Origin of the sequence: Enterobacter sp. PP-008-ECC_S150 (assembly GCF_045257065.1) — a bacterium.
Classification (GTDB): domain Bacteria; phylum Pseudomonadota; class Gammaproteobacteria; order Enterobacterales; family Enterobacteriaceae; genus Enterobacter; species Enterobacter chengduensis.
In genome coordinates this window covers 1-54028 of sequence record NZ_JBJHHG010000028.1, presented here as the reverse complement: position 1 = coordinate 54028, position 54028 = coordinate 1, and the positions used below count along the sequence as shown (strand labels likewise).

General features: G+C 51.8%; 66 protein-coding genes, 3 tRNA genes and 3 pseudogenes. 14 read left to right on the top strand and 58 right to left on the bottom strand.

What is annotated here, in order from left to right:
- The 39 genes and pseudogenes from ACJBF3_RS23095 to ACJBF3_RS22905 all read right to left on the bottom strand — a co-directional run.
- Nucleotides 1–2725, bottom strand: a 2725-nt coding sequence (locus ACJBF3_RS23095; protein ID WP_406545283.1) for a host specificity protein J, incomplete at its 3' end; no start/stop codon positions are given.
- A gap of 53 nt (nt 2726–2778) precedes the next feature.
- A complete protein-coding gene (locus ACJBF3_RS23090) occupies nt 2779–3369 on the bottom strand; it encodes a tail assembly protein (protein ID WP_045326808.1) in 591 nt (196 codons plus the stop codon).
- A 34-nt stretch (nt 3370–3403) separates the two neighbouring features.
- A complete protein-coding gene (locus ACJBF3_RS23085; protein WP_045326810.1) occupies nt 3404–4015 on the bottom strand; it encodes a membrane lipoprotein lipid attachment site-containing protein in 612 nt (203 codons plus the stop codon).
- A gap of 30 nt (nt 4016–4045) precedes the next feature.
- Nucleotides 4046–4756: a C40 family peptidase gene (locus ACJBF3_RS23080; RefSeq protein WP_047716584.1), complete on the bottom strand. Its 711-nt coding sequence runs from the start codon at nt 4754–4756 to the stop codon at nt 4046–4048.
- A 1-nt stretch (nt 4757) separates the two neighbouring features.
- Nucleotides 4758–5513 (bottom strand): phage minor tail protein L, encoded by a 756-nt coding sequence (locus tag ACJBF3_RS23075; RefSeq protein WP_045326815.1) that lies wholly within the window; start codon nt 5511–5513, stop codon nt 4758–4760.
- Nucleotides 5510–5848 carry a phage tail protein gene (locus ACJBF3_RS23070; protein ID WP_045326816.1) on the bottom strand — a complete coding sequence of 113 codons (339 nt, stop codon included), beginning with the start codon at nt 5846–5848 and terminating at the stop codon, nt 5510–5512. Before ACJBF3_RS23070 ends, ACJBF3_RS23075 begins: the two co-directional genes overlap by 4 nt.
- Nucleotides 5849–5850: 2 nt before the next feature.
- Complete coding sequence (locus ACJBF3_RS23065) at nt 5851–9180, bottom strand: phage tail tape measure protein (protein WP_047716582.1); 3330 nt, start codon at nt 9178–9180, stop codon at nt 5851–5853.
- A 238-nt stretch (nt 9181–9418) separates the two neighbouring features.
- Nucleotides 9419–9781: a phage tail protein gene (locus ACJBF3_RS23060; protein WP_045326818.1), complete on the bottom strand. Its 363-nt coding sequence runs from the start codon at nt 9779–9781 to the stop codon at nt 9419–9421.
- Nucleotides 9782–9845: 64 nt separating this feature from the next.
- Entirely contained in the window at nt 9846–10301 is a 456-nt protein-coding gene (locus ACJBF3_RS23055; protein WP_045326819.1) for a major tail shaft subunit, read from the bottom strand.
- A 32-nt stretch (nt 10302–10333) separates the two neighbouring features.
- Nucleotides 10334–10738: an HK97-gp10 family putative phage morphogenesis protein gene (locus tag ACJBF3_RS23050; RefSeq protein ID WP_045326820.1), complete on the bottom strand. Its 405-nt coding sequence runs from the start codon at nt 10736–10738 to the stop codon at nt 10334–10336.
- Nucleotides 10735–11124 (bottom strand): hypothetical protein, encoded by a 390-nt coding sequence (locus tag ACJBF3_RS23045; RefSeq protein ID WP_045326822.1) that lies wholly within the window; start codon nt 11122–11124, stop codon nt 10735–10737. The genes ACJBF3_RS23050 and ACJBF3_RS23045 overlap by 4 nt, the downstream gene beginning before the upstream one ends.
- The gene (locus ACJBF3_RS23040; protein ID WP_045326823.1) at nt 11105–11449 is read right to left on the bottom strand and encodes a phage head closure protein; all 345 of its coding nucleotides are present in this window, start codon (nt 11447–11449) and stop codon (nt 11105–11107) included. Before ACJBF3_RS23040 ends, ACJBF3_RS23045 begins: the two co-directional genes overlap by 20 nt.
- Nucleotides 11446–11772 (bottom strand): head-tail connector protein, encoded by a 327-nt coding sequence (locus tag ACJBF3_RS23035; RefSeq protein WP_045326824.1) that lies wholly within the window; start codon nt 11770–11772, stop codon nt 11446–11448. Before ACJBF3_RS23035 ends, ACJBF3_RS23040 begins: the two co-directional genes overlap by 4 nt.
- A gap of 42 nt (nt 11773–11814) precedes the next feature.
- Complete coding sequence (locus tag ACJBF3_RS23030; protein WP_047723362.1) at nt 11815–13026, bottom strand: phage major capsid protein; 1212 nt, start codon at nt 13024–13026, stop codon at nt 11815–11817.
- Nucleotides 13027–13035: 9 nt separating this feature from the next.
- Nucleotides 13036–13884, bottom strand: coding sequence for a head maturation protease, ClpP-related (locus ACJBF3_RS23025; RefSeq protein WP_047716579.1), 849 nt, complete (start codon nt 13882–13884; stop codon nt 13036–13038).
- A gap of 12 nt (nt 13885–13896) precedes the next feature.
- Nucleotides 13897–15201 (bottom strand): phage portal protein, encoded by a 1305-nt coding sequence (locus ACJBF3_RS23020; protein WP_047716578.1) that lies wholly within the window; start codon nt 15199–15201, stop codon nt 13897–13899.
- Nucleotides 15201–16943, bottom strand: coding sequence for a terminase large subunit (locus ACJBF3_RS23015; protein ID WP_072058175.1), 1743 nt, complete (start codon nt 16941–16943; stop codon nt 15201–15203). The genes ACJBF3_RS23020 and ACJBF3_RS23015 overlap by 1 nt, the downstream gene beginning before the upstream one ends.
- Nucleotides 16897–17361 carry a phage terminase small subunit P27 family gene (locus ACJBF3_RS23010; protein ID WP_047174718.1) on the bottom strand — a complete coding sequence of 155 codons (465 nt, stop codon included), beginning with the start codon at nt 17359–17361 and terminating at the stop codon, nt 16897–16899. Before ACJBF3_RS23010 ends, ACJBF3_RS23015 begins: the two co-directional genes overlap by 47 nt.
- A 132-nt stretch (nt 17362–17493) precedes the next feature.
- Nucleotides 17494–17838 (bottom strand): HNH endonuclease signature motif containing protein, encoded by a 345-nt coding sequence (locus ACJBF3_RS23005; RefSeq protein ID WP_047716573.1) that lies wholly within the window; start codon nt 17836–17838, stop codon nt 17494–17496.
- The gene (locus tag ACJBF3_RS23000) at nt 17835–18425 is read right to left on the bottom strand and encodes a hypothetical protein (RefSeq protein ID WP_047716571.1); all 591 of its coding nucleotides are present in this window, start codon (nt 18423–18425) and stop codon (nt 17835–17837) included. Before ACJBF3_RS23000 ends, ACJBF3_RS23005 begins: the two co-directional genes overlap by 4 nt.
- Nucleotides 18407–19864 carry a glycosyltransferase family 2 protein gene (locus ACJBF3_RS22995; RefSeq protein WP_047716570.1) on the bottom strand — a complete coding sequence of 486 codons (1458 nt, stop codon included), beginning with the start codon at nt 19862–19864 and terminating at the stop codon, nt 18407–18409. The genes ACJBF3_RS23000 and ACJBF3_RS22995 overlap by 19 nt, the downstream gene beginning before the upstream one ends.
- Nucleotides 19865–19878: 14 nt before the next feature.
- Nucleotides 19879–20619 (bottom strand): hypothetical protein, encoded by a 741-nt coding sequence (locus tag ACJBF3_RS22990; protein WP_047716568.1) that lies wholly within the window; start codon nt 20617–20619, stop codon nt 19879–19881.
- A 125-nt stretch (nt 20620–20744) separates the two neighbouring features.
- Nucleotides 20745–20891 (bottom strand): hypothetical protein, encoded by a 147-nt coding sequence (locus tag ACJBF3_RS22985; protein ID WP_032675090.1) that lies wholly within the window; start codon nt 20889–20891, stop codon nt 20745–20747.
- A 4-nt stretch (nt 20892–20895) separates the two neighbouring features.
- A complete protein-coding gene (locus tag ACJBF3_RS22980) occupies nt 20896–21165 on the bottom strand; it encodes a hypothetical protein (RefSeq protein WP_047716565.1) in 270 nt (89 codons plus the stop codon).
- Between the two features lie 7 nt (nt 21166–21172).
- Nucleotides 21173–21802: a glycoside hydrolase family 19 protein gene (locus tag ACJBF3_RS22975; RefSeq protein ID WP_047716564.1), complete on the bottom strand. Its 630-nt coding sequence runs from the start codon at nt 21800–21802 to the stop codon at nt 21173–21175.
- Complete coding sequence (locus tag ACJBF3_RS22970; RefSeq protein WP_047716563.1) at nt 21799–22080, bottom strand: phage holin family protein; 282 nt, start codon at nt 22078–22080, stop codon at nt 21799–21801. The genes ACJBF3_RS22975 and ACJBF3_RS22970 overlap by 4 nt, the downstream gene beginning before the upstream one ends.
- Entirely contained in the window at nt 22077–22481 is a 405-nt protein-coding gene (locus tag ACJBF3_RS22965) for a putative holin (protein WP_033146314.1), read from the bottom strand. The genes ACJBF3_RS22970 and ACJBF3_RS22965 overlap by 4 nt, the downstream gene beginning before the upstream one ends.
- A 583-nt stretch (nt 22482–23064) precedes the next feature.
- Nucleotides 23065–23643: a DUF1133 family protein gene (locus ACJBF3_RS22960; RefSeq protein ID WP_047716561.1), complete on the bottom strand. Its 579-nt coding sequence runs from the start codon at nt 23641–23643 to the stop codon at nt 23065–23067.
- Between the two features lie 12 nt (nt 23644–23655).
- Entirely contained in the window at nt 23656–24645 is a 990-nt protein-coding gene (locus ACJBF3_RS22955; protein ID WP_047716559.1) for a DUF968 domain-containing protein, read from the bottom strand.
- Nucleotides 24646–24652: 7 nt separating this feature from the next.
- Nucleotides 24653–25447 (bottom strand): KilA-N domain-containing protein, encoded by a 795-nt coding sequence (locus ACJBF3_RS22950; protein ID WP_023330784.1) that lies wholly within the window; start codon nt 25445–25447, stop codon nt 24653–24655.
- Between the two features lie 70 nt (nt 25448–25517).
- Entirely contained in the window at nt 25518–25925 is a 408-nt protein-coding gene (locus ACJBF3_RS22945) for a RusA family crossover junction endodeoxyribonuclease (RefSeq protein ID WP_047716554.1), read from the bottom strand.
- Nucleotides 25922–26149 (bottom strand): hypothetical protein, encoded by a 228-nt coding sequence (locus tag ACJBF3_RS22940; protein WP_047716552.1) that lies wholly within the window; start codon nt 26147–26149, stop codon nt 25922–25924. Before ACJBF3_RS22940 ends, ACJBF3_RS22945 begins: the two co-directional genes overlap by 4 nt.
- Nucleotides 26146–27195 (bottom strand): DNA cytosine methyltransferase, encoded by a 1050-nt coding sequence (locus tag ACJBF3_RS22935; protein ID WP_047716550.1) that lies wholly within the window; start codon nt 27193–27195, stop codon nt 26146–26148. Before ACJBF3_RS22935 ends, ACJBF3_RS22940 begins: the two co-directional genes overlap by 4 nt.
- A complete protein-coding gene (locus ACJBF3_RS22930; RefSeq protein ID WP_047716549.1) occupies nt 27192–27851 on the bottom strand; it encodes an MT-A70 family methyltransferase in 660 nt (219 codons plus the stop codon). The genes ACJBF3_RS22935 and ACJBF3_RS22930 overlap by 4 nt, the downstream gene beginning before the upstream one ends.
- Entirely contained in the window at nt 27851–28345 is a 495-nt protein-coding gene (locus tag ACJBF3_RS22925) for a hypothetical protein (protein WP_047716548.1), read from the bottom strand. The genes ACJBF3_RS22930 and ACJBF3_RS22925 overlap by 1 nt, the downstream gene beginning before the upstream one ends.
- Nucleotides 28342–29289, bottom strand: a complete 948-nt coding sequence (locus ACJBF3_RS22920) for a conserved phage C-terminal domain-containing protein (RefSeq protein WP_047716546.1) — start codon at nt 29287–29289, stop codon at nt 28342–28344. The genes ACJBF3_RS22925 and ACJBF3_RS22920 overlap by 4 nt, the downstream gene beginning before the upstream one ends.
- Nucleotides 29273–29458, bottom strand: coding sequence for a DUF4222 domain-containing protein (locus ACJBF3_RS22915; protein WP_032673528.1), 186 nt, complete (start codon nt 29456–29458; stop codon nt 29273–29275). Before ACJBF3_RS22915 ends, ACJBF3_RS22920 begins: the two co-directional genes overlap by 17 nt.
- A 307-nt stretch (nt 29459–29765) precedes the next feature.
- Nucleotides 29766–30083: pseudogene (locus tag ACJBF3_RS22910) on the bottom strand (YmfL family putative regulatory protein); the annotation flags it as partial.
- A 115-nt stretch (nt 30084–30198) separates the two neighbouring features.
- A complete protein-coding gene (locus ACJBF3_RS22905; protein WP_047716596.1) occupies nt 30199–30399 on the bottom strand; it encodes a Cro/CI family transcriptional regulator in 201 nt (66 codons plus the stop codon).
- A 100-nt stretch (nt 30400–30499) separates the two neighbouring features.
- Here ACJBF3_RS22905 and ACJBF3_RS22900 point away from each other — a divergent pair, with 100 nt between their 5' ends.
- The 11 genes and pseudogenes from ACJBF3_RS22900 to ACJBF3_RS22850 all read left to right on the top strand — a co-directional run bounded on the left by ACJBF3_RS22900 (nt 30500) and on the right by ACJBF3_RS22850 (nt 35805).
- Nucleotides 30500–31132: a LexA family transcriptional regulator gene (locus ACJBF3_RS22900; protein ID WP_047716542.1), complete on the top strand. Its 633-nt coding sequence runs from the start codon at nt 30500–30502 to the stop codon at nt 31130–31132.
- Nucleotides 31133–31281: 149 nt separating this feature from the next.
- Nucleotides 31282–31662 carry a hypothetical protein gene (locus ACJBF3_RS22895; protein ID WP_159427287.1) on the top strand — a complete coding sequence of 127 codons (381 nt, stop codon included), beginning with the start codon at nt 31282–31284 and terminating at the stop codon, nt 31660–31662.
- 379 nt (nt 31663–32041) lie between these two features.
- Entirely contained in the window at nt 32042–32401 is a 360-nt protein-coding gene (locus ACJBF3_RS22890) for a hypothetical protein (RefSeq protein WP_235836681.1), read from the top strand.
- Nucleotides 32401–33423 (top strand): chromosome partitioning protein ParB, encoded by a 1023-nt coding sequence (locus ACJBF3_RS22885; RefSeq protein WP_047716539.1) that lies wholly within the window; start codon nt 32401–32403, stop codon nt 33421–33423. Before ACJBF3_RS22890 ends, ACJBF3_RS22885 begins: the two co-directional genes overlap by 1 nt.
- Nucleotides 33410–33853 (top strand): hypothetical protein, encoded by a 444-nt coding sequence (locus tag ACJBF3_RS22880; protein ID WP_047716537.1) that lies wholly within the window; start codon nt 33410–33412, stop codon nt 33851–33853. The genes ACJBF3_RS22885 and ACJBF3_RS22880 overlap by 14 nt, the downstream gene beginning before the upstream one ends.
- Entirely contained in the window at nt 33850–34080 is a 231-nt protein-coding gene (locus ACJBF3_RS22875) for a hypothetical protein (protein WP_047716535.1), read from the top strand. The genes ACJBF3_RS22880 and ACJBF3_RS22875 overlap by 4 nt, the downstream gene beginning before the upstream one ends.
- A complete protein-coding gene (locus tag ACJBF3_RS22870) occupies nt 34077–34280 on the top strand; it encodes a Lar family restriction alleviation protein (RefSeq protein WP_047716533.1) in 204 nt (67 codons plus the stop codon). Before ACJBF3_RS22875 ends, ACJBF3_RS22870 begins: the two co-directional genes overlap by 4 nt.
- Nucleotides 34277–34723, top strand: coding sequence for an ead/Ea22-like family protein (locus ACJBF3_RS22865; protein WP_047723363.1), 447 nt, complete (start codon nt 34277–34279; stop codon nt 34721–34723). Before ACJBF3_RS22870 ends, ACJBF3_RS22865 begins: the two co-directional genes overlap by 4 nt.
- Nucleotides 34723–35376, top strand: coding sequence for a hypothetical protein (locus ACJBF3_RS22860; RefSeq protein WP_047723364.1), 654 nt, complete (start codon nt 34723–34725; stop codon nt 35374–35376). The genes ACJBF3_RS22865 and ACJBF3_RS22860 overlap by 1 nt, the downstream gene beginning before the upstream one ends.
- On the top strand, nt 35373–35510 hold the full coding sequence (locus tag ACJBF3_RS22855) for a hypothetical protein (protein ID WP_047716529.1): 138 nt from the start codon (nt 35373–35375) through the stop codon (nt 35508–35510). The genes ACJBF3_RS22860 and ACJBF3_RS22855 overlap by 4 nt, the downstream gene beginning before the upstream one ends.
- Nucleotides 35503–35805, top strand: a pseudogene (locus tag ACJBF3_RS22850) (ASCH domain-containing protein). Before ACJBF3_RS22855 ends, ACJBF3_RS22850 begins: the two are co-directional and overlap by 8 nt.
- A gap of 45 nt (nt 35806–35850) precedes the next feature.
- On the opposite strand, the gene ACJBF3_RS22845 reads toward ACJBF3_RS22850, so the two are convergent.
- On the bottom strand, nt 35851–36051 hold the full coding sequence (locus tag ACJBF3_RS22845; RefSeq protein WP_159427288.1) for a hypothetical protein: 201 nt from the start codon (nt 36049–36051) through the stop codon (nt 35851–35853).
- 123 nt (nt 36052–36174) lie between these two features.
- Between ACJBF3_RS22845 and ACJBF3_RS22840 the strand changes: the two genes are divergently transcribed.
- Both ACJBF3_RS22840 and ACJBF3_RS22835 read left to right on the top strand, forming a co-directional pair.
- Nucleotides 36175–36402, top strand: a complete 228-nt coding sequence (locus tag ACJBF3_RS22840; RefSeq protein ID WP_016063584.1) for a DUF4224 domain-containing protein — start codon at nt 36175–36177, stop codon at nt 36400–36402.
- Entirely contained in the window at nt 36402–37412 is a 1011-nt protein-coding gene (locus ACJBF3_RS22835; RefSeq protein ID WP_047716522.1) for a tyrosine-type recombinase/integrase, read from the top strand. Before ACJBF3_RS22840 ends, ACJBF3_RS22835 begins: the two co-directional genes overlap by 1 nt.
- 126 nt (nt 37413–37538) lie before the next feature.
- On the opposite strand, the gene ACJBF3_RS22830 is transcribed toward ACJBF3_RS22835, so the two are convergent.
- From ACJBF3_RS22830 to uvrY, 6 genes are all read right to left on the bottom strand, one after another.
- Nucleotides 37539–37625, bottom strand: a tRNA-Leu gene (locus ACJBF3_RS22830).
- An 11-nt stretch (nt 37626–37636) separates the two neighbouring features.
- Nucleotides 37637–37710: transfer RNA gene (locus ACJBF3_RS22825), tRNA-Cys, on the bottom strand.
- Nucleotides 37711–37756: 46 nt separating this feature from the next.
- Nucleotides 37757–37832 (bottom strand) — tRNA-Gly (locus tag ACJBF3_RS22820).
- Nucleotides 37833–37984: 152 nt separating this feature from the next.
- On the bottom strand, nt 37985–38533 hold the full coding sequence (pgsA, locus tag ACJBF3_RS22815) for a CDP-diacylglycerol--glycerol-3-phosphate 3-phosphatidyltransferase (protein WP_008500348.1): 549 nt from the start codon (nt 38531–38533) through the stop codon (nt 37985–37987).
- Nucleotides 38534–38589: 56 nt separating this feature from the next.
- Complete coding sequence (gene uvrC, locus ACJBF3_RS22810) at nt 38590–40422, bottom strand: excinuclease ABC subunit UvrC (RefSeq protein ID WP_045326852.1); 1833 nt, start codon at nt 40420–40422, stop codon at nt 38590–38592.
- Nucleotides 40419–41075 (bottom strand): UvrY/SirA/GacA family response regulator transcription factor, encoded by a 657-nt coding sequence (gene uvrY, locus ACJBF3_RS22805; RefSeq protein WP_013096026.1) that lies wholly within the window; start codon nt 41073–41075, stop codon nt 40419–40421. The genes uvrC and uvrY overlap by 4 nt, the downstream gene beginning before the upstream one ends.
- 465 nt (nt 41076–41540) lie before the next feature.
- Here uvrY and ACJBF3_RS22800 point away from each other — a divergent pair, with 465 nt between their 5' ends.
- Complete coding sequence (locus ACJBF3_RS22800; RefSeq protein ID WP_008500345.1) at nt 41541–41765, top strand: DUF2594 family protein; 225 nt, start codon at nt 41541–41543, stop codon at nt 41763–41765.
- Between the two features lie 66 nt (nt 41766–41831).
- Here the strand turns inward: ACJBF3_RS22800 and sdiA are convergent, their stop codons facing one another.
- The 12 genes and pseudogenes from sdiA to ACJBF3_RS22740 form a co-directional block, all read right to left on the bottom strand.
- Nucleotides 41832–42554, bottom strand: a complete 723-nt coding sequence (gene sdiA / locus ACJBF3_RS22795) for a transcriptional regulator SdiA (RefSeq protein WP_045326853.1) — start codon at nt 42552–42554, stop codon at nt 41832–41834.
- A gap of 221 nt (nt 42555–42775) precedes the next feature.
- A complete protein-coding gene (gene tcyN / locus ACJBF3_RS22790) occupies nt 42776–43528 on the bottom strand; it encodes an L-cystine ABC transporter ATP-binding protein TcyN (protein WP_045326854.1) in 753 nt (250 codons plus the stop codon).
- Nucleotides 43525–44193 carry a cystine ABC transporter permease gene (gene tcyL, locus ACJBF3_RS22785; protein WP_045326855.1) on the bottom strand — a complete coding sequence of 223 codons (669 nt, stop codon included), beginning with the start codon at nt 44191–44193 and terminating at the stop codon, nt 43525–43527. Before tcyL ends, tcyN begins: the two co-directional genes overlap by 4 nt.
- A 21-nt stretch (nt 44194–44214) precedes the next feature.
- Nucleotides 44215–45201 carry a D-cysteine desulfhydrase gene (gene dcyD, locus ACJBF3_RS22780; protein WP_045326856.1) on the bottom strand — a complete coding sequence of 329 codons (987 nt, stop codon included), beginning with the start codon at nt 45199–45201 and terminating at the stop codon, nt 44215–44217.
- Between the two features lie 107 nt (nt 45202–45308).
- Nucleotides 45309–46109, bottom strand: a complete 801-nt coding sequence (gene tcyJ / locus ACJBF3_RS22775; protein WP_045326857.1) for a cystine ABC transporter substrate-binding protein — start codon at nt 46107–46109, stop codon at nt 45309–45311.
- An 86-nt stretch (nt 46110–46195) separates the two neighbouring features.
- Complete coding sequence (fliZ, locus tag ACJBF3_RS22770; RefSeq protein ID WP_008500339.1) at nt 46196–46747, bottom strand: flagella biosynthesis regulatory protein FliZ; 552 nt, start codon at nt 46745–46747, stop codon at nt 46196–46198.
- A gap of 54 nt (nt 46748–46801) precedes the next feature.
- On the bottom strand, nt 46802–47521 hold the full coding sequence (locus tag ACJBF3_RS22765) for an RNA polymerase sigma factor FliA (RefSeq protein ID WP_014170714.1): 720 nt from the start codon (nt 47519–47521) through the stop codon (nt 46802–46804).
- A 122-nt stretch (nt 47522–47643) separates the two neighbouring features.
- Nucleotides 47644–48102, bottom strand: coding sequence for an N-acetyltransferase (locus ACJBF3_RS22760; protein WP_045326858.1), 459 nt, complete (start codon nt 48100–48102; stop codon nt 47644–47646).
- 11 nt (nt 48103–48113) lie between these two features.
- Nucleotides 48114–48815: a WbqC family protein gene (locus ACJBF3_RS22755; RefSeq protein ID WP_045326859.1), complete on the bottom strand. Its 702-nt coding sequence runs from the start codon at nt 48813–48815 to the stop codon at nt 48114–48116.
- 22 nt (nt 48816–48837) lie between these two features.
- Nucleotides 48838–49986 carry a DegT/DnrJ/EryC1/StrS aminotransferase family protein gene (locus ACJBF3_RS22750; RefSeq protein ID WP_045326860.1) on the bottom strand — a complete coding sequence of 383 codons (1149 nt, stop codon included), beginning with the start codon at nt 49984–49986 and terminating at the stop codon, nt 48838–48840.
- Between the two features lie 144 nt (nt 49987–50130).
- The gene (locus ACJBF3_RS22745) at nt 50131–53529 is read right to left on the bottom strand and encodes a glycosyltransferase (protein ID WP_052672173.1); all 3399 of its coding nucleotides are present in this window, start codon (nt 53527–53529) and stop codon (nt 50131–50133) included.
- Nucleotides 53526–54028, bottom strand: a pseudogene (locus ACJBF3_RS22740) (hypothetical protein); the annotation flags it as partial. The pseudogene ACJBF3_RS22740 and the gene ACJBF3_RS22745, both read right to left, overlap by 4 nt.

Below are 54028 nucleotides of genomic sequence, written 5' to 3'. Positions count from 1 at the left end.
GCGCGGTATCAGCCGTCGCAACGGTCTGCTCAAGCTGTGAGAGGGAAGACGACACGTCACCAACCGTGCTAGAAAGTTCATTAACGCTGGTCTGAACCTGCCCGATGTCCTGCGCATTTTTTGCGATTTCCTGTGCCTGAAGCTCAAGGTTGTCGGCGTTCTGCTTGATGTCGTCAGCCATGCCAGCAATTTTTTCATTACTGTCCACCGCGTTCTCGATCAGGTCTTTGAACGTATCGGAGTCTTTAATTTCCTCCAGGATCACGTCTGTGATGTCGGAAACATCCATGCTGGCCTGTCCCCGCACCCATTCGGTGTAACCTGATTCGTTGCCGCTGCGGTCCACCAGCTGCGCGCGGTACCAGAAAATCTGCCCAGCCTTAAGGCCCATCTGCTGATATTTGCGCTGCGGGTAAGGCACATCGGCCAGCAGCATTGCATCGTCCTCGGTACCGGTCAGGCTATACTGAATTTCCGTCTTCAGCGTGTCGTCGGTATTCGCCGGGAATCCCCAGTTCAGCTCGATGCCGAAAACCACATTTTCAGAAGCGATGAAGCCAACCGGCTTCGGTGGATTGCCCACTTTACCCGTCAGCGTTTTCTCTTCTGAATAGCCCCATCCAGATGAAATTTCTGCGGCATTGATTGCGCGCACGCGCACCAGGTAACGCCCGGCATAAATTCCGGCGACGTCGAATGACGTTGTGGAGCTGCGCGGCACGTTAACCCAGTTCCCGTCGTTGCGGCGCCACTGCACTTCATAGGCGATAGCGTTCTGCGCCTGGTCCCAGCTCACGCGCATGGTCTCAACACTGATATTTTGCTGAACCACAGAAAACGAACTGATCACGATATTAGCTGGCGGGGACTGATTACCAGGCGGTATTACACTTATTGGCCGCTGGTCGATAATTGCTCCAGTATCGATACGGGCATATTTATCTGGATCGTGCCATGCTGCGGTGATTGAGAATGTGCCATCATCGTTATCGTTTACGCTGACAACGCGGTATTGCTGCGCGTAGAGTTCGTCAGATTCCACCACCCAAACAGCTTCGGCCTGTGGCGTCTCACTGTATGCCGTGGTGACTGTGACTGATTCACCGTTCACGGCCTGAATGGTCCTGCTCTGCGACGCTCCGGAAGGTAGGTTGAGAATAAGGCGATCACCTGCTGCTGCATCTGCCACGCGGTCAAGTTTGATAACGCGACCGTTAACGGCGCTGATGCGGCCACCCATAACCTTTCCGGAAAGCAGCTCGTCTGCCACGGCGATGATGTAGCCCGGCTGCGGTATGTTGCCGTCCAGCCCGACATCAAATGAAACAACGCGATCCTTGTTGTTGGTGAGAATACCCCAGCGCCCCTTTCGGTTCGCTTCTGACTGCCTGGTGCAGCCGATAGCTGTCATTTCCAGCTGATTGAAGCCGTATCGCGCCACCAGCGCCTGCTCAAATACCGGCTCCATCGCGTCGGCATAAGCGTTCCCCGGGTCTGACCATGAAACCAGCGCTGTGGTGTAGCGGCTTTTCGTGGTGCTGCTCGAATAGGTGAAGCGACCGCCAACAACGTTAGCGCGCGTGTAGCTGTAATCAACATCGCGCGGCATGTCAGCCAGGGCCACTATCTGATCCCCGCCCCAGTAGGTCATGCCACGGAAGATAGCGGCAAAATCACGCAGGACTGTGTAGGCGTCGTTCCGGTCCTGAATGTACACGTTGCAGGTATAACGTGGTTCTGTACCGTTGCCCCCTTTGCCGTCTGGTACCATCTGATCACAATACTGAGCAACCTGATAAAGCGTCCATTTATCAATATTCGCAGCGGTCAAACGGTGCCCAAGGCCGAACCGGTCAGAAACAACCAGGTCGTAAAAAATCCACGCAGGGTTATCCGTCCATGCCCACTTAAACGCACCGGTCCATGTACCGCTATAAGTGCGGGTTTCAGGGTCGTAGGTATCTGGAACGCGGATAACGCGGCCGCGCGGTTCGCATGAAATTTGAGGAATTGAGCCGTTGAACTGGCTTGAGTCGAATTCGATGTAGAGCAGCGCGGTGTTCGGGTAGCGCAGTTTGGCGTCAATCACCTCGGTGAAGCTCTGCAGCGTCATCGTGTCGCCGATCTTCGCGCTGTTGGCGTCAGAGGTAATCTTACGCAGACGTATTGTCCAGGTGCTGCCAGCCTGCGGTAAATCGATACGGTGGCTGCGCTCATAACCTGAGGTCGTTTTCCCGGTCACACTGGTATTGAGGACTGTCTGCCATGTCCCGCCGTCCGTCTGCAGGTCAATCGCATAATTAACCGAGTAACCAACCAGATCGCCATCGTCCTCCTGCTTGAAAAGCGAAGGCCATTTCAGGCGTAAACGAACCGCCGAAAGCTGTGTATTGGTGAAGGTTCGTGTCCACGCTGTAGCGCTCGTTACCTCGGTTCCCACGCTGATTTCGTTTTCGGTACCGGGAATGCCCTGAATGTACTTCTGGGCCTGTGTACCCGCGCGAAATTCCCACGTAACGCCGCTGAAGTTTTGGGAGCCGTCGGCGTTCTCCAGCGCCGTTCCGTCCAGGTAGATATCCTTCCCGGTGAGCTGTCCAGCAAACTCCCCTTCCCCAAGCGCAACGAGGATCTTTGCCTTCGCTACAGATTGCAGATCATCAGGCTGTTCGGTAGGAGTTCGGGAACTGGAGCTCCCCCCTTTTCGTCCGGTAATTTTATTCGCCATATCGCGCCCATAAAAAAAGCCACCCGCAGGTGGCTTGTAAAAAGGTATGTTATCTACTGCTGATCTTCGACATAAATTCCGGCAGAAATAATCGCTCCACCTATCCGCCGGCGACCATAAAGGAGCGGTACCGGATAGCCCTGAGCAGCGGTGTTTGTCACTCCACCGAACGCGTATGATGCGCGGTTATCTGCACTTTGCTTGCTGGCAAGTCCGGTTGGCTGAGGAGAAAGCATCTGTACAACTCCGCCTAGCATCATTGCAGCACCAAATTTATATAAAAATGGTGAGGCTGCAGCCCATGGAGTGAAGCTAAGCACAGCACCAGCGGCCACCAACACAGCACCTAAAACTGTTTGCAGCACACCAGCTTTTTTCCCCCCAATGATTACAGGTACAATTCTGATCACTTCACCTGTAACGGGGAAGCCAAGGTCATCTACTCCTATGTTTTTCTTCCCTTTGAAAACGGCAAAGGTTAGACCACGACTTTTACTACTAATCATATAACTTTCAAAGCCCGGAATAGTTTTAGCGAGGGCCGTTCCAGCTTCAGATACTTTATTGATAAGGCGGTGGTGTATCTTTCCAAAAATTTTACCTGGTTCGCCACTTAACTCAATTCGCGTCATTACCTCTTGCATGCCATCTCCTAAAATCATTTCAGGCTGTTAAGGTTTAAAAACCATTAGAGTAATTATCTGAGCCAAATTTTTTAGCATCCTCTCTTTTCATAGCGTCAGTATAATATTCATATTTGACGCTTATAACACCGTTTGGGTCACCAGCATCTGCGTTGTATGGCACAGGGCGAGCAGAAAGCGTTACTTTCATACCATTAAAATCATAATCACGATACCACTCTCCGCAACCACTACTTTTCAAACAGTTATAAAAGCCGTGTTTTTCATCCCTAATACTTTCTTTTACAAGAACTGGATCGCCATACTTTTCATCTAGAATATTACTAATATCTTTATATACCTTAGCACCCTCAATGAATGACTTTGAATTTTTATCAACGTTAACTGTAAAGGTTATGTGAGTCAGACCTCTGCCAGCGACAAACATTAAATTATAACGACCTGCATAGGTTGACGGATTAGGCGCAGTATCGGAAGCTGCAAATGCAACTTTCTTTTCGTCACCATCTACCTTAAGACCTTCAATATTTTGTGCCAATGTATCTTTAACTGATTGTCCCCATTTGAAACCAAATGGGGCATCAGGTAAATCATCACAAGCAGATAATAAAAACACAGTAAAAAATAGACATAATAATTTTTTCATAACCCCTCCATTCAAAAATTAAATGGAAGGTTAGCACAGGTCCTTATATCGTAGAACCTTCATCGTTCTCTCTTGCCAGTAGCCTCCATACGGCACGCGCTGACTCAAGTGTCCATAAAGGTGGTGAAGCAGCGTATTACCCTCCAGCAGTATACCCGCGTGGTTCCACTTATCAGCCTGCACCTGCATGATCACCATATCGCCGGGTTTCGGTGGCCCGTCGAATTCACGGAATCCGCACTCATACCAGCAATCCTGATAGAAGTTGTCCGGATATTCGTTTTCCCACCAGGGATAATCCACCCGGTAATCGTGGAGCTCGATACCATGCGTTTGCCGGAAATAGCTCATGACGAGCCCCCAGCAATCGAAGTGTCCAAGCACAAACGGACGTTCCAGCAGCGGCAATTCTCCGCGCGGCTGAATGGTGCGTAAATCTCCCTCCGGCCAGCTTACGATGTGCCAGGGTAAAAGCGTTGCATCGCATTGCGCTTTATCCAGTTCGCTCGGTTGCGTTGTGGCATCAGGGTGACTGTGAACGATGGCGATCACCGTTCCCCAGTCCTCAGCAGCTGCGTAATCCTCTGGCGAGAGGTGGAAATGTTCCGTCGGCTCTGCAGCGAGGTTACGGCAAGGGAAATATCGTTCAACACGGCTTTTCTGCACCACCACGCCACAGCACTCGCGAGGATATTCAGCTGCAGCATGCGCCATAATGGCATCAATGGTTTTCTGCCGCATATCAGCTCCTGATCAAAGACGTGCCAGGGAACCCACCAAACGAGAGCTCGTTATTTTCACCGAACCGAAGTTTGCAGGCCGTCAGCGTGCCGTTGCATTCATCAAGCGACGGATCGCTGACCGGGTTGTTGTTTTTGTCGAAATAGTTAGTTCCCGCATAATCGCAGCCGTCGCCCGTGCGATATTTATTCCGGATGCACCAGGTACACAGGGAATGAAGCTGCCGCGTCGGGATCATTTGCCCCTGCAGGTCCATCGGGCTGGATAGCGTGAACTCAACCACTTCGTTTGTTTCACTGCTCTTTGCATCGATGTAGAAAACCTTCAACTTTTCCTGGGTCGGATCAGCTGTTGGATTGCCGTCGGCAAAGTTAATCGCGTCAAGATATTTTCCCAGCGTGTCATGGATTGTCACTTTCGCCTGCAGCATATCGTCATAAGCCAGACAGAGTGCCGTTATGGAGCTATCAAGGTTAGCCACCGATAATTTTGGCTGCGCGCTACTTCCACTGGTAGATGCCTCGATCCCCTCAATTTGACAGGGCCAGGCTTTATACTCCTCACCCTGCCACCAGATTGATTTAGCCGGGAGATTATTTTCGTCTCCCCCTGCTGCGACAATTTCCGCCTCAGTATGGGCCAGGTTGTAGCTGTGAAATCTCAGCACCTCGCCTGTACCAAAGGCCGTTCCGTCGACCTCATAAAGCCTGACTGCATCGCCGGGCTCAAGCTTCTGATAATCTGCATTGAGACTCATGGTTTGAATGCCTGTTGGAAAGTTGCCGAAAGGGAGTAGTTCTCGCCGCCCATCGGTGTGGGCTTATACTCAGCACAACGATATAAGCCGAGCTGCTCAAGCGGTGGTTTCCACTGAAACGCTTTTGTACCTCCATGCCTGTCAAGAAAGGTTTTTATCGACTGAATGTATTCCTCAGTTCCAACAAAATTCATTTCCCATTGTTGGCTGCGAGGATTGATACCGTCGCCAGAAATCTGCTCGTAGCCGTCCCCAAACTTAGCGCTTCTTGTCCTGAACGAAACGGTTTGCGTCGGGCTAACTCTGGGGCTCCAGGAGAAGGTTTCGATAGACATGTTTATCGGGTTCCTTTCATTGCATTCCAGATATCACCACCAGGGCGGATATCACGCATGACATTTTGCTTATATCGCTGATCGACAAAACGCCCTACATCAGCACCGAACTGTTCCAGCCCTGAGGGAGCCTGTGTAGATGTATTACCGTTTGAATCAATATTGATATAAACCTTCGGCGCCATGTCGCCTCCCGCCCCACCACCATTAACAGCACGCACCCCTAGTGAACCATCCGCTGCACGGGTTAGCGGCATGATCGCCTCCGGTCCAGCCTCTCCCATTACTCCGGCACCTTTTGCGAAAGCAAAAAACGTAGGGTTATCGACAATCTGACCGCTATAAGCGCTCAAATCTGAGGAGGAATAAACGCCTCCTTTAGCGTTGAACTGGAAGTTGCTTCCGTAATCGGCAATTGCTGTTCCTGAACTGGCCGCCGCACCACTACCAACAGCACCAGACACACTCGAACCTACGCTCAGGATGGAGCTCAGAATTGTATTAGTTAGCAACGCCTGTGCTGCCATATCGACGAGGTTTTGAATTATCGATTGAGTAAGCGTGGAGAACAGGTTGATCATGCCCTCTTTAAAGGTCTGCGTTTTAGTCAACAGCCCCGTCAGAACATTAGTGGTACGCTCACGGGTAGCATCCACCAAGCCGATCGCCAGATTATTGAAGTCACTCTGTGAGCGATATAATTCCAGCGCGGTCTGATACTGAGCATCAGCAGAATCTTTACTGCTCTTCTGCATCAGCATTTCGTACTGCTGCTTACTTACTGCGCCATTGCGATAATAGGTCTCGATCAGGCTTTGCTGCTGTACGAGTTGATTTCTTTGCTGGGCGAGCGGATCAACGTCCCCTGCAAGATCAAGACGTGGTGCTGAAATAGCATTAGCCTGGGCCTGTAGGATTTGTCGCGATGTCTCCTGTGAAAGGGTGACACGCGCAGCCATAAACTCCTTTTCAGTAAGTAGACGGGCATCAAGAAGCGACTTCAGCTCCTGGCTTGCCTCCTTTTCCTGATTGATTGCCGATCGCGCGGGTGAGAACTGCTCAGCAAGCTCTGCGCGTTGCTTCTGGTAATTCTCAGCATTCATCAGCAGCGTGCGCTGCAGGTCCTGCTCACTGGCTCCATTTTTACGGGCGGCTGCGATTAGCTTTTCCTGGCTGGCTTTTTCCTGAAGATCAATTTTGCCAAGGCTGGTTGCATGAGCCTCTTCAATCTCCCTGCGCAACTGAAGGTACTGATTGACCGTATCCTTCCTGGCCTTTTGAGTATCTTCACCGGTCCACGGAGTAGTGACTCCCTCACCGGCCTTAGCCGTCTCCGCAGTAATAGTTTTGATGTCACTCGCGAGCGATTTGGCTTGATCTGCAATCCCTGTCTGGACCAAAAATCGTGCCTTACTGACGTTCTCAAGATTTGACTGTGTTGTTTCTAACCCCTTATTCACAGATTCGAGATCAGCTTCAGCGCGTTTTTTGCTGTCCTCTACGCCTTTTTTCTGTCGGAATGGGTCAAAACCACCGAGGCTATCAAGCCTGCTGTCTGCGTCCTGAATCTCCTTGATCAGCTGGTTACGCTGGGTGACCTGATTTTCATACTGGTCTTGCAGATCAATCTGCTTTACCGCCAGCTGTTTATCAGACATCTGCATCAGTGCAGCAGTAGTCTCAATGACAGCATCCTTGAGGTTAATTGCTGACTGCCTGGCATCCTTCGCCTGCTGATGAAAATACAGGAGCGCCGAACCTGCCAGCATTGCAGCGCCGAACGGTCCACCAACCAGTGCTAAAGCTCCACGAGCAAGGCCTACTGCAACCGAGGCGGCCCGAGCAGATACTGAGACCTGGCGATTTGCTGCAGCCAACTGCATTTTCGCTCGGGTTGCCAGATTCGTTTGCTCAGTTTCCTCTCGAATTAACCGGTTAAACTCCCCCTGGTAATTAACGTTAAGGCCTTGTTGCCTGGCGGTCTTCTCCATCTGGCGGTAGTACCCAAACTCGGCATCATTTCGCTTAAGTGTGGCGGCAGTTGATTCAAGCGTTTTGCGTGCACCGTCAGCCTGGGCAGCAGCCGCAGCTTTTATGGCTGCCTGATTTTGTTGCCAGGCGCTTACGTTTTCACGAAGACCAGCAGTTAATTTTGTCGAGAGAACGGGGATCAATGTGTACAAAGCTACGCTTGCAACAGCATTGAAATTATCGGTGAGCAGGTTTATTCCATCGGTTACTGACTGAATGCCTGAACGCAGGGGGCCGGTACTGCTTTGACCAATCTTGATGATCATGCCTTCAAACGCACTGGTCAGCCCCATGATGTCGCCATTCAGGTTATTTACGCGAATAGCGGCCTGCTCATGCGCAGTCTGGGTGCCGGTGAGGGCCTGGGTTAATGCATCAAGTTTGCTGCGGTTGTCCACCAGCACTGAGGCCGCATTGATATTCTCAACCCCGAAAAGTTTTACAGCCTGTGCGGTAGAAAGATTTTTCTTAGACAGATTCTCCAGTGCGCCGCTAAGCCCCACAACCGAAGGTTTTAGGGTTTTGTCGGTACCTTTCTCCAGCGCTAGGATCACGTTTCTCAGCGCTGTGCCTGCTTCGCCGCCTTTGATTTCACGTTCGGCCAGAACCTGAATCGCTGCATTCAGTGTTTCAAATCCCACCCCGGCCTGCGCGGCCGCCACACCGCCATTTTTTATAGCGGCAGCGGTATCAGCAATTTCAGAAGCCCCGAATTTCGCGCCGGCAGCCAGAACGTTGATATAACGATCTGCCTCCTGAGCCCCTGCACCGAACTGGTTAAGCGAAAGGGCCAGCGTCCGGGTTGCATCCGGCAGGGTTGAGCCAGCAGCCTGAGCAAGCGTAAGCGCGCTCTTTGTTGCCTCGGTCAGCCCGTCAGCAGTCTGAAGAAGTTCTGGTTTAGCTGACGCCATCAACTTCAGGGCTTCAACTGCCTGACTTGCGCTGTATTCAGTGCTTCGACCCATTTCCTGAGCGGCTTCATCAAGCGTCTTTAACTGATCGCCGGTTGCACCCGTGATGGCCGACAGATCGGACAGTGCCTGGCCGTATTCGCGGGTGGTTGTGATGATCGCGCCGAGCGATAACCCGGCGCCGGCAAATCCCGCCAGCCGGCCAGCGACTCCGGTGATGGTTTTACCCATCCGGGAATAGGCTTCATCGGTCTTTTTTGCATCTTCCTGCGCGTTACGGTTGAAACGCCTAGAGGAGTTCTCAGCGTCGCCGTATGCGCCCATCAGCTGAGATTTAAAATTGGCTGCGTTGAGATGCAGCCCGACGGCAAGGGAGGCAACGTCAGCCATTACATTAACGCTCTCATTACGGCCGCACACTGATCGTCAACGTTACTGACTGCAGCGGGAGGCGGGGTTTCAGGAGGTGGCCCACTCTCCTCGCCAGGACGGCTGATGGCACCGGTACGCAGGAAATACGCGCGCCAGTGGTAGAGAGTTTCTACCGGGAGTGAAGCTATCTTTGACGGATCGGGCTCGCCCCAGCGGTCGGCCAGCCAGAAAATAAACTCCAGCCAGGGCGAGCTCGTTAGTTTTTTTCCGCGTCTTCAAGTTTGCCAAGGGCATGCTTTTTAACGATGGCAATAGCGTCCAACAGGGCCACGTTGTCATGCGCTTGCAGCAGCTCTGCTGCGGTTGGTTTGTCTTCAACTGCGATTAGGCTGCCGTCGGGATGAACAAGACAATCGACAATCAACTGCACACTGAGTTCGGAAGCTTTGCGCGCATCCTCGGCAATCTGGCTGTCACGCAACGCTTCTTCATGATCGATAAGTTCACCCGCCGTCATACGTCGTAGATAAACAGTGGTGCCGAAAATTTCGGCGGTAACAATGGTGTTTTTAGGCCTCAGAAGAGCTGATTTCAGTGCGGAAACATCGATGGTAGTCATACTAATTCCTGAAAGTTAAATAATAAAAAGCCGCCATGAGGCGGCCAATGAATAACGTTTATGTTCAGCTGCCAGCAGCAGTACCCCAGGTAATATTGTTCTGTTTACCCTGAACGGTAATCTGAATAACCTCGCTCGCCGGGGCAGTGATTTCATTCATCTGCCAGCCAGACAGGGCCAGGATCATATTCGCTGTTCGCCCGTTTGGCAGCTCAACGTAAAACTGAACAGTTTCACGGTTCTCTGCCGCATTGAGGAAATCGGCAAAGTCCTGGTTAGCTGGATCGTCAATGAACCCTAGTGATTTTTCCGGGCCTTCCGGCAGGTCAGAAATAAACTGTTTGCTTTTATCAATGAGCGTGGTGCAGTCTACGAAGCCGCCCGTCTGGCCTGTGGCACCCAGTGCTTTACAATTGATAAGCGGTTTCATTGTTGCTACGTCGCTGCCCGCAGCCCCCCACATAACGACAGTGCCAGCAGGCAGCATCGCGTACTCTGGCGAAGTTTTATTATCAGCCATAATTTCTCTCTCTTTGATGGTGGCAGCGAGCGCTACCGGTGGTTTTCAATACGGTCACGTATTTCTATTGCGAGGATGCGCAGAACTTTCGCTTTTTGATAATCGAGCGCCGGACGAATGAACGGACTGGCGACCTGCTTCACAGTCCCCATCTCCTGAGCCAACGCTTTGATGAAGTGTTTTTTGCTCGGGCCAACGCGAAGATAAACAACCGCATTGCCTTTAGCTTTCGAAGAAGATGAGCGGATTTTTATTGAATCACGCATATGCTCATCTTTTGCTGTTTCGTCATACCCAGCATGCGATTTCATATCTTCCAGAACAGGTTCAAGAGCTGCTTTTCCTGCCTCACGCAAAACCTGCGTACCAACCTTTTCACCAAGGGCAAGGAGCTGACGTTCGAGTTCCTGAAGCCCTTTGACCTCCATGCGGATCATGATGACTCCTCATAATAATAAAGTACGTAATCTCGGATAAGCTTGTACTGAACCTGATTACTGGTAAGGGTCGCCTTGTCCTGCAGAATATTTCCACGCTGAATATATTGAACTGGATAACCTTCAAGCTCTCCGTGGATAATACCTTTCCAGTGAGACCAGATAGCCTTATCCAGTTTGACCAGCCCGGTGTAATCACCCACTTTATACATTGAGATTTGAAAGCGCCCAGCTATCAGCCCTGTACGCACCATCCCGTTTTCTATATCCGGGTCTGATATCAGCTGAAAAGTAATTCCGTTTTGCTCACTGTCTGGCAGCAGGAGAGGATAAACAGCCATTCCGGAAAGGCGTTCAAGCGAGGTTTTAATTGCCTGTTCTATCATGTCGGATATCCCGTTCAGCCGTAATTACACATCGATCAGGATTGCTACGGTCAACAGCGCGTACGGTATAGACCTCTTCATTCCATGTTACTTTCCAGTCAGCTTGAATGTCTGGACGTAGCCGGATCGTGAATAGCCAGGTTTCAACCACCTGCTGCTGGTCGATTGTGCGGATTTTTCGATTAGATACGTTTTCCGCCTTTGCCCATACAGTAGCAACCTCCACCGCGATTGACGGAAGAGGTTCTCCAAGCGGTCCCCGCTGAGTTTCCATTTTCTCTAATCTGATGCGTTTATTGAGCTCGCCAGCACGTAAAGAATTCATAGGCCATAAATCCTGTAAGGCTGAAGTAGAGCTTCGACGGCAAAGGGAACCTGAGCCACAGTCTCACCGATAACAACAGATTCACGATTCGCGTACCAGTGACCTATCAGCAGTAGCATTGCCGCCTTAACATCATCATTCAGTAGAATCGGATCCGGGTCATCTGCGTAGCCAGGGGAGCTTTGATTTTCATAGAGCGTTCGCCTTGTCCATGTCTGGACGTAACGCGCCGCCGCACCTGTGTAAATCTCCAGCAGAGCATCATCACCCGTAAATTCGGTATCAATGCGGCAATGCTGTTTCACCACATTCTGATCAAGCATTTGTTTGCCCCAGAAAAAGCGGCCCGAAGGCCGCAATATTTATCAGCTCCCCGCGCCGGTGCTGAATGAACCGTATACGAACGCCTCAGGGCGTTTCACAGCCAGCGCCAGACGTTCTTCGCAACGGATGGTGATCATGTTTTTCTCGAAGTCGTCGGCGTTCTCCGTGGAGATCACCACGTTCGCATCTTCGCGGTCGAAGATTTGCGCGCCAGCGTTGAATGCACCGGTCAGGAATTTACCCTGGAAGGCTGCCGCTTCCGTTGCAACAACCGGCAGACCCCAAAGTGTCGGGCCAGTCAGTGCCGCCGGGTTAGCCAGGATGTAACGGCCCAGACTGTCTTTTGTCAGCTCGATCCGCGCCCAGTCAATGAAGTGAAGAACGTGACCGGATGCAGGGAAGCGCGCCAGCTGTGCCTGCAACATTGCCAGACGCAGATCATCAATCCCGCTCTGCTGTTCGACAGTGAACGCCGGATTAAAAGCCGATGCCTGAGGAACGATGCCATGCAGATGAACGCCGGTACCATCACCGAAGAGAATTTCCTGCTCTTCTGCATACTTCAGCCCGTACCGCATTTCGGCATCAACGGTGGACTGCAACTGTGCGAAGTCATCCAGGATCTGCTTTGAGGCTTTGAACAGGTGGGCGATAGTGCTGACGCCAGTGATTTTCGGCGTGAACTCAATTTCGCTGTATGGTTTCTGTGTATTTTCAGGAACCACTTTCGCGTTATTGGTAAAGCCTGTCTGCTGCACCCAGAAAATAGCTGAGGAGGATGTACGTCCTGGAGCAATCAGATCGCGAATGAACAGGCGCTGTTTCGGTGCCGTATCAATACCCGGCAGGCGCTGTGGCTCCACAACACCATCAGGCACATCCACCGAAGTCAGGGCGGCCTTAACCGGGATGCTGATGCGTTTACCGCCTTCCACGCTGGACGCAAAGGTTTTGAGGGCTTCAGCGGAAATCACCTGGTGGCCAACGGATTCGACAAACTGTTTCGCGTTTGCCAGCGGCATCTGGGCAACATGTTGCTCCAGTTCGCCCATAGCGGCCTTCAGCGTTTTTTCAGCTTCACGCAGCGCATTGAACTCAGAAGCCATTTTATCGACGGCTGCCTTTGTTTCTTCAGACAGCTTGCCGGACTTCTGCGCCTCTTTGAGCGCGTCTTCTGCTTTCGCGTTGAACTTGCCGGTTGCCTCTTCAATGCTGGCCGTGACTTTTTTCAGAATATCGTTTACTTCAGACATAAAGGGTCCTTATTTGACTAACGCCGCCAGGGCGCTTTCAAGTGAATTGATGGTTTCAGGTTTGATGTCTTCGGCAGCGCCCGGCGTACCGTCGTTGGTGGTGACAGCGCCAGGCATGCCACCGGATAAGGCTTTAATGAGTTTTCTGCGCTCAGAGCGCGGAGTGTTGGTCTTGGCCAGCAATGCATCAAGTTTGCGAAGCGCGGCTGCAGGCGATTCGTCGCCGTCGCTGACCGCATCTGCAGAAAGCAAGCTGTCTGCCAGTCCCTTCGCCACAGCATCACTGCCACCGATATAGCTTTCCGCATCCATCAACTTCTGTACGGCGGCCATATCAAGCCCGGAACGTGCAGCGTAGATGTCAGCCATAGCGTTATCGAAAGGTTCCAGTGAGTCTGCCAGTTCAGCAAAGTCATGGCGGTTGCCCATCGCATAAACCCAGCAGTTGTGGATCATGAGGAATGCACCACGACCAATCTGAATATCATCCCCGGCCATCGCAATGATCGAGGCAGCACTGGCGGCAATGCCAAGTACCTTCACCGTCACACGGCCTTCGTATTCGCGGAGAAGGTTGTAAATTGCCAGACCTTCAAACATGTCGCCGCCTGGGGAGTTGATATTCACCGTAACGTCGGCACCGTTCATTGCCCGAAGTGCACCGGCAATGCGTTTCGCCGTCACACCCTCGCCCCAGTAGTCCTGCCCGATAACATCAAAAACAGAAATGCTGTTGTCGTCGGCGGCTGCAGCTTTAATTCCACCGTCCCAGCGGTCTAGTGCAGACGGTAAAGTTTCACAAGTTACACGCGCGCAGGGACGACCCGCCGGTGCAGCCGGAAGTTGTTTTTTGCTCATCAGGAAGTGCTCCTAAGCGGCCTGTTTCAGAGGAGATTGTTCAAAGGAAATATCGGGGAATACGTGGTTATGCAGTTCTCTCAGTGCCAGCGCCTGCACAGCAGGATTGCTACTTTCGAGGTTTTTCAGTTGAGTCAGGTTGAGCTGAACGGTGTAAATATCACCCCCCTCAATCGGCGGCATGTTCTCAAGACGGCGAACGTCATTGCGTGACATCCAGCCATTCTGAAGCGCACTCGTATAGTAAGCAGCACGGCCCGCGCTGTCTGCGCGCAGCAATCCTTCAACTGAGAATTCTGCAAACACATCGTCATCGCTGTCGAGCAAGCACCGGCCAATTTCCTGCTCGATGTTCACCAGTAGCGGTCGAAGAGTATGGGTCAGAAAAAGGAGGTTCATTCCTTCCAGGCTAGATGCCCAACTACTCTGCTTGGTCGTATGCCCTACCATATAAGGCGGAACCCGGAACCAGCGGCAAATCTCTTCAATACTGAAGGATCGGCTTTCAAGAAGCTGCGCCGCCTCCGGGTTCATCGTAACATTTTGGTAAGTCAGTTTGTTTTCCAGCACCATCAGTTTTCCGGCGTTTTTAGAGCCAATAAATGACTGAAGGTTCTGGCGCAGACGCTCACGCTGTTCTTTCGTTAGCGCATTTTCCGAGGACAAAAATCCAGTGCTCTGGAGTCCATTCTCAAAGATTTTCGCTGCCGCTTCATCCACAGACATAGCCGCGCCAAATACATCAACACCTGCCATCGTCGGCATCATGCCGCAGACTCCGTCGAGACCAAATCCGCGGATGTGCATCATATTTTTGATCGGGATAATACGTTCCGTTCCGTCTTCAGTGTATTTGTATTGCAAGGTACCGCTGGAAAGTCGTATCACCACCATATTTTGTGGCAGCAAAGGCACCAGCGAAACCAGGCGATTGGCGATGAATTTCTTCTCAATGAAGGCGTTCCCGCGCAGACAAATACTGGCGACAACCATCAACATAAAACGGGATGGTGTCATTTCTGAATTAGGACGACGGCACAGCACCGAATACGCAGGATGGTCTGTAGCAGCCTTTCGCGAACCATCAGGCTGGCGCACGTATATTTTCAACGGGAGTGTCGAAATCGACTCGCTTAGCAGCCTGACGCACGCCCATACAGCAGATAGCTTTATCGCTTTATCGGCGGTGACCGTCTTGCCACTGCTGCTGGTGCCATACCATTCACGCCAGAATTCACCTGTCGTAAGACTGATTGGCACGCCCAGCCAGTTTAACAGGGCACTTTTTACGCGCCCGGGTTGCTTGTTCTTAGCCATCAGATACCCACTATGATCGGTTCGTCAAAAAAGCCCTCAATATCTTTGTCATCCTCTTCATCCCCTTCAGCTGCACCAATTGCCATAGCGCCAGAAACAACGCCATCAATACGGCCATTACTTCTGCGCTTGCTGAATACCCTGTTACCGTTTTTATCCTCTTCAATAACGGCGTTCGCCGCACACCAGCGCAGGCAGGGATTAAGAACAATGCTGATCCGCTTCTCCATAATCAGTTGCTCGAAAAGCTCAATGGAATGCGGCATCCACAAACCTGATTCAGCCGATTTACCAAACCCCTGACCGTGCGGTACGAGAGGAACAGTGACACCTTCGTCATCCAGCTCAGGAGTCAGGTAGTCAATGTGATAGCGGTCGAAAGCTACTTTTCGTATATCAAACATCGCAGCCAGTTCAGCCATACGCTTTGCGACAAAGCCGTAGTCAATGGCCGTACCGGGAGGCGCATGGATATGACCATCACGCTCCCACACATCGTAAGGAACCCGGTCAACGCGAGCGCGATCATATAAAGTATCTTTTGGGGTCCAGAACTCCGTCAGCATTACGCTGATGTCAGGAAAATAAAGAGAAAGTGATGTAAGGTCCCGCTTGCCAGATAAATCCAGCCCGCCATAGCAGGTTTTCCCCCGTAACTGCTCAATACTTATGTCCTTTTCACAGGCCATCCAGATATCGCCGCTGATCCACGGGTTCTCTGCATCCACCCACTGGCAGAAGTTCAGTCGGCGCACCAGGCTTTCTTTCGCAGGCATACCGCGGGCATCTTCTACCTGCTCGCGCAAATAGTCAGGCTGAAAGGTATGTCCCATGGAGGGATTTGCTTTACCCCAGCATGATTCATCTTTAAAGGGATCGTCGCCTTCATCCAGTGAACAGATAAAGGCAAAAAAAGCATCATTCTCGCGCTGACCTGCAGCAACCTTCTGTCCGTACTGGTGGTAGTCGTAACAGACGCTGGTTTTATCGTGCCCGCTGTTGGTAATCATAAAAATCAACGCCTGCCGCCGACCTTTAGTCCCGGCACGCATCATTTCTACCGCGCGGTTATCTTTATGCTCGTGAATCTCATCTATTAAGGCGCAGTGAGGACGAGGCCCAGACTGACCATCATCAGAGCTGATAGGCCTGAAGAAAGAACCGTTTTGAAGAAACGCCAGGTTCCACTCTTTTCCGGCCCCTCCTGACTTCTGAATTCTGGACAGAAGCGCAGGTGACTGATCAACCATGGCCACCGCATCCCGAAAGAGGATCATGGCCTGGTCTTTTTTCGTCGCAGCAGCGTATACCTCTGCACGAGGTTCTTTGTCAGCCATCATGCAATAAAGGCCAACTCCTGCCGCCAGCGGCGATTTACCAGAACCCTTCCCGGATTCGACATACACCGTACGGAAACGACGTGTACCGTTTTCACGCTTCCAGCCGAAAACAGAGCCGACAATAAAACATTGCCAGGGCAAGAGGACGAATGGCTCACCTTCATGCTCACCACCATTCAGTTTCAATACCTGAGCAAAAAAGTTGATAGCCCGTGTAACCGATTCAACATCCCAGGTCAGTCCACGGTTTTTCCCCTCTTCTAAATCACGTAAATGGCGCTGGCAGGCATTACGAATATCAGGACCGGCTATTACCTTCCCTGAAGTTACATCCATTGCATACTGTGTTGCTGGATCAACCGAAGAACTGGTTGAGCGGGTCTTCTTCTTTTTCTCCACCATCAACTTTCACCTTAGTTCTGGCGGCCGGAGTGAGACCGAATTCAACCAGGTAGCTTTTAAAACGGCGATCAGCATCTGCCAGCATGGCGACAGCCGGATTCGCTTTGATCAGAAATCCGCCTTCTGTCTGCACGGTGTACGTTCGCCCCTCATCGGCGATTGTCAGGCGCAGCTGCAGAATGTCGGCGTAAATATCACAGAGACGTTCGAGCGCCAGCGTGTCGGCAATGGTCAAAATCCCCATACCGTCAAGCAGCACGGTTAACTTTCCCCAGGCCACCTTCCCCCAGTCAGTGAGGTGCTCAGGAGGGCTTGGGATTTCTCGCGCCGGAGTAGGCTCTTTGTCGTTGAGTTTTCGTTTGCCCGGGTTGCCGGTTACCACTTTCAGGTGGGTCGGTTTCGGGCGTCGTCCTGCCATCGTAACCTCCCGGAAAAAAACTTTTCATTTCGCGGTTATGCACAAAAAGCACGAGCGGCGGTCATTTGCGGTAGGGGGGTTGAACTTTTACCCCTCCCCCTCCCCTTCGGGGAAAGGCACACATGAGAAACGTTATCGTTTGAACCAGTGCGACGTCGGGTCGAGGGGGATGCCGCTCTCGTCACAGCCAATGATGGAGCCTCTTTTCTCCATCCTCTGCTTCGTTGAGTCATGATGCTGCTTGCACAGTCCCTGCCAGTTACTGCGGCTCCAGAAGAGCTTCTGGGCTTTGCTTATGGCAGCCGCATCACCAGAACGGAGAGCCTCTTTCAGTTTGTGAGGGGTGATATGGTCAACTACCGTTGCAGCTGCCACTCTTCCCTGCTCCTGACACATCACACAGAGTGGATGTGCGCGAAGGAAGACAAGGCGCTCTCTATCCCATTTGCTGCCGTAGATACGAGGCTCTTTATTCACGCAAGCCTCCACGCTCTGCGCCGCTCTGTGCGTGGCGCCGCATCGGGGTGACGCTCAACAGATTCGCCGTCGGCATGATCCACCAGCGAGTAGCATGGATAGACCACAGCACCACCATAGGCATCACCCACGGCATAATCAGCAGGCTTGCTGCGGTCCCATTGAGACAGCACACGGCTGACGCTTTGAGGCGGTATGCTGTAGCACACGCCATGTATCAGCCGCTGAAGCGTGATGAAGTCTGCGCGAGATTTATCTGCAACAATCAGCCAGTCGGCTATCTCTTTCTGATACTGCGGTGGTCGGCCAGTACCGAGATAAAAGCTCAGCATGTCGTCAGGGAAACGAGCCAGCCAGTCAGTTACCTTTTCGGTGAATCCATGTACCGGCAGCGCGTCGTCTTCCAGCACCACTACACGGCAAGGCTGCTCGGCTGCCCACTCGATAGCGCGCCGATGATTCCAGTTAGCACCTTGATTCCCTTCATCGATAAGAAGGTGCGCGCCAAGTTCGCCAGCAAGCAATGCAGCTGAGGCATAACGGGAATGGTGACCAACCACGACATACTTCACTTGTGTTTCCACCATGCGGCCTCCTTACCGATCCCATCAGTTTTGAAAACGGTGTGCACATGAGGTCCGGTAATCACCTTTCCTGCGAATGAATGAGCGACAATACCGAACGCCAACATGTCACCCACCGCAGCGCCAGCCTGCTCTTTCTTCCAGAAGCGATAACTTTCGATCTGGTAGTAAAGACGGATGATGCCGTGAGCGAACGCCATTACATCAGCACGGCTGCCACCCAGCAGACCAGCGTTAAGCATCACATTATTGCGGTGCGCTTCAATGAACTCCTGATAGATACGCTCAGGATGATTCTGCTTTGCCCAGGTGTCGGCGTAAGTCTTCGGTTCGGAACCGACGTAAACATTCCCGGGCTGCATTTCATCCCATGGCGTGCGAAGCATTTCGACATCGGTACCATCGGTACACCAGACGAGCCGGTATTCAGGGTGATCGCGTAGATGCTGCCAGATGTGAAGCCAGCGCCGGAAGTAAACGTTCATCTTCACGTCAGGAACGCGGTACAGCTCAACGTCTGCCGGGCCTGTCTGCAGCTCATCCACCAGCGCAATACGTCCACAATTCCGAAGCGAGGACGCCCACCCGGCCAGCATGTCAGGCGAGGCCGTCATTTTCGTGCCGCGCTGAGGGTCAGCCTGGCTGGTCAGTAACGTAGTGATAACCACGTCGCGCTGCCGCCGATACTCCACGTAACCGGTAAACCCGGCATCCCGCCGTTCGTTGTGGATTTTAACGTTACGTTCCACCAGCGCCTGCCGGTCTGGTTTCGGTACCGAACGCTCTACGGCCTCATGCTCATCAAGAGAATGAATCAGCTTTTCTGAACCGACGACATCAGCGTAAGCCCACGTCGTGAGGCCAGCGTTATGAATCCGCAGAGCGAGGTCGCTGTGCTCGTACATGCCGCGCCCATAAACCGGATCGAATCCGCCCACCTTCTCGATGGCGCTGCGGTGGTAGTAAAGCATCACCCCGCGCTGACCGGTGTAAGCAACATGCTTATCATCACGGTACACTTCCGCCATGTCGTTCAGCTTATTGCGCCCGGCCAAATCCAGAAACTGGTAAGCCAGGTGCGGTTCAGGTGATTCGATGTAAGGTAGGTGCCAGTTATCAGCAATAGGCCAGGCGTCATCATCCCATAAAAAAAGATGCTCGCACCCGGCATCCATCAGCGCTGACAGGCTGGCGTTCTTCGAAGCAACAATGCCGAGTGATGTTTCATGGCGAAGCAGCTGCACGCCGTCGGGCACTACCGCTACAGGTTTTGAACCATCGTCTATAACAACCACCAGCGCGCCGGCGGGAAGATGCTTCATGTGCTGTTCGAGTGCTCGTTTTAAAACGTCTGCACGCTGATGCGTCGAAATGGCAATGCCGATCCGTGATGAAACGACACTGGCGGGAGCGTATGGGACACCATCAATAGTGACCTGCATATTTCCTCCCGCTTTTAACGCTTAGTGGCGGCGTGAATGATTCCACCAGGACGTGTGGCTTCGCGTAAAGCTTCGCTCACTCTCTCCGAAACGAAACGACTTAAGCAGCTTTCTTCGCTATTAACAGGTTGGATGACTGATTGTTTGATATGTACAACGCCGCCCACTACAAAGAATGGCGATGATTCAGCCATCGCCTTTGCGTCTGCTTTCTCTTTCCTTTTCCGCTTGATGTATTCCACGGCATCACGCATTTCATCTGGCGTATAGCCTCCTTCAATAGCTACCCAGCGATCAGCCAAGAAAACCACCGCTGTTTTATCTGCTGGAAATCCGCCAAATACTTCCTTGGCCCTCTGCTTTGCTTCATCAAGAGCATTAGCAATCAGCTCCTGCCTCTTCATGCCGCTACTAATTCTGTAACGTGGAAGGGTGTAAATAGCCGAGAGATCACCTAATGCAGCATCAGGCGTTTTTGTAAGCTCTTCGAGCTTCCCCATTCGCCAGGCCACAGAACCATCAGCCCGATGGCCAACGATTTCGCCATTGCCGTAACTGACGCTGCCACCTTTCGGTTTGCGCTTATCTTTCACCCGTAGATGTTCAGGGAAGAACGAAGCATCACCCCAAACTGTATGGCGTCGACCTTTCAAATCGTAGTGTGCGCTGCCTGCTGGACTTTTGAGAATCAAGCCGTCGTCGGCCATTGTTACGCGCATGCCCAGCATCGCCTGCTGCAGCGATAAATATTTCATGAGGGATTTCCTTTTAGGCGTGAGCCTGTCGCACGGCAAAGCCGCCGAAAGTTAACGGATTGCCCAGGCTCACAGCTGAAAGACTTTCTTTGATGTGCGCGTGCGATGCGCATTAAAAAGCCCCGCTATTGCGAGGCTCTGGTTTCTTTCTGGCAGTTCGCCTGCCACGCTTTGTTATGCGCCAGGATGTCTTTCTTCGTCTGGCGGTCCAGAACATCCCAGTCGTGATCCGTTCCGTAGATGGGCTTAACCCAGTCGCAAGCCGTGTCCACTACCTCAACCTTTACGGGTCCAGTTGTCCCGCAGCTCGCGATCAACATCGTCGCCAGACATATGGTTAACAGTTTGCTGTACATTGCTGGCCTCTTTCGTTGTCTCTACACGGCGATCTGCTGCTGCGACCGTTGCAGCTGCGTTATCTTCGGTGCGCTGCTGATCTGCTTTTGCTTCTGCTTTACTTGAGCCGCGAATATGGCCCAGGCCGAAAGCGCCAGCGATGGCGGCAATGACTGCTGCAGCAATACCAATTAAAGTTTCAAACCCCATAGTGACCTCACACCAGCACAGATTTTGCCAGGTTAAACAGCGCGCGGCGTTTATCCAACCCGTTACGTCCGCCATTGATAAGCAGCGTGACGCGCTCTACGTCGCCGGAATGGAGCAGGCATCCGTGCGAGACGTAGAACCATGCAGCGGAGCGCGCAGCGTATTCATCTCGTTCCAGCAGTTCGGGATATGAAACCAGATCCAGTTTGAGAGCCTGGCCGCAGCTGCGATAGTTGCTGAGCCCGGTGATTTGCTTCAGGCCGCGACCGCGATATTTCCAGCCATCACCAGCAACCTGGTTGCCCAGGTTCTTTTTGCCCCACTCACCGCCGTAAACCAGATTGGCTATCGCTTTCTGATTTGCCGGTTGCGTTGCCGTTCTGCCCAGTGCGGCGGCCTGCTGTGCAGTAATGCGATGCTTGCCGAACGTAGGTACCAGGTTTTCTGCCGAATAGTTCAGGTTTTCCACCAGCCGGGTGAAACCGCCGGACTCATGGCCCATCTGCGCGATAAACATGGCCTGATCGAGCGTCGCGGTTATGCCGAATTCCTTCATTGCAGCATCGATATAGTGAAACCAGCGCACGGCTAGACCGGCGCTTATACCTGCCGCCTTTTGAAATTGTGATTGGTTCACGTTGTGCTTTCCCCTGCTATTCTTGCGATGTTGCCACGTGCTCGCCATACGGCTATGCAGACAACAAGGTTGACGACCAACTCTCCGTAGTCGACCTGCACGTAATCACCATGCCAGATGCGGAAAGCGGTAAACGCTGGAGCGAGGATCAGCCCATAGGCCAGTAACTCCATCAGACGGCGGCGCCGTAAGCTCCGCTTCCTGAAGAACATCAGGCGTATGGTGATGAGGATGCATGCAACAGCGTTAATGTTCAGGATCAGTGTTTGCCACGTCATTCTTCCCCCTTCAATCCGGGTAAGTCTCCCGTCTTCGAGCGCTTGAGAACGCGAAGCAGGACAGTGACAGAAACCGTTGAGGCCGCCAGCGCGCCAATGGCTGGAGATACTTTCACGGCAACTGGCGGAGAAAGGTGACTTAATGCCGCATTGATAAGTGCTGCGATGATTTCAGATGCTGTTCCGGCGCAGTAAACCCCACCGATAAATGAGATAAGCGCAAACAGTATTTGCTTCCAGAGCTTGTGGTCCTCGCTGCTCAAGACGTAAAGAGCCGCCCCAGCTAGAGAGCAAAGCATTACAGCGGGTGTCGCTTCTGGAAACATCGTCGCGAAGGTGATTCCGGTGGTGCCGGCGGCCACGCCTGCCGTTACCGTTGCAGATATCGGTTCTGCGGACATTTTGCCCCCTCTTATTGCCGTGAATCCTCTCAGTGATGAGGGGAATAAAAAAAGCCCGCTTTTGAAGGCGGGCTAATGAGTGACTATTAGTAAGTAAGGTAGGTAGTCGTGAGTCTTGCTAACTGACCTGAGTGAGACAGTATCGGGCTGGTTCACAACGGTTCAGGAGAACCATCAGGCAATTACCTTCAACACACATTTCAAGCGTAGCAGCAGTTTGCAAATTCATAAAAAAAGGCCTGCTTTTTACGGCAGGCTCTCAAGGAATTTGAAACTGTATTGTTGTTGTCATGGTGCCGGGTGCCTCCCGGTGACTCTACCCCAGTCAGCAAAGCCGCGCGCATACCTGCAGATAGCAGTTGACTGGAACGCCCTTTCGCTTAGAAAGGATTCACCACAATAATAAGTTACGACTAATCCATTCTAGCGGTCAATACATCATCGCCATGATTCCTCTCAGAACGAGGGGAAACAAAAAAGGCCACCCGGAGGCAGCCCCTTAAAATAAAAAACCCGCAGCAGTGGCGGGTTTATGTTTTGATTTGTTGCTCAGTACGCTTTACTGTCCCGAGCCTACCACAATTTAAGCACTTTCTTGCTCACTATGCAACTTAAATCTGTCGCCATTTGTGCCGAACGCATCACAAAGTGGTGCGTAAAGGATCGATTCTGCAAGACTAACCCATGTATCAATGCGACGACGGCATGTAATAAGGGTCCAGTCGGGGTGTTTTGAATTAAGCTCTTTAGCCATCTGGAGTTTGCTTTTACGCAGACGATGACGATCAACAATCACGCCATACAGCCCACGGTATTCTTCGTTCATCAATACCGCTGCAATAACGCCGTCAATGATTAGCCCCTCCTCGTCTGAGCAGAACGCCAGGCCAGTTTTGTTTTTACTGTCGCGGATTTCACGCAGGTATGCTTCCAGCTCGGGTTTAGTGATGCCGGATTTCTTCATGCGGCGCAGCGCATCGTTGATTGCGGTCTTGGTGATTTTCCCGGATGCTAGCAGCTGGTTAAACATGTTTCCGCCAGAGCCACCACCGATATAAGACCAGCGGCCCCACATGCGGAGCTTTCCCTGTATCCAGATACTTTCTAGAGTGCGAAGGCGAACCAACTCGCCGGATTTACCTACTTCTGAAGGATTGATCATTTGCGTCTCCACTTACGCCAGTACGCCAATTGCCAGCGCACGATCTAAAAACCGAAACAGCAGCGTTAACTGGTCGCCGTATTTCGCTTCAAATGCCACAGGATCAGCGTGTAACTCGTCGTGATGCGCTCTGCACAGCGGTATCACAAACAGGTCATGCGCTTTGGTACCCATTCCACCCTGCCCGTGGCCTATCAGGTGGTGGGGGTCGTCTGCCGGGTTATTGCAGCAACTGCACTGCTGCGACTTCACCCAGCGGGTATACTTCTCGTTCTCCCAGCGGCGGCGCTTTGGCCTAAGCATGAAAGATTCCGGTGACTCAGGGTCTACCTTAACGGAGACAACCTTCTTCACCTTCTCCTGGAGGATTTCAGTCGCCGGTAACGACGGAACAATGTCGCTTTCCCTCATTACGGAACTGTGCGATTCAGGCTTAATCCTGAGGGCTTTGCTCGCCACTGGTTCAGGAATAAGGTCAGCCAGATCGTTGCGTACCATCCACCAGCAGAATTCCGGAAGCGTCAGGGTGTGGTCTTCGCTGAATCCCAGCATAATATTTACCCTTTCGAGCAGCCATTTTACCAGGTTCTGCATGGCAATTCCTGCCAGTCTTTCAGTGGTTTGTTCACGCAACTGGTTATCACACCCCCAGCAAAGGCGAATGCTTCCTGGTGTGTGACGCATCACCGTAAAGTCCTTTGAGTGCCATTTGTTGTGCGGCCACTGACATTCGAATTTACGTTCCAGCCAGGCATCAAGGCCACTCAGTCCACCAGCACGCTGAATAACTCTCTCATTCAGGAAAAGCCCCCTCATACTGACATCATCTGTCAGTGGCTGGTGCGCTTCTGGAATAAGGCCAGATGGTAGGTGCTTTATTGCTTCGGAAGGCGTTTCAATCACCACCCGGCCACGACGAAACAGCCACAGCAATTCGTTACCTGGGCGGAACAGTACCACCCCGGACATTGGCGCGACTTCAGGTGTCAGTAATGCTCTCACTGTTACCTCAGGCTACGATGTCGATTATTTTAAGAAGCTCCGCAAACTTCGACTCAAAGAAATGAGGCTGAGTTTCTCGCGGGTTCGCAGGACTGGTGATGTTCTTGCCATACATGCAGCCTTTGGCAGTAAGTGACCAGAACTTTTTAACACCATTCACTCCAGACCGACTGTTTCGCTCTTTTTGTTCCACAATCCCAAAGCGGGACATCATGTGATAAACCTGATTGGCGGTGATGCGGATGTTTTTTGCTTTAAGCAGAGCGCTGAGTGATTGTGTGGGACGGCTGGACCCATCCTGCGCACCGGCAGGTGCATCGATCGCGTAATGCGGCATCAGATCTGGAAGACCAGCTACCTGCTGGAGTTTTTGATAAGCACCGAGCCTTGAAGAGTTTGAGAGGTTCAGCATTTTCGCCGCCGATTCAAGCAGGATCACGCCAGCCTGAATTTTGTCGGATGTCGGCGCATTGGATGCAGGGTTCTGTACGGCATCGAACGTTCTGATGACTTTGAGGTTAAATTTCGGGCTGATCCACATTGCATAGGAATAAACCAACTCCTTGCAGACGAATGTCCCCTGGTTAACACCACCAGTAAGGGTGACCAACGGGGCCGCTCCTGTAATTCCAGGAGCGCTCGAAATTTCAGCGATGAGTTCTTGCGTTTGGGTAAGACAGGACCAGTTGGAAGGCTGGTGACGTTTTTCACCTCCCGCCGCACGATGCAAATCATTCAGGCAGTAACGACCATCAAAATCACGGCGTACGGAAACGCCATCAATTACGAATAACTGATTCATATGTTTCTCCACTTGTTGTAGTGCGAGCGGGTCTGCACTCCCGCTTCGCTGACACTTTTTAATCTAACACTCATGCGCGTACCAATGCATTGCTATTTTGCCTACCATTTTCGACATAGCTGGCGATCGTTATTTCAACCTTCCCGCCAGGTACCTGCGGTGCCCACTCCACCAGCATTCGTTTAACCTGACTGTCATCCTCCCAGATGCCTGCATGTGTCAGTGCATCAAAAAGCGCCTTGTTGTAATTGTCGATATCGCGGCGGCGGGCATCTGGTGGATAGAGAATGATCTCAACCGCCGCTGGCGCTGTGGTTGGTTTAGGCAGGCGGCGTAATTGTTCAATAATCGCAGCGCAAGCAGCGCTCTGATATTTGCGGCCAGCAGCACTGATGAGATGGCGTCCTGCCAACGGCCCCTTATTGGGGGCTCGCCAGTAGGTGTTTACGCTCGGGGGAAACGGGAGAATCAGTCTCATGAATCAACTCCATATCGCCCGTTTAGGCGCCCAATTACGCTATTGAACATCACCAGGCTTACGCCCATCGGTTTTACCTTCTCGTGGTACTCCTTCAGGATCGGAGGTACAACGACGTTCCAGCTTGGCTTCGGCTTTTTCTTCAGGGCTTTCTTAATGGCATCTGAGCATTGACGGGCTACATCACGCACAGCGTTTTCCTGCTCGGTTGATAGTTTCTTCACGCGACCTCCAAGTAAGCTCGAATGAATTCAGCGGCAGCCTGTGCGTTTATGGCGTTCCCATAGCCTTTGAGTCGGCCGACGCGGTTGCTGCTTGCCACTCTGGCCACCCCGGACTCGACTCGTCCCAGGCGCGCGGCAGCCCCATCAACCAGCGGGAATGTGCCGGGTTCAACTGGACGCCATTTGCCATCTCGACATAAGAGCCAGTCCGCATCTCGCCAAAAACCGTTAACCTCAAGGGCCCGCATGTGTACGCCTGGCGCGGTAACTGATCGAGTCTGTCCTTTCCATCCCGCTGCGCAGTCATTCCCGCCGAGTCCTTCCAGTCGCGTGAGGTTGGTGTCACCCAGCCTGCAAGCCTTGATGCTCCGCCTAAGGTGGTTCCCCGCTTTGGCGCATTTGCAGCCGCAGCTTGGCCAGCAACCTGATTGTTGTCGATCGTTGTGGGTGTCGGCCAACCTGTCAGGGTTACTGCAGTCTGAATGTTCATTCCTCCCATCCGCCCCGATGTGCCTGCGCCGGTCGTCGATCTGGCTGTTGGCGTAGGCGACCCAGTAGGCCCACTCTCTGATGTGCGGAGCACCGACGCCCGCTGCCGCAAACGGCACAAGGCCGAAGGCGTATCCCATTCCTTCCAGGTCAGCTTGTACAAGGTCGAACCATGCGTTTGCGTTACCATCTGCAACCTGTTCGCCAAAGACATGCTGAGGTCTGCGCTCGCTGATGAGGTGGAAGAAGTGGGGCCAAAGGTGCCGCTCGTCAGCAAACCCATCTCCTTTGCCTGCCGCGCTGAAAGGCTGGCACGGGCAGGAGCCAGTCCAGACTGGTTTATCGTCTGGCCATCCTGCGAGACGCAGGGAATGAGACCAGACGCCAATTCCGGCGAAGAAGTGGCACTGCGTGAAGCCTCGCAGGTCGTCAGGTGTGACATCTTCAATACTCCTTTCATCAACTTCGCCGGGTGCAATGTGACCGTTAGCGATCAGGTTACGCAGCCACTGAGCCGCATAGGGATCAATTTCGTTGTAATAAGCCGAGGATTTCATGCTGCACGCTCCTGAGGTTTGCCCATTGGAACGGCTGCTGCCGGGATAAGCTCAACAGCCGGTGATTCAGATTCATTTCCCCAGTGGTCCCAGCCTGGCGCACCGCATCGGCTAAATAGTTCAATGCGTGGAACGTCACCGTAAAGCTTCTCCAGGCGGAAACGTGCCTCTGCTGGCTTCTGGCTGTGCTCCCCGAGTGGGCTGTAGATAACCTGCTTGATGCTGGCACACTGGCGCTCAAGTCCATTCCCCCTGGTGGCTATCAGCAGGTCTTCCGTATTTGCTCGGGTGTAGTTACCACCGTTCATGCGGGTCTGGACGTTCAGCAGGTCGAGGAAGTCGTAAAAGTCCTCCACTCCACCAGCCTGAAGAGCTCTGTTGATGTGCTGCTCTGCCAGCGGGTTGAACTTCACCCAGGTAAAGCCCTTCATCGTGCGGACCTTAAAGCCCCATGCTTCAGCCAGTTCAATCGCTTCTCGGGTATGTGTGCCGGTGAACCACATAGCCAGAACTGCATCATCTGCAGCCAGGTCCCACACAGGAAGACGCTTCATGTCGATAAGCTTCATCGTGCCGTAGTGGTTGGTGGCTGCACCGTTGCTGACGGTGTTCCCGTATTCCCAGGCTGGGTCTGCGTAAATCAGAGAGTATTTCATCAGATATTCCTCCCCTGACCTGCCAGACACCATGCGTCAGTAGGCGTTTTGACTTTCGGGGCCATGCTCAGGCAACGCTGGCGCTCAATCAGTATCTTCATTCGCTGCTCTTCGTCTTTTGAGTGGTTGAATGCTTCCATCAGAACCGTGGCCTCACGCTGGAAGAGCCCCTTCTCAAACAGGACTTGAGCTTTTTCCATCATCGTGGTTACTGCCGGGTTCGGTGCGGCTTCCTGTTCTGATACAGCTGGTGCGTCAGCTCGGTTAATTTTCAGTGCAGAACGCCCTTCGCTCACATCCCCACCCGGCGCTTTAGCAAAATACTGGTAGCACTTGCCGTTGTGCTGGCGGGTAGCGCGATTCAGTTTGACCAGGTGGCATACCCCGCGCTGAACAGCATGAACGTCGTACTGTGGCATTGATGCCGCAATCTCTTTGCTCGTTAAGCAAGGGTTGGTGGCGATGAAAATCTGAATGTCTTTCAAGAGGCTCATGGCTTAGCTCCTCTGAAACCTGCTGGGATTGTTTTGTCTGGCCCGCCAAATACCATCATGCTGGAGTTATTGCGCTGTCCTTCCCAATCCTGACGCTTAGGGCGGCCTTTGCTTTCCCAGCGAGTAGCACTTTGCAGATATGACTCGAATTTTTTCGGGCCAAACAGAGTTTCAGGTCGCATGTACTGGTACTGATCATCATTTCCACTCCAGTGCTCGTGTTTCAGATCGATTACCAGCTGCAGGTCGTGAACGCTGTAACCTTCACGAAGGCGCGCTCTGATGTTTTCAAGAGAGGTTTTTGATTTTTGGTACCGGGAACCACTCACCTGGTTGAGGTGAGTTAAAACCAGAATGGCATTATCAGTGATCAACACCTCAGGGTCTGGTTGCGGCGCAACCGGACAAATAGGTTTTTTAGTCTGATTGTTTAACTCTGCATTAAAGTCTGTATAGAGATAGGATTCCGTACTTTCGCGGCTCCCAAGATTCCTATTATTCGCGGATTGAGAAACGCAGCTTCGCGGTTTTGATTCCGCATCTTCACGTTTTCCATTCCGTACTTTTGCGGAATCGTTATTTTCTGGAAAGATTAATGAGATTAGAGCATCGCCGTCGATGCGATAATGCTTGGTTGGCGTGCCATTGACCTTTCGAGAACAGGTCTCGATCACACCAGGCAGATACTTGTTTACCAACTTTTTAACCAGCCGCTCTGTCTGGTCTTCAGTTAACTCGCCTGCCTCAGCTCCAAGCTCCTTGTGAGTTTTATAGAACCAGCCGTCTTCTCCCCCAAAAGCTGACCAGAAAACGAGGTTGTTAAGAATTGCTGCCAGCGCATGAGCCTGCTGGTCTTCTTTAAAGAACAGCAGGTACGGCCTGGGAAGAACAATGACGTTCTTCTGGCCTGACATTGACTGGACGATGTCAAAGATTCTGCTCATGGTCGTCCTTTAACTCTGTAAATTTACGCTGGAATTGCTCAAGAGGGCTGAAGCACTCATGATCGTACCCTTCGCGAAGGTATATAACGCGTCGAGTCTCTGGCTCCCATCTGATGACGCGGACCGGGACGCCATAGTGATCTCTGAAACGCCGGTTAAGTTCTCGCATAGCGCTCTCCCCTTCCGACGCCAGACGCCCACAATCGCCTTAGCCCTACTGTGGTTACATGGAACCCAGCGGCCTGATACCATCCGCTCATACCGAAACGACGAGGTTCCAACAACGGGAATACCGCGTAGTTGCGGGAGACGGTTGTTTGCCGTTACACTGTTCATGCGTTAGTTTCTCCACTGATACGACACGCCAAGACGCCCGGAGCTGCACACTCGCGGGCGTCACTCATTTCTGGCAGGCAATAAACTCGAGAGATCAAGTTCAGGAATGTCATGAGGGTGACCCTGAATTGATATGCGATATCGTTAAGGCTCTGCCATTCGCCTTTGTCTACAACGCCATCTTCGATGTAATGGCGGTATGCATTGACTAACTCGCCAAGCCGACCCACCAGCTCAGCCAATTTCATCCCAATCTCTTCGTTCTCATCATCTGGTACAGCGCCAGGAACATGGATCCCGTTATCGGTTTCACGAGAGAACACATCGGCGATATAACTCACACCAGCAGCCTTTTGCAGGACCATAGCCCAACCCATAGGGAAGATCTGATCTCCGCCAGTGCGTAGACGGTTGAACAGAGCATCCTGGGTTACGTCCAGGATTTCGGCAGCCTCCACATATCCACCCGGTAAAGCTGCAATCGTCTTACGGACTGCGGCCACCAGCCAGGCTGGTTGTTTTTCTACTTTCCAGTGTTCATTGCCCACGGCTAACCCCTTATCTCTGTGGTTACTACTTCTGTTGGGAGTTGTTAAATTTGCTGTAAAGAGAGGCGTCGTATTTCAGCTTTCCGTTAGTAATTCTTTCGATGAAAAGAGCCTGCTTTTCTGGGATAACATCTCCCCATTGACAAACGGCGCTATGAGTCACCCCAAGAGCTACTGCGGTTTTAGAAATGCCGCCGTAGTATTCGACGACTGTTCCTTTATGCATGATTTGAATCCTCATTAGTTAGCATTCTTACATCGTATATGGTCAGCATACTTACGTCAATGAAATGTAAGATTGCTAACGTGCGTTCCGAGGAGATTTTATGGATACCGTTGGCAGCAGACTTAGATTCAGAAGAAAGCAGAAAAAACTTACTCAGCGCGATGTTGCCGAGTGGGCAGGAGTAAGCGCGTCTGCTGTAACTCAGTGGGAAAGCGATTTAACCAAGCTTTCTGGCGAGAATTTGATATTGGTTTGCAAATGCTTACAGTGCTCACCTGAGTGGTTAGTTTTTGGTTCAGGTGATATCGAAAATGGCATTAACATCAACTTAATGTCAGCCAGGGAGATTCCTCTGTTGTCATGGGTGCAGGCTGGAAACTGGACGGAGGTAATTGGCAACCCAGGGAATGAGCTGGTAAAGACGACTCGAAAGCTTTCTGACTCAGCGTTTGCCTTAAGAGTTAAGGGTGATTCAATGACATCCAGTCATGAGCTAAGCATACCTGAGGGCTCTATTGTGATTGTAGAACCGGAGTTCGGCTTTGTGGATGAGGCAAACGGCAAGATTGTTGTGGCTCAAACGGTATCTGGCGGAGAGGCGACTTTAAAAAAATTAGCGATAGACCCCCCGTTTTCTTACCTAATACCTCTCAATCCTGCATTTAAGCCGATAGAGGTAAATCAGGACACAAACCTGATTGGGATAGTTAAACAAATCATCATTGATCTCTAGGTTTACGCCACATCCATAAGCCCGCCGTTCATGCGGGCTTTTTTATGCCCACAACAAAAAAAGTAAGTTAACTTACAAAATGAACTTGACTACAAATGTAAGATGTCTAATATTAACCACATCAACAGCGAACATTGCGGGTAGCCAGTATGAGCACTAGCGCAAACAGAAAGACGATTAAGTTGCCAGCCGGCGAGACCTTTGCGCCTATTAGCAATAAGTGTAAGAGCTGTGGCTATGTCGAATTGACGCTGCATGTAGATTGCAGCGCCTTGAAAGCTCAAACGCAGGTTGTTGAGGCGGTCAGCAAGCGTTACTTGCCATTAATCGAAAAGGTTACTGGTGAGATTGTCGAAGTAATCATTGGCAAGCTGCGTATCGAACTGAGAGCTCTCGTCTTCAGTTACAACGTGACCACAATTTCCACAGACAGCTCCCGCAAAACTGTCAGAACCTTCAGGTATCGCGGTGCTATCGAAGAGTTCGCCACTGCATTCTGGGCAAGAGAACTTAACTTCGTCCATTTGTAATATCCTTCTTGGTTGTGTGAGAACTCCAAGAATACCACCGAGCCTGATGTGGTGAAAAGACAGGCAAAAGTTTCATTGCTGTGTGTAGTCTTGGCGGTCGGCAGTTGTGAATGTCCTTAATGTCGACCGCCCCTTTTACACAACTGAAAGCGCGTTCAGCCGGTTCCTTGAGAGGCCTCAGTCGTTAAATCAACTCAGGGGAACGCGCTCCCAATTGTGGAGAAGCTAACTGGCGGTGGCAGCCGCCCGTTTCACTAAGTGCCCTGGTTGGGTGCTTACTAAAACGAAAACCATTTAATTTTTGTCGCCATCCGGCGAGGGATTCGTGCAACCAAAAATCAGCGCTGTGCAGAGCGCTTATAACACGGAGAAACTAACCATGACGAACACACAGAACGTCACCGAGTTACAACCACGCATGACCAGAGAGCAGCTTATTGACGCAGCTCGTAAGGCAGCCCCTCTCCTTCCAGCCGCTTACGGCTGGATGGTTAACGAACTGGCTACACGCCTTGATGTTACCAGCGTTGCTCTGTGTGAAGCGTTGGCGCAGCGGAAGGAACTGGCTGAGCAGAACTCCACCCTGCGTGAGGACGTTGCCTGCTGGGCCAAAGAGTGCGACCGCATCGAAGAGCGCCTCACCAAAACGCCTGCCAACATGCACCTGCTGGAAGCTCAGCGAGAACTCCGTGAGCTGCCTCGTGTCGTCATTTCTATGAATAACGAGGTTTCTCTCTGATGGCTAACTCATTCAAGCAAATGACCAAGGCCGGTGTAATTAAGCGCACCGATACCGGGATGTTTATCGCTCTTTCAGATATTCACGTCCGCGAAGGTTTCAACAAGCGTGAAGATGATGAACGCACGCGCCAGGCTGATGATGACCTGTTCAACTACCTGATGAACGGTGGTTCAGTTCCACCGCTGGAAGTTATCGCCCGTGATGAAGGTGGTGTGTGGGTTGTTGAAGGTCACCGCCGTCGCCGCTGCTATGCACGCTGTGCTGAAGCTGGCAAGCCAGTAGACCGCATCCACATCATGCCGTTTAACGGTAACGATGTTCAGCGCCTGGCGCGCATCATGACAAGTAACAACCAGCTGCCACTCTCCGATATGGAACAGGCTGCAGTTATTCAGGAGCTGCATAACGCCTTCAACCAGACCACCAGCGAGATCGCAAAACTGGTCAATAAGTCAGTGGCCACGGTAGAGAAGTTGCTGCTCCTGAGCACGGCGAACCATGACGTTCAGCAGGAAGTTAAATCCGGTGCTGTGTCAGTCGATGTCGCTGTTGATCGCGTTATGGAGTATGGCGAACAGGCCGGAAAAGTTCTCCAGCATGATAAGGCTGTAGCGGCTGCCCAGGGCAAAACGAAAGTTACCCGCAGTTCTATCGCTCCGGAACTCAGCGTAAAGAACGCGCGCCGTTTCGTTGAGTTGATGGCCCAGGCCTCGATCAGTGATGAAGGTGTTTTCACTTTAGAAGGCGCGGCTCTTGCTGAAGCGCTGGCCATTATGGACGAGCACAAAGCGATTGCTGAGGCGCGTGAGACATATCGTCTTTCCCAGCCAGTGCCTGAAACAGAGGTAGTAGGAAAAACGCTTTTCGTGAAACTGGAAGGGATTGAAATCGGAACCGCGCAAATCTATCGCGGCAAGAACGTAATCCTGAATGGGATCGTCACAAGCCAGTCAAAAGCAGTGGCCCACTTCGTTAAGCAGCACAAGCTCCAGCAGGAAAATAATCATGACAGCCAATAAACCAATGACCGGCGAACAGCTGGATGAACTTATGACTGTTGCAGTCAACATGCAGCGTGATTCTGAGACCGATTGTAACCGCCCTTCCGCTATGTTCGCTTATGCAGTTCAGGTTGCTGTTCTGGAACTGCGTAAGGTTCGAAATGATGCTGCTGCGCTGGCTGCGGAGATTGCGGGTCTGAAAGCTGCGATTGGTGCAACTATCAGATGGCAGCAATCAACCGATCCTGAGAACGTCGAAAGCGTCAGAATGCTGGTCGATATTAAAGCCCCGGCAACGGACGCTTTCCTGGCTGAAGTGCGGGCGCAGGGTGTGGATATAGCTATCGAGCACCTGATTAACAAATTCGAAGGCGCAGGGCGCATTGGCGTTCCCGTAATGGCTCTGGAGTGGTTGGCGAAGGAGCTTCGCAAAGGAGTGCAGCTATGAAACTAAAAATGCACACGCCGGACGGCTCAGTGATTGTTGAAAGTAACTTGGTAACGCAGTTCTACCCCGATTTTGAAAGCGGCGGCGAGCTGACCATCATCGAAACGGTATCGTCTACTGGTGAAAAATTATGTGTGAAGGTGAAGCACTCTTTTTATCAGGTGACAAGCGCACTGGCTACAGCCTGGAGCGTTGACGAAAAGAAAGCAGAAGGAACCGCAAAATGAGCACTCAAATAAAACCTTGCCCGTTCTGCGGGAGCGAAAACGTAGAGGCGTTCGCGCAGTACGAAGAGGATTGCCCTTACCAGTCGGCAATTGTTCGCTGCCATTCTTGCGACGCGCAGTCTGCTCAGATGGTTGGTGCTAACAAAATCAAAATGGCTATTGATGCATGGAACAAACGTGTCGGGGAGGCAGCCCAATGAGCAACATCGACAAACAGGCGCTGCGTGAAGCGGCGGAGAAGGCGACGCCTGGTTTATGGGTATACCTGCCGAAAAATACCAGCATTGAATATGACTATGGTAGCGATGATTCGCAGGGCTCAATTACTTACATGGATAGCGGTGATTTCACGCAAAAGCAGACTGACCTGAATGGAGCTTTCATCGCCGCAGCAAACCCAGCAACCGTGCTGGCGCTGCTGGATGAGCTGGAAGCCAAAGATAAGCAGATTGCTGAGTTGGAGGCACCAGCGCCTGAATTGAAAATGGCGCACCTCATAAACAAATTCTACGAACGCTATCCGCTGACACAATTCAAAAGCGATACGGAGCGTAGTGCGGCGCTGGGTTATTTCATGGCTGGTGCCGAACTGCAGTGCTTCGGTGAATTTATCAATTACGCCGAACTGATGGGAGATGAGTAATGGAATTCACCAAAGAGCAGCTAATCGAGCACATTAATTGCAGAAAGGAGTTTGCGGATGAATGCGCAGCTGATTCGACTTTACATCCGGAACGCAGAGAGTATTACGAATTAACAGCGGAAGCCCTGCGTATCGCGCTGGCATCGCTCGAAGCGGAGGCTGTTGGCTACGTCGACGCTGAATACGCTGAACTGCTCAGGTCAGGGCATATCGAATCATGTTCGGTGTATGCCGAACCGGGAGAAGGATGCTGTCCTGTTTACACCTCCCCGCCAGCGCCGGTATCTGTGCCTAAAGATATTCCCGACAGCGTTTATGATGTCCTCTGTCAGGCATGTGGCGGCGGAGAAAAGGCTTGCGATTTTGCGGATGAACTTTGGAATGCCTGCCGCGCCGCCATGCTTCAGGGTGCCGAAAACGCCGAGTCGCCCACCACCATGCAGACCGCGCCAGCTCTGGATTCTTCGCCAAAAATTGCCGAGTCGCCCAGCAGCAACTCTCCCGTAATTCCGGATGGCTGGAAACTGGTGCCGGTTGAGTTGACCGGGGCAATGACCAACGCAATGACAGATGCGATCCTTGATGACCTGCATAACGTCGATGTATGGCGCAGTGTACTCGCAGCAGCACCGCAGCAGGAGGTGAAGCCGTGAGCAAACCAGAAGCGCTGAAATACGCAACGATAATTGGCTTTGGGTTAGCTGCTGGCCTTCACCTTTACGTAGCCTGGGCATCTCTGCTAGAGCTTGCCTGGGTTGCAGTTAAGGGGGTGTTTAATCATGGCTAACCTGCAACTTGCTGTTAACGGTGAATACTTCGACCAGATGAAGTCCGGAGAGAAAACCGAAGAGTATCGTCTGGTAAATCCGTACTGGTGTCGCAGGCTATCTCATGGTCATAACCAGCAATTACCTTGACGCTTCGACCGCCTGATTATCACACGCGGCTATCCGAGGCGCGACGACGCGAACAAGCGTATCGACGTTCCGTATGCTGGTTACGAAGTGAAGGTGATAACACATCCGCACTTCGGTCCCGACCCGGTCAAGGTCTTCGCTATTAAGGTGAATATCGATGCCTAACCCATTCGACGTGATTATGTTCGTGCTGCTGGCAATCGGCGCACTTCAGCAAATGGGGTGGCTGCCATGGTGAGCAAACTCAAACAGCGGCGCATGCGCCGCCTTAAAGCCGATGTAGCCTGGTGGCGCGAGGAGGCAGAGGATTGCCGCTCCCGCCTGCTGGAACTGGCCGGAGAAGTAGACAGACTGAAGAAGCTGGTTATCCGCGTGCCGATGCCGGTGCTCATGCCAAAGGAAATGGTCCACCAGCTCTATTACACCGAAACAAATAGATGTCGTACCTGCAATGATGGGCTCCGTGGTGGTTGCTCATCTTGCATTTTCTATAAAAGATAGCCGGGTGCAGCCGGTTAAGTGGGGAGCTATACGATGAGTGGACAAAGCCAACGTTTTCTTACCCCTGATGACCTCTATCAGCTTACTGGTTATCGTCGCCCTTCCCTTCAGTGCCGAGCGCTGAAAGAAAGCGGTGTATTTTTCGTGCCACGAAAAGACGGCAGGCCAGGAACTACATGGGATCATGTAACTAATCCTGCAGGCCTAAAGTTGGTAGTGAACAATCCAGAGGAAGAAGAACCAAACTTTAAGGACATGTAATGCCCAGAATCCGCAAAAACCCAGATGATAACTGGATGCCGCCCCGCGTTCGCAGGGGAAAATCAGCATATGAGTTCAGAACGCCTGACGGGAGAACAGTGAGATTGTGCAACCACGATCTCTCTAAGTCTCAGGTTTGGGCCGCCTATGAAAACTTCATCAACGATATCAAGGTAGGTTCAAACTTCCATGCTTTATGCGAAGAGTTTTTTAACTCTGGTGACTTCCATGAGTTGGCAACAGAAACCAGAAAGGATTACCGGAAATATGGTTCAAAGGTAAATGTCGTTTTCGGCAAAATGAAACCAGAGAACATCAAGCCGGAGCACATCAGAAAGTATATGGATAAGAGAGGGGTTAAGAGTAGGGTTCAGGCGAACCGAGAGAAAGCTTTCATGTCGAGGGTGTTCAGGTGGGCATATGAGCGTGGCAAAGTGAAGATGAATCCATGCCAAGGGGTAAAGCAATTTAAGGAGCAAGCGCGCACGCGTTACGTCACGGACAAAGAATATGATGCACTATTCAGCGTTTCGTCAGTGCCGGTGAAGATTGCCATGGAGTTGGCCTATTTATGCTGCGCACGTCAGGGTGACATCCTGGACCTTAAAAAGAGTCAGATACTTGATGAAGGTATTCTAATTCAGCAAAGCAAGACTGCAGTGAGTCAGATTAAAGCCTGGACAGTACGCCTATCGAATGCGATCACCATGGCAGATTCACTTCCGTTGAATAGCGGCATGGTTAGTCTTTACGTAATCCACCAGCAGTCTGGTTCTCGTTATACACGTGATGCTTTTAATGCTCAGTGGATGAAGGCTAAAAAGGTTGCTGCTGAAAAATTTCCTGAGCTCGAATTCAATTTCACATTCCACGATCTAAAGGCCAAGGGGATATCTGATCTTGAGGGAACTCTTCAGGAGAAGCAGGAAATTTCAGGTCATAAAAACGCATCTCAAACGGCGAGATATAACCGAAAAATTTCTGTTGTGCCGGTGGTTGGGGGGCAGTAATGCCCTCTTTCTGTGGCGAAGTCCAATGGCGAAATAATGGCGAATGGCGAAAAACAGGCAATAAAAAACCACCTTTCGGTGGTTTATACGACACTGCTTATCATTGATTTTATTCTATTTTTCCCATGGTAGCCGGAGTGGGACTTGAACCCACACAGCGCGAACGCCGAGGGATTTTAAATCCCTTGTGTCTACCGATTCCACCATCCGGCCAGGGAAGAAAGTGGAGGCGCGTTCCGGAGTCGAACCGGACTAGACGGATTTGCAATCCGCTACATAACCGCTTTGCTAACGCGCCGTAAAACTTTTCTAACTGACACCCGCTGTTGCGCATGTCTTTAATCTGGAGCGGGAAACGAGACTCGAACTCGCGACCCCGACCTTGGCAAGGTCGTGCTCTACCAACTGAGCTATTCCCGCATGTCATCAAGTAAACGTCTAAACACTTGATTTCACTATCGTCCGGCTTGCTGTGCCGCCGTTCGATGCGTTGCATTCTACTGATATGACGTTATGAGTCAACGTTATTTTTTGCATCCCCGGATCGTTTGCTGAAAATTACGGCGAAACGATCACTGATCAAGCAAATCCCCACGCGCGGCGTTCAAATATTGCAGCATGGACCACAGCGTCAGCACTGCCGCCACCCACAGGAGGCCAATTCCCGCCCACTCAACCCAGGCGTTTGGACGCCAGAGCATCCAGACCAGCGCCGCCATCTGCGCCGTCGTTTTCACTTTACCGATCCAGGAGACCGCCACGCTGCTGCGTTTCCCCAGTTCCGCCATCCACTCGCGCAGTGCGGAGATGATAATCTCACGGCCGATCATGGTGGCCGCAGGCAGCGTCACCCACCAGGTATGATAATGTTCAGCCACCAGCACCATCGCGATAGCAACCATGACTTTATCCGCTACCGGATCGAGGAAGGCGCCGAAACGGGTGCTTTGATTCCAGCGGCGCGCCAGATAACCGTCAAACCAGTCGGTTACCGCGGCGATCAGAAAGATCAGCGCGCAGGCGAAGGGTGCCCAGACAACCGGCAGATAAAACGCCAGCACAAAGAACGGTATAAGTACGACACGAAAAAGAGTGAGCAACGTAGGGATATTATATTGCATAGTGACGGTAACTATTTGTTGTCAGTAAAATTTAGCTCTATGTTGCTACAGAGCCCTCAATGTTTCAACGAGTAGTAGATCTTTTCTGCCAGCCCTTGCGAAATACCCGGCACTTTTGCAATTTCCTCCATGCTGGCGTTGAGTAATCCTTGCAATCCGCCCATATATTTCAGCAGCATCTGGCGACGCTTTGGCCCCACGCCTTCGATCGTCTCCAGGGAGCTGGTGTTTTTCACCTTCGCCCGTTTTTTGCGGTGGCCGCTGATGGCGTGATCGTGGGATTCATCGCGAATATGCTGGATAACGTGCAGCGCCGGGGAGTCCGGCGGCAGGCTGAAACCCTCACCTTCCGGCTCGAAGAACAGCGTCTCCAGACCGGCCTTACGATCGGCCCCTTTCGCCACTCCCAGCAGCAGCGGATGGCTTTTATCCCAGCTGACATCAAGCGATTCAAATACCGCTTTCGCCTGGCCGAGCTGCCCTTTCCCACCGTCTATCAGGATCACATCCGGAATTTTGCTCTCTTCGATGGCTTTACCATAGCGACGACGCAGCACCTGATTCATCGCTGCATAGTCATCACCCGGCGTGATCCCGGTGATGTTATAGCGGCGATACTCGGCGCGCAGCGGGCCATTGGCATCAAACACCACGCAGGACGCGACCGTCTGTTCCCCCATCGTATGGCTGATGTCGAAACACTCCATACGCTTCACTTCCGGCAGCTTCAGCAGCGTCGCCAGAGCGGTTAAACGCTGGTGCACCGTCGACTGCTGCGACAGCTTGGTGGTGAGTGCCGTCGCGGCGTTGGTTCGCGCCAGCTTCAGATAGCGCGCGCGATCGCCGCGGGGTTTGGTTTGTACATTGACCCGACGGCCCGCCAGTTCAGAGAGCGAATCGGCCAGCAGGGTTTTATCGTCAAGATTAAAATCGAGCAGGATCTCAGAAGGCAGCGTGCGCATCTGGCTCCCCTGCAGGTAGAACTGCCCGACAAAGGTTTCCACCACTTCACCCAGTTCGGTACCGCCCGGCACTTTCGGGAAATAGCTGCGGCTGCCGAGCACTTTGCCCTGGCGAATAAACAGCACGTGCACGCAGGCCATCCCGGCGTCAAAGGCGACGCCGATGACGTCGAGATCGTCACCGGTATTGGAGACAAACTGTTTCTCTGTGACTCTGCGCACCGCCTGGATTTGGTCGCGGATACGCGCAGCCTCTTCAAACTCAAGCGCGGCGCTGGCTTTTTCCATCCGCGCGATCAGCTGCGTTAAGACCTGATCGTCTTTGCCGGCTAAGAACAGGCGCACATAATCCACCTGCTGGGCATACTCTTCCTCACTCACCAGTCCGGCCACGCAGGGGCCCAGGCAGCGTCCAATCTGGTACTGCAGGCACGGGCGCGAGCGGTTGCGGTAAACGCTGTTTTCACACTGGCGGATCGGGAAGATTTTTTGCAGCAGCGCCAGCGTTTCACGCACGGCATAGCCGTTAGGGAACGGCCCAAAATATTCGCCCTTCGCATGCTTAGCACCCCGGTGCATGGCGAGACGCGGATGGGTGTCGCCGCTCAGAAAAATAAACGGGTAGGATTTATCATCACGCAACAGGACGTTGTAGCGCGGCTGGTAGAGCTTAATGTAGTTATGCTCAAGCAGCAGCGCTTCCGTCTCCGTGTGCGTGACGGTGACATCAATATTCTGAATGAGTGAGACCAGCGCTTCGGTCTTACGGGAGGCCAGGTTGCTGCGAAAATAGCTGGAAAGGCGTTTTTTAAGATCTTTCGCCTTCCCAACATAGATAACCGTACCGCCAGCGTCATACATGCGATAGACGCCAGGCTGGCTAGTTACGGTTTTCAGAAATGCTTTTGAATCGAACACATCACTCACTGACTTAACAACGTCTCCGCATTACACAAACCATGCCGGATGGCCAGATGCGTCAGTTCAACATCACCATGAATGTTCAGTTTACTGAACATTCGGTAACGATAGCTGTTCACCGTTTTAGGGCTGAGATTCAGCTGTTCCGAGATCTCATTCACCTTCTGACCTTTGGTGATCATCAGCATAATCTGCAATTCACGCTCAGACAAACTCGCAAACGGTGATTCCGTTTTCTCGGGTTCAATCTGGCTTAGCGCCATCTGCTGAGCGATGTCGGAAGCAATGTAACGTTGTCCGGCAAACACGGAACGGATTGCATTCACAACCTCCTGCGGCGCAGCACCTTTACTCAGGTAACCTGCAGCCCCCGCCTGCATCACTTTCGCGGGCAGTGGGTTTTCGGTATGCACGGTCAGCATGATGACTTTTGTATCAACAAAGGTACGCGCGATTTTGCGTGTTGCTTCAAGACCACCGATACCGGGCATGTTCATATCCATCAGGACCACGTCGGCCGAGTTGGTACGGCACCATTTTACCGCGTCTTCGCCACAGCACGCCTCACCGGCTACTTTAATACCTTTAATATCTTCAAGAATGCGTCGTATCCCTGCGCGCACCAGTTCGTGGTCATCAACAAGAAGGACGTTGATCAAAGGAAATGTCTCCAGAATAGGGATAACGCTACTGAGTGATAATTTGGTTTATATTAACGGTTTTCCTCACAAGATTAAAACGTTAAAAAACCGGCTATTCGATTTTGCTCTCGTTTTTGGAAATTAGGCTGTACAGCCTCTGGAAAGAGAGCCCGTGCATACTGGGCTTGTGCGGCTTTTTTTAAGCATCTGTATTCAAAAAGTTACAAAAAACTTGCAGCGCTTTCCTGCAAAAGAACAGTTCTCAAATTTTTGTAACAATAATTAACGCCAGACGAACCGGGTATAAACAATTAATAGCCTTAAGTGCGGTTCAGTTTACCGGCACGTCCTGTTTACGCAATTAAACACCTGCGTAAAAGTACGAAAAACAACCGCTGCATTTTTTGCTACAGCTTGTGGTATACTCCGCCGCCTTGACTTTCGTCGTCGCGCTTTAGCGCCGTTTAATAATGAGGAAAATAAATGAGCACACCTGAATTTGCCACCGCGGAGAATAACCAGGAACTGGCACAGGAAGTAAACTGCCTGAAAGCGCTGCTAACGTTGATGCTGCAGGCGATGGGCCAGGCGGATGCCGGTCGTGTGATCATTAAAATGGAAAAACAAATCGCGGAGATGGAAGACCAGGCTGAATCTGCGGTATTTGCTAACACCGTTAAGCAAATCAAACAAGCCTACCGCCAGTAACAAAAAACGGCTGAATGCGGTGCATTCAGCCGTTCGCTCGTCTGTCACGCAGAACGTATTATCCCGTCAGATCAGCCCCGTTGCCGCCGCATAGCACGCGATCTGGGTCTTGTTGGGCGCATTAAACTTCTTCTGCATATTCTTCTGATGGAAGTTAACGGTATTCTCGGAGATGGAGAGAATGATCGCTATTTCCGCAGACGTCTTCCCTTCCGCAGTCCATTTGAGAATTTCACGTTCGCGTTTGCTGAATTTCATTTCGGGTGGCATGACCATCTTATCTTCAAAACGCATCAGCGAAGTTAAGGCCATTTGCACCAGCATTTGCAGCCGCAGTTCTATTTCCTCATGGGCTAATGGCCCTTCCTGTACGCGCGTACGGGAAACGGACAAGAAGCCGAGCGCGTGATTGGGCAACATCAGGCACTGCGTTATTCCTGCGCGTAAACCGTGATCCTGCGCGCTGTGCCATAATTCCTGCGCGTCAGCAAATAATCCGTCGGTCCAGGGTAAATGACCCTGAATGAAATTCTCCGGTTTTAACACCGGATCAATCGCGAAATAGTTCGCGGACTGATATTGCGCCATCCACTGCTTTGGATAAGTGGTTTGCAGCGAGATCTTAGGCCGCGTAAATGGCACAGGATGACGCACGCAGAGCGCGTAATAATCGAATTCAAGCGCCTGCGTTTGTCGCTCTAGTTCCTGATATACCTCGTCGGCACAGGTCAATTCCTGAAACCGGAGGAAGCAATCCCGTCGCCAGCTGAAAAAGTCTGAATCCTTCATACTTACTAAATGAAGCCTCTGAAAAGATAATCATTATTATGGTGAATATAACCTAACACATAAAACTTATTTCTAACTACAAAATATCGGCAATTGTACAATTAACTTTACTATTGATAAGGTTTATCCGAGCCGGACGGAATAAAAAAACATCGGATTGCGCGAAGTAGGAGAATAATTTGCCCCAGCGTAAATTTCTGGAGCAAATTAGTGCAAAAATGCTACTGCATCAGGAATTTTTCAAGGAACTGACGGGTCCGCGGCTGCTGTGGGTTAGCAAACAGGCTTTTTGCCGGCCCCTGCTCCACAATCCGCCCCTGATCCATGAAGATAGCTCTGTCAGCAACGTCGCGTGCAAAGCTCATCTCGTGCGTGACGATCACCATCGTCCGTTTTTCCTGCGCCAGCTGGCGGATGGTGTTCAGCACTTCGCCCACCAGTTCCGGATCGAGCGCAGAGGTCGGTTCATCAAAAAGAATCACGTCCGGGCGCATAGCCAGCGCGCGCGCTATCGCCACGCGCTGCTGCTGCCCACCCGACAGGCGGCGCGGATAGCTGGTCTCTTTCCCCGCCAGCCCAACTTTGGCCAGCAGTTCGCGCGCGCGCGCCGTTGCGTCTTCCTTCGCTTCACCTTTTACAATGACCGGCCCTTCAATAATGTTCTCCAGCACCGTGCGGTGCGGGAAGAGGTTGAAGTTCTGGAAAACAAAGCCCACATGCTGGCGCAGGCGGCGAATCAACCCTTTCTGCTGGCTGAGGGATTTTCCGGTATCAATCGTTATTTCCCCCACCCGAATGGTGCCACCTTCCGGCTGTTCAAGCAGGTTAATGCTGCGCAGCAGCGTCGTCTTTCCCGAACCGCTCGGCCCGATAATCGCCACGACTTCACCCTGCTCGACTTCAAGATCGATCCCGTGGAGCACCGTTTGACCGTGGAATTTTTTCACCAGGTTTTTGACGTCGATAGCACTCATTTTGGATCACGCTCCTGGCGGTTAAGCTGGTTTTCGAAGTAGTTTTGCAGGGCAGACAGCACCGTCGCCATCACCCAGTAAATCAGCGAGGCGGCCAGATACATGGTAAAGACCTCAAGCGTGCGCGACGTAATCAGCTGCGCCTGACGGAACAGTTCCGGTACCTGGATCGTTGCCGCCAGGGAGGTATCTTTCACCAGGCTGATGAAGCTGTTGCTCAGCGGTGGAAGCGCCACGCGCGCCGCCTGCGGCAGAATGGCGCGACGCAGCGTCTGCCATGGCGTCATCCCGATACTGGCCGCCGCTTCCCACTGCCCTTTGTCGATGGAGGAGATGGCCGCTCGCAGCGTTTCAGAGGTATACGCCGCGGTATTGAGCGACAGGCCAATCATCGCGGCGGGGATCGGATCCAGCTCGATGCCAAACTGCGGTAAACCGTAGTAGATCATAAAAAGCTGGGCGATAAGCGGCGTACCGCGAAATACGGAAATGTAAAAGCGCGCCAGCCAGCGTACCGGCAGGATGGGCGACATGCGCATTAATGCCAGCACAAATCCCAGCACCAGCCCGAAGAACATCCCGCCGATACTGAGCTGTAACGTAAATATCGCGCCTTTCAGCAGATACGGCAGAGAATCAATAACCAGTTGAATACTTTCTTGCATTATTATTTTTCGACCTGATTTTTAGACATGAGGATGGTAGGCAAACAGCGCAGGCGCCCCGCCGGTATGGACAAATAAAATCGGCCCTTCATCCTTAAAGCGTTTCTGGGCAATGCCGTCAATCAGTCCGGCCATCGCTTTACCGGTATAGACAGGATCGAGCAGGATGCCCTCGAGGCGCGCCAGCAGCTTCACCGCTTCCATGCCCTCTTCGTTTGGCGTGCCGTAGCCCGGCGCAAAATAGTCATCCCAGAGCAGGATATCGGCCTTTGCCTTCAGCTCCAGCTGCTCTGCGACCGCCTGCTGTAACGTAACCACTTTTGGCTTTTGATCCGCAACGCTGCGGGATACCGTGACGCCAATCAGCTCGACGTCCGGCAGGAGCTGCTCCAGCCCCACTGCCAGCCCGGCATGCGTGCCCGCACTGCCGGACGCGACCACCACGGAGGAGAGGCTCACCGCGCCCTCGCACTGCTGCGCGATTTCCAGCGCGCTTTCCACGTACCCCAGCGCGCCCAGCGCGTTCGACCCGCCGACGGGGATAACGTAGGGGCGAAAACCCTGCGCTTCCAGGCGCGTCGCCAGCTCATCGAGCTGGGCCGTCGGATCGGTCAGCGCATCTACCATTTCCACCTGCACGTTAAACAGATCAAGCAGCAGGCGGTTACCGTTGGTGAGATAGTTTTCAGCCCGCGTGCCAATCGGGTTTTCCAGCAGAGCCACGCAGTGGAGCCCGAGTTTCGCCGCTACGGCCGCCGTCTGGCGAACGTGGTTGGACTGGATAGCCCCGGCAGTAATGAGCGTATCCGCGCCCTCGCGCAGGGCGTCCGCCGCCAGAAACTCCAGCTTGCGCAGCTTATTGCCCCCCATCGCCATCGGCGTCACGTCATCACGCTTAATAAAAATATCGCGCCCTAAATAATCAGAAAATCGCGGCAGGTACTCAAGCGGCGTCGGCGCGCCGATAAACTCCAGGCGGGGAAAGCGCGTTAAATTCTGTAGTGACATGGGTTCTCCGGTAACGCTGACAAAATGTGATATTTTTCATTATGCACGCAGACGCGTAAGAAATAAAAAAGGCGCTTTTAAAAGCGCCTTTTTTTTACGTCAAAGACTTATTTGGTGACGTCTGCTCCGAACCACTTCTCGGAGAGCGCCTTCAGGCTACCGTCTTTTTGCATTTCGGCAATAGCACCATCAACTGCTTTAACCAGGTCTTCATTGCCCTTGCGGATAGCGACGCCAGCTTCCTGACGCGAGAACGGCTCACCCGCTACCGCCAGGGTATTGTTGGTTTTCTTCACCAGATCCAGCGCGGCCAGGCGGTCAACCAGAATGGCGTCGATACGGCCCACGCGCAGATCCTGGTATTTCGTCGGGTCATCATCATAGGTGCGGATGTCCACGCCCTGCACGTTCTGGCGCAGCCACTCTTCGTAGTTGGTACCCAGACCGACGCCGACTTTCTTCCCTTTCAGGTCTGCGGCAGTTTTAATCCCACCTTCGTTGCCTTTCTTCACCAGCGCCTGAATACCGGACACGGTGTACGGCGTAGAGAAGTCATACTTCTTCTTACGCTCGTCAGAAATGGTCACCTGGTTAATCACCACATCAATACGTTTGGAATCCAGCGACGCCAGCATGCCGTCCCATTTGGTCGGCTTCAGGGACGCTTTCACGCCGAGGTGCTTCGCCAGTTCTTCAGCAAACTCCACTTCAAAACCGGTCAGTTTACCGTCATCGCCCTGGAAGCTGAACGGAGGATAGGTTCCTTCCAGCCCGACCAGCAGCGTACCGCGCTCTTTTACTTTATTCAGCAGGTTTTCTGCAGCGAACGTTTTCACGCTCATGCCCGCAACCAGCGCAACGGCCATAACACCCATCAGCGCCTGACGACCCAGAAGTGCAAATTTCATAAATACCCCGATATAGTGGAATTTTTACGTAGTGTAGAGAAATCGCCTGCAACGTCAAAGGCGACTGCGCTACATCTTATTCTTTTTTAATATATATCAGAAGTTGTTCCGGCGTGGGCTTTCTGCTTTATAGCACCCGGCATTTGTACCTTGTATTGCGCATACTTGCGCAGCGCAATTCGGTAGTTGTTGGTGCTGGTCGCAGGCAGCCACGGCTCCAGATTTTCGTCCAGATAACCGGTTTTCAGCAGATCGCGAGAAATATTGTTGACGGTCAGATGTTGCCCAAGGCGACGCAGGCGAACCACATATTCGCGCACGGTGCCGTGGCTCATCTCCGTTTGTTCAAACAGGAACTGCTTGAAGCCGATAATATCGAAGAAGTCGCTTTGCTCTTTGCAGTGGAGATCCCCACAGAAACGGCAAAGCGCCACCCACTCTTTTTGCTCTTCGAGCCATGCTGCTTCGTCCATCAACGTGTCGAGACGCGAAATCGCAATCTTATTGACGATTTCGCCCCGGCGAACCAGCGTGATACGATCGAGTAACTTGTTACAGTGGGCGCAATGCGTCTGGCTGTGTTTAAAGTCTTTCAGGTAGCGGCTTAAAGGCCGTCTTTTAGATTGCTGCACCGTCATGATAACTCCTGGTTGTCAATACGTTGTGCGGCATTTTTCAGGTGAATCAATCACCTATAACTTACCCAGCTTGGTTCGTAAGCGTTTGATGGCCTGGCTGTGCAGCTGGCTCACCCGCGACTCTCCCACCTCCAGAACAGCGCCAATCTCTTTGAGGTTAAGCTCTTCCTGGTAATAAAGGGTCAATACCAGCTGTTCGCGTTCAGGCAGAGCTTCGATAGCCTCCATGACGCGCTGGCGTAAATTCCCTTCCATTAAATGGTGTAACGGGTTTTCCTGCTGGTGCTCATCCGTCACCAGCTCGATGCTATCGCCATGCTCTTCGCGCCACTCGTCATAAGAGAAGAGTTGGCTATTATTGGTATCGAGCAACATCTGACGATACTCTTCAACAGCGATGCCAAGACGTTCCGCCACTTCGGTTTCCGTTGCGTTACGTCCCAGCTCCTGTTCCAGCTGCCCCATCGCATGCGCCACTTCGCGCGCGTTGCGGCGAACGCTGCGCGGCACCCAGTCACGGCTGCGCAGCTCGTCCAGCATCGCACCACGAATACGCTGAACTGCGTAAGTCGTAAATGCCGTTCCTTGCAGAGCGTCGTATCGGTCAACTGCATTCAATAACCCGATACCGCCCGCCTGTAGCAGATCGTCAAGTTCCACGCTCGCCGGCAAACGCACCTGGAGGCGCAATGCTTCGTGACGCACCAGCGGGACATAACGCTGCCACAGCGAGTGTTTATCCATTACACCTTCAGCGGTATAGAGTGAATTCACGATAAACAGCCCTGCGTTAGTTGAGTTATCGGCATGATTATCCGATTCTGCAGGGGTTTTAATCGGGCGAATAGTGGGTGAAATGGGGGGTTATTTCTGCCTTACTCTTTCCCTGCTCCAAATTAACGTGATTGGGACGGACCAGATACTCTACTTTTTCGCACCATCATGAGCGTATTCTGTTCAGCAGAAGAGATGATAAAGCCATGTTTTGAATACAATCTAATAGCCTTTTCTCTGATGCCAAGCACTTCAAGTGCGATCTGTTCAACACCCGCCCCTTCAAGAAAAAGAATACTGTTACACAACAACTGATTCCCGATGCCACATGATTGCCAACCAGGTAGTACGGAGACGTTGGTAATAAATCCGGTCCGATTCTCCTTATTCAGATAAGCCGCAACAAGGCCAATCAACTGGTTATCGCTCCACGCTTCAAAGGTGCAGCCATATTTTTTAATTTTAGCAGCATAGTGTTCAATATTAACCTGTCCCAAGAGATGCTCGACAAAATCGGATTCGCCATCGCGAAGATGCGCTGCAACCTGCATGGCTGTGGCGGTATTAAAACGGATTATCATCGCATCCCCCTTTAACTACTCATACTCCAGCCATGACGACAAAGGTTGATTACCTCATTTTTACTATTAAACATCAGGACATCGATAATTGAGAGCCATGGAACAAACTCAGAACCAAACTGCGGATAACAAAAATTCTTCGGTTGTATAAATTGTAAATTGACACCCTGTAAGTGAAAGCTTTCGCTGTCATAGAGTTCACGACCGCCAGGCAGATTGATATATGTATTCGCTCCCAGGACTGAGCAAATGGACAGTATTTTGTCCTGAGCACGCAATTTATGATCAATGTCGACGTCAGACGCAAGCGTCATTTCACACTCCAGAGATAACAACTGACGCAATACCTCCAGTGAGTAACAAAGATAGGCTGATAAATTATCGCAAGAACAATTTACAATTTTTTCAACCACCGGAAATATCGTATGAAAGTAAGGCGCATGACGGTAGGCTTCAAGAAATTGATTCAGCAAATCTTCACGAATAAAACTCTCAGACAAGTGACGACCGTTGATAGCGAGAAAGCGGGAATCCTTCGCTAATGGAAGAGTAATAATGCCAGGTTGATTGTGTTGCAATATACGATTACGATTGATCCAACCCTGCCTGACGTACTGCACGTTGTCAAATACAATAAAGCGGTCAACCGCTGACATCAACTGAAAATAACCAATATAGGGCAGAAAGTAAGGTTGCATCACTGCAATTTTCACAACTGACAATCCTTATTTATGACTAACTATGTACGACACATTGTGCATTTTTATACGGCAAAAACGTATTTCTAATGATTTCCACGATGCGGACCTGTTTTTCATATGTCAGACCGGGATAAATAGGCAAGCAGAGAATGCCTCGCGAAATCGACCATGCTACAGGAAGATGTCGCGCCTCTGCTGTAGCAAATTGACGGTACATCTGAAACTCACTAATTAGAGGATAGAAATAGCGTCGTGCAAAAATTCCGTGCTGTCGTAAGGCGCTATAGACCTCATCGCGAGCGCTTACACCATTATCCTCAAAGAGCACAGGGAAATAGGCGAAATTCCATTCAATCGAGTTAGCTGGTGTTATGTAGCGAAGTTCCGGCAGCCATTCATCCAGCAACTGTACATACTGGTGATAGATCGCTTTGCGTTCCGCCAGCGCCGCGTCAATATGCTGCAACTGGAGCAACCCCATTGCCGCCTGGATCTCATTCATTTTGCCATTGATACCCGGGGCCATGATTGTGACCTCATCGGCAAAGCCAAAATTTTTCAGATAGTCAATTCGCTGTTTGGTTTTACTGTCATGACAAATAATCGCGCCGCCTTCAAAGGTATTAAACACTTTGGTGGCATGGAAACTCACAACCGAAAGATCGCCATGGTTCAGGACACTGGTATTATTCTCTTTCACGCCAAAACAGTGGGCAGCATCGTAAATAACCTTTAGTCCATATGTATCGGCGATTTGTTGAATACGTACGGTATCACAAGGAATACCGTAACAATGCACCGGTAATATTGCTGACGTTTGCGGCGTGATAAGCGACTCAATTTTCTCAGGGTCAATATTGAATGTAGCGGGATCAATATCCGCAAACACCGGAGTCAGTCCATTCCAGAGCAAACTATGAGAAGTTGCAACAAAAGAGTATGGGGTGGTGATCACCTCGCCTCGGATCCGCAAAGTCTGCATAGCCGTCAGTAGGGCGAGCGTGCCATTAGAGAATAAACTTACGTACTTTACGCCAAGATAACGCGCCAGTGCCTGTTCAAGCTGTTGGTGAAACTCGCCGCCGTTTGTCAGGATCCGGTTTTGCCAAATTTTTTCCAGATAAGGAATAAATTCCTCGAGGGGAGGCAAAAGCGGGCTGGTAACATAGACGTTATCACTCATATGAGAACCTGTGGACTAAGGGATGGTGTCCTATCATAGCGATGAGCAAACAGTTGCTATCGGTAAAACAAGACACCTTTCAGGACTCAATTACCCAAACGGCTTAGCTTTCCGGGTAAAAAACGCCCCGGAAAGCATCCTTTGTTACATAAACAGCTCGCGAATCACCCCAGGGATTGACTCCCGATCGTAAATGAAGGTGCTAATCTCCTGCGGACTAACCACGTTGCTGTCGGCATTTGCGATTTCGTTCTGCCAGACCTGAGGGTCGGCTTTAAGGCGCCGGAAGGGGAGATTGTTGTGCAATGAAGGAACATCGCTAGCCACAATCGCTATCCCACAGGCTGCGAGCTGAACCGCCTGATAATCATCTTTAAAACGGTTGTGGTCGCTGTTCAGCCTGAAAATAATTGCTATGTCGGCTTGCAGCTGATGTAGCTGTTCAGGTGACATCCGTTCCCTGTGCCAGCGAACCGTTTCTGCGACCATCGGCAGCCACGCCGCGGGCCAGGCCCCCAAAATGATCCAATCCACCCTGGCGTGCGTGGCGGCGATAACCCGGCTAATGAATTCTTGCTCTTTTACGGATAACGCTTCAGGTATACACAAAACGCGTCTGCGTTCGGCCGAAGTCGGCCTCGCCGGAGCCACCCATTCACGCCCCAACAACACCGGCAGACACGACACAGGCCTTTTTCGTTTGCTTAACTGAGCTTCACGCTCTGCAGACCAGGTAAGCCACCGCGTCACCACGCTTACCTGATCCCGATCGTTATTACCTGGCCCGGCTGAATCCGCCAGCGCATAAATTCGCAAAGGGATAACCCGGCTCACGGCCGCAAGACGTGCTGAAAGTGCCTTATCAGGGGCATGGGTTAGCACCACAATTTTCGGTTCGAGACGCAATATTTCTGGCACGGTAAGATCGGAAGAATCACGTATCAGGCAGATCGCGTTATCTGTCGACATATTCTGCAGCAAGTCGGCGATACGTTTCGAGTATTCGCAGTCCTCACCATTTTTAAGCAACAGAACCTTCGAGCGCGCCAAGAATGCATTGCCAGACCCGTTGGTCGTAAAAGAACCATGGCGGAACAAGGGACGTTGTAGACTGAGATAGCGGTTATAGGCCGGATCTTCAGTGAAAACATCAGGCATCTCGGCGAGTAATGTCTGGCGCTGGGAGTTCTCGCTGACGCACACCGTTTCAAGAAGCCGTGTATTGTCCGATACCACAACGCTGAACGGCGACCAGACTGCAAGATAACCAGCCCGTTTCAGCTTTAGAGGTAGAATAATATCAATGACGTGCTGGTCGTCATATTCAACCGACAGCCCGCCGACCCGTTGCCATGCTTCGCGCTTGACCAGCAGGCAGTTGCTACTCAAAATGGAATAGTTTTGCTCGCACTGGTAGCGTGACAGTTCGCCTTCTGTTTGCCAGGGTTCCCCTTGACCTACATGCCCGACCCAACCATTGGCCCCAGCAATCATTCCCGCACTCAGCAACCGTTGGTCGGTGGTGATAAATTTTGGCCCTGCGCTTCCTACTTCAGGGCGCATCATATGGCTCAGCAATGTCGTCAGCCAGTTCTTCAAGACAAAAAGCGTATGGAGATCAAGAAGTAAAATAAAATCACCAGTCACATTTTGCGCCAGGAAATTCATGCGACTGGCGTAGTTTTGCTCAGCGCCACAGACGATCGCCGTTAATGGCAACACCTCCTGCATCTGCTTGATGAGATCAATCATTTCTGCGCTGGTATTTTCAGCAACCGCCAGCAGAATCTCTTTGTTCTGCCACTCGGTATTACTTATGAGACTCTCAACACAGCGGATCAGTTGCGCCGGATCATCACCCGCATCAAGCAGAATGCTGACTTTTTCACGTTCTGGCTGTGGATAGCTAATACGCCATGTCAGATTTTTTTGCTGTACAGCGCGGGCCTGAGAAAATCCACGATGCTGCAGATAACGCTGGAGAATCTGTGCTTCTTCGAGCGGAGACGGGAAATCAAATACGGAGGCAGGCACCAGGGTAATAATATCCGTAATATGCCCAATACAGCCCGTTCCCCATTGCAGCAGGTAATCGATCAACGCGTCAAACTCGAAAGCCTGACTAAATTCAGGGTTAAATTTACCCGCCGCCAGCCAACTCTCGCGCCGGAACCAGACGCGTCGTAAATAGCGGTGAGGTGAAGCGAGGAATAGATCGAGATTGAAATCCGGTTTACGTACCGGAGTGATTTCACCACCCTCAGCGCGTAACGCCTCATCCGTATAAATTGCCTGACATTCCCCGGCCTGCGAGAGCATATTACGCATCAACCCAATGCTTGTCGCAGTGTATTCAACGCCCGCGTCGATGCAATGCAGCCAGTCGAAGTCCGCAGTTTCAGCCAGTTGCCTGACAGCACTAACCCAGCTATCTACCGTAACCGCGCGAATATCCATGGTCGTAGCGCGATACCCAGGTTCTGGCGCAACAAGAAGAATCGTGCGTGAATCCACACCCTGACGGGTAAGCGAGGCGACGGATGCCTCGATAGCGCTCACCTGCGCATTCAGGCAAAGGATAACGTGCAGCAGACGGGTTTCTGCTGTAACCGTCGTCGGCAGAGTGCGGTGAGCAATCCAGTGGCTGAACGAGTTGCGCTCCTTAACGTCATCGTGCTGCTGTGCTTTTGCCTGGGTTAGAGACAGGAAGCGATCAAACTGGGTTTCCAGAAGCCGCCTTTTGGCCAAAACAACGTCGCGGACAATCGGTAGACCAGCCCGAATGTCGTCCAGTGCTTCCGGAGAATCGGAGTAACCGAAACCCGCCCCCCCGATATCCTGTAATGATTGCTCGTTCAACGCATAATGCTCATAGCCCGGAACAGACAATGATACGACCGGGCAGCCACATAGCATAGCTAGCAGACAGGTTCCTGACGACTCATAGGTGTAAAGCACGCGCCCACGTTTCAGAAGCATCGCCAGCTCGCGTAATGACAAAGGGTTGCGCATCGACAAAATAGTGATGTTTTCTGGCAACCCCGATAAATCAAGCGCAGATTCAGGGATCCTGTTCAGGTAGAGAAAGTCTTTATCTTTAACTGGCTGATCATCCTGAAAGAGTGAGAGGTCATAACATTCAATCCCCAGAATATTCGGATCGGGTTCTTTGTCTGCAAACTCAGGGCGATACCAGAAAAAGAGATCGTCAGCACCGGCCTCAATGGCGTTTTGCATGATGACCCCTTCCCTGTTTAGCATGTAGCGGACAGTTACCGGCGCAGAAAAAGGATTTCCCGTAGTGACCTCCGGGTAAACAGCAATCCAGGACCTGCCGCTGGAGATGACCTGTTCATAGGCTTCTTGCGTCAGCGCTGGCGCATTCCATTCGGGGTTGACGGTACAACCAACCATCCAGGCACGACCACCACGCTCATTGATCATATGGCATAAGCGATGAAGTACCTGAATGCCCAACGACGATTCACGGTAGTCCGGTGCAGCAATCAGGTAGGGAGAATGAAGATCTATATGCATAGTCATTGTGCCAACCAACCTTGTTGCCAGTCATTGAGTCCATTTTCGCGCAGATACCAGTTGCGCTGTACGGCATTCCGTAGTTCATCCCCCTGGCGGATACGGTAAGCCGCGTCATTGAGGTAAGGCTGAATGGCTTTCATCCAGTCTTTATAACGGTTTTCAACCAGGGTCACCGGTAGACCACAACGATACGGAGCAATATCCGTGGCAACGATCGGTACTCCACATGTACCAATTTCCAGCAGCCGTAAATTACTCTTGCATTCATTGAACTGATTGATTTCCAGTGGAACCAGTGCCAGATCGAGATTCAGGCTGGCCAGCTTTTCGGGGTACATTTCGAAAGGAACGCCAGGGTGGAACTCACAATGGACATTACGCGGCTTCATTCCCATAAAGACCCATTCGACGTCATTCTCCAGCGCCTTAATCAGAGGTAGCAGGATTTGCAGATCCCCTGCATGTGTACTTCCCCCCGCCCAACCAACGCGTAATTTTTTAC

What these genes read in the sequence shown, in the direction of transcription:
- ACJBF3_RS23090 (WP_045326808.1), bottom strand. Translation starts at nt 3,369, where the DNA reads ATGCAAGAGGTAATGACGCGAATTGAGTTAAGTGGCGAACCAGGTAAA.
- ACJBF3_RS23085 (WP_045326810.1), bottom strand. Translation starts at nt 4,015, where the DNA reads ATGAAAAAATTATTATGTCTATTTTTTACTGTGTTTTTATTATCTGCT.
- ACJBF3_RS23080 (WP_047716584.1), bottom strand. Translation starts at nt 4,756, where the DNA reads ATGCGGCAGAAAACCATTGATGCCATTATGGCGCATGCTGCAGCTGAA.
- ACJBF3_RS23075 (WP_045326815.1), bottom strand. Translation starts at nt 5,513, where the DNA reads ATGAGTCTCAATGCAGATTATCAGAAGCTTGAGCCCGGCGATGCAGTC.
- ACJBF3_RS23070 (WP_045326816.1), bottom strand. Translation starts at nt 5,848, where the DNA reads ATGTCTATCGAAACCTTCTCCTGGAGCCCCAGAGTTAGCCCGACGCAA.
- ACJBF3_RS23065 (WP_047716582.1), bottom strand. Translation starts at nt 9,180, where the DNA reads ATGGCTGACGTTGCCTCCCTTGCCGTCGGGCTGCATCTCAACGCAGCC.
- ACJBF3_RS23060 (WP_045326818.1), bottom strand. Translation starts at nt 9,781, where the DNA reads ATGACTACCATCGATGTTTCCGCACTGAAATCAGCTCTTCTGAGGCCT.
- ACJBF3_RS23055 (WP_045326819.1), bottom strand. Translation starts at nt 10,301, where the DNA reads ATGGCTGATAATAAAACTTCGCCAGAGTACGCGATGCTGCCTGCTGGC.
- ACJBF3_RS23050 (WP_045326820.1), bottom strand. Translation starts at nt 10,738, where the DNA reads ATGATCCGCATGGAGGTCAAAGGGCTTCAGGAACTCGAACGTCAGCTC.
- ACJBF3_RS23045 (WP_045326822.1), bottom strand. Translation starts at nt 11,124, where the DNA reads ATGATAGAACAGGCAATTAAAACCTCGCTTGAACGCCTTTCCGGAATG.
- ACJBF3_RS23040 (WP_045326823.1), bottom strand. Translation starts at nt 11,449, where the DNA reads ATGAATTCTTTACGTGCTGGCGAGCTCAATAAACGCATCAGATTAGAG.
- ACJBF3_RS23035 (WP_045326824.1), bottom strand. Translation starts at nt 11,772, where the DNA reads ATGCTTGATCAGAATGTGGTGAAACAGCATTGCCGCATTGATACCGAA.
- ACJBF3_RS23030 (WP_047723362.1), bottom strand. Translation starts at nt 13,026, where the DNA reads ATGTCTGAAGTAAACGATATTCTGAAAAAAGTCACGGCCAGCATTGAA.
- ACJBF3_RS23025 (WP_047716579.1), bottom strand. Translation starts at nt 13,884, where the DNA reads ATGAGCAAAAAACAACTTCCGGCTGCACCGGCGGGTCGTCCCTGCGCG.
- ACJBF3_RS23020 (WP_047716578.1), bottom strand. Translation starts at nt 15,201, where the DNA reads ATGGCTAAGAACAAGCAACCCGGGCGCGTAAAAAGTGCCCTGTTAAAC.
- ACJBF3_RS23015 (WP_072058175.1), bottom strand. Translation starts at nt 16,943, where the DNA reads ATGGTGGAGAAAAAGAAGAAGACCCGCTCAACCAGTTCTTCGGTTGAT.
- ACJBF3_RS23010 (WP_047174718.1), bottom strand. Translation starts at nt 17,361, where the DNA reads ATGGCAGGACGACGCCCGAAACCGACCCACCTGAAAGTGGTAACCGGC.
- ACJBF3_RS23000 (WP_047716571.1), bottom strand. Translation starts at nt 18,425, where the DNA reads ATGGTGGAAACACAAGTGAAGTATGTCGTGGTTGGTCACCATTCCCGT.
- ACJBF3_RS22995 (WP_047716570.1), bottom strand. Translation starts at nt 19,864, where the DNA reads ATGCAGGTCACTATTGATGGTGTCCCATACGCTCCCGCCAGTGTCGTT.
- ACJBF3_RS22990 (WP_047716568.1), bottom strand. Translation starts at nt 20,619, where the DNA reads ATGAAATATTTATCGCTGCAGCAGGCGATGCTGGGCATGCGCGTAACA.
- ACJBF3_RS22980 (WP_047716565.1), bottom strand. Translation starts at nt 21,165, where the DNA reads ATGGGGTTTGAAACTTTAATTGGTATTGCTGCAGCAGTCATTGCCGCC.
- ACJBF3_RS22970 (WP_047716563.1), bottom strand. Translation starts at nt 22,080, where the DNA reads ATGACGTGGCAAACACTGATCCTGAACATTAACGCTGTTGCATGCATC.
- ACJBF3_RS22965 (WP_033146314.1), bottom strand. Translation starts at nt 22,481, where the DNA reads ATGTCCGCAGAACCGATATCTGCAACGGTAACGGCAGGCGTGGCCGCC.
- ACJBF3_RS22960 (WP_047716561.1), bottom strand. Translation starts at nt 23,643, where the DNA reads ATGATCAATCCTTCAGAAGTAGGTAAATCCGGCGAGTTGGTTCGCCTT.
- ACJBF3_RS22950 (WP_023330784.1), bottom strand. Translation starts at nt 25,447, where the DNA reads ATGAATCAGTTATTCGTAATTGATGGCGTTTCCGTACGCCGTGATTTT.
- ACJBF3_RS22945 (WP_047716554.1), bottom strand. Translation starts at nt 25,925, where the DNA reads ATGAGACTGATTCTCCCGTTTCCCCCGAGCGTAAACACCTACTGGCGA.
- ACJBF3_RS22935 (WP_047716550.1), bottom strand. Translation starts at nt 27,195, where the DNA reads ATGAAATCCTCGGCTTATTACAACGAAATTGATCCCTATGCGGCTCAG.
- ACJBF3_RS22930 (WP_047716549.1), bottom strand. Translation starts at nt 27,851, where the DNA reads ATGAAATACTCTCTGATTTACGCAGACCCAGCCTGGGAATACGGGAAC.
- ACJBF3_RS22925 (WP_047716548.1), bottom strand. Translation starts at nt 28,345, where the DNA reads ATGAGCCTCTTGAAAGACATTCAGATTTTCATCGCCACCAACCCTTGC.
- ACJBF3_RS22920 (WP_047716546.1), bottom strand. Translation starts at nt 29,289, where the DNA reads ATGAGCAGAATCTTTGACATCGTCCAGTCAATGTCAGGCCAGAAGAAC.
- ACJBF3_RS22915 (WP_032673528.1), bottom strand. Translation starts at nt 29,458, where the DNA reads ATGCGAGAACTTAACCGGCGTTTCAGAGATCACTATGGCGTCCCGGTC.
- ACJBF3_RS22905 (WP_047716596.1), bottom strand. Translation starts at nt 30,399, where the DNA reads ATGCATAAAGGAACAGTCGTCGAATACTACGGCGGCATTTCTAAAACC.
- ACJBF3_RS22900 (WP_047716542.1), top strand. Translation starts at nt 30,500, where the DNA reads ATGGATACCGTTGGCAGCAGACTTAGATTCAGAAGAAAGCAGAAAAAA.
- ACJBF3_RS22895 (WP_159427287.1), top strand. Translation starts at nt 31,282, where the DNA reads ATGAGCACTAGCGCAAACAGAAAGACGATTAAGTTGCCAGCCGGCGAG.
- ACJBF3_RS22890 (WP_235836681.1), top strand. Translation starts at nt 32,042, where the DNA reads ATGACGAACACACAGAACGTCACCGAGTTACAACCACGCATGACCAGA.
- ACJBF3_RS22885 (WP_047716539.1), top strand. Translation starts at nt 32,401, where the DNA reads ATGGCTAACTCATTCAAGCAAATGACCAAGGCCGGTGTAATTAAGCGC.
- ACJBF3_RS22880 (WP_047716537.1), top strand. Translation starts at nt 33,410, where the DNA reads ATGACAGCCAATAAACCAATGACCGGCGAACAGCTGGATGAACTTATG.
- ACJBF3_RS22875 (WP_047716535.1), top strand. Translation starts at nt 33,850, where the DNA reads ATGAAACTAAAAATGCACACGCCGGACGGCTCAGTGATTGTTGAAAGT.
- ACJBF3_RS22870 (WP_047716533.1), top strand. Translation starts at nt 34,077, where the DNA reads ATGAGCACTCAAATAAAACCTTGCCCGTTCTGCGGGAGCGAAAACGTA.
- ACJBF3_RS22865 (WP_047723363.1), top strand. Translation starts at nt 34,277, where the DNA reads ATGAGCAACATCGACAAACAGGCGCTGCGTGAAGCGGCGGAGAAGGCG.
- ACJBF3_RS22860 (WP_047723364.1), top strand. Translation starts at nt 34,723, where the DNA reads ATGGAATTCACCAAAGAGCAGCTAATCGAGCACATTAATTGCAGAAAG.
- ACJBF3_RS22840 (WP_016063584.1), top strand. Translation starts at nt 36,175, where the DNA reads ATGAGTGGACAAAGCCAACGTTTTCTTACCCCTGATGACCTCTATCAG.
- ACJBF3_RS22835 (WP_047716522.1), top strand. Translation starts at nt 36,402, where the DNA reads ATGCCCAGAATCCGCAAAAACCCAGATGATAACTGGATGCCGCCCCGC.
- pgsA (WP_008500348.1), bottom strand. Translation starts at nt 38,533, where the DNA reads ATGCAATATAATATCCCTACGTTGCTCACTCTTTTTCGTGTCGTACTT.
- ACJBF3_RS22800 (WP_008500345.1), top strand. Translation starts at nt 41,541, where the DNA reads ATGAGCACACCTGAATTTGCCACCGCGGAGAATAACCAGGAACTGGCA.
- sdiA (WP_045326853.1), bottom strand. Translation starts at nt 42,554, where the DNA reads ATGAAGGATTCAGACTTTTTCAGCTGGCGACGGGATTGCTTCCTCCGG.
- tcyN (WP_045326854.1), bottom strand. Translation starts at nt 43,528, where the DNA reads ATGAGTGCTATCGACGTCAAAAACCTGGTGAAAAAATTCCACGGTCAA.
- tcyL (WP_045326855.1), bottom strand. Translation starts at nt 44,193, where the DNA reads ATGCAAGAAAGTATTCAACTGGTTATTGATTCTCTGCCGTATCTGCTG.
- dcyD (WP_045326856.1), bottom strand. Translation starts at nt 45,201, where the DNA reads ATGTCACTACAGAATTTAACGCGCTTTCCCCGCCTGGAGTTTATCGGC.
- tcyJ (WP_045326857.1), bottom strand. Translation starts at nt 46,109, where the DNA reads ATGAAATTTGCACTTCTGGGTCGTCAGGCGCTGATGGGTGTTATGGCC.
- fliZ (WP_008500339.1), bottom strand. Translation starts at nt 46,747, where the DNA reads ATGACGGTGCAGCAATCTAAAAGACGGCCTTTAAGCCGCTACCTGAAA.
- ACJBF3_RS22760 (WP_045326858.1), bottom strand. Translation starts at nt 48,102, where the DNA reads ATGATAATCCGTTTTAATACCGCCACAGCCATGCAGGTTGCAGCGCAT.
- ACJBF3_RS22750 (WP_045326860.1), bottom strand. Translation starts at nt 49,986, where the DNA reads ATGAGTGATAACGTCTATGTTACCAGCCCGCTTTTGCCTCCCCTCGAG.
- ACJBF3_RS22745 (WP_052672173.1), bottom strand. Translation starts at nt 53,529, where the DNA reads ATGACTATGCATATAGATCTTCATTCTCCCTACCTGATTGCTGCACCG.